This is a genomic window from Kribbella endophytica (assembly GCF_054781295.1).
Genome location: NZ_BAAGUR010000010.1, coordinates 57,554 through 101,915 on the forward strand (window position 1 = coordinate 57,554; position 44,362 = coordinate 101,915).

Sequence of the window (44,362 nt, forward strand, 5' to 3'; positions counted from 1 at the left end):
TGTTTCGGCCAATCCGTCGCTGCGTCACCTGGCGCAGGAGTTCCGTGACCCGCTTCTGCCCGGACGCCGGCGCTAGGACCCGTCGCAGGGTTCGCGGATCCAGCCCTAGCAGAATGTTCGGAGGCAGCGCAGATCCGTACTGGATCCAGTCGATCTGTTTCCTGCCGCGGACGTTCAGGCTCGCCTTCGCGTCTCTGTTCGACCCTGGCCTCCGGTTCTCGTCGGAGGCGCGGACGACGCCCAGACTCCAGGTGCCCCCTTGATCATTTGCCGTCGCGACAAGCAGGAGCTGGCCGAAGCATTCGGGCGGCAACATCCAGCCGCCCAGCGTTTGTGAGTACTTGCAGTCCACATCATGCCCGCACACCAGGTAGTCCAGCGGATGGTCATCGGCAGTGTCGTCGATGACATCGTCGAACTCCCGGCGGAGATTGATCTCCAGCAAGGTCCCGTAGTGGGTCTTCTCTGTCTTGTACAGCTGATCCCAGCTATACCTGCCGGTGTGCTGCCCGTCGTATAGCTGGTCAAAGGTTGCCCGGAAGACGACGGCGGCACGCTTACCGTCGGGATCTGCGTTCCGGAAGGCCGCAACCACCTCATCCCGGGCCGGATCCTCCTCCGGTTCGGTCAGAACAAAGCCAGGCAGCAGGTCCTCAGTCACGGTAGGACGATAGTCCGTCGAGGCGAGACCTTCATCCCGTGCGCGGAAGCGCCATGAGTCGGCTGATCGTGACCAGCCGGTTGGTGCGGCGTCTGGTTTCTGACATGCCGGATTCTGACAGGGGTGAGGTCTCCTGGGGAGGGGCCTGGGCTGTTGCACTGGGGGGAGCCTGTGAGAGGAGGAATTGTGGACAACCCCGGGGTGACGGTGCGGCGGCGGGTGCGGGTGTGGTTCGGCGAGCATGTGATTGCGGACTACTGCGCTGAGCCCCTGCTGGCTGAGCGGTATGCGAAGGCGATGGCGCGGCGGTTTGCGGGGCTTCGGGTGACCAACGAGGCGCTGAACGGGGACGGACCGAGTTCGCGGCCGTTGCCTGATGAGCGGCTGTGGGGGCTGGGGCCGCAGTAGGACTCGTGGGGGAGCGGGGAGCGGGGAGCGGGGGGCGGTGTGGACGCCTGCGACCCGGGCGGTCAGCGAGTTGGCGGATTGTTTGGGTGGTCGCGTTCAGGCGGTCGGCGTACCGAGCCTGGTGGTGCGGTGGGCTGGGCGGATCCGGGAGGTCTGGCGGCGCCGCGTGGAGATGGGTTGCCTTCGATGCCTTTGAGTGCGCGGGCCAGATCCGGCGGGAGTGGCCGACGGATCGGGGAGATGGCCGATGATGCGCCAAAGTGGCTGAGGGTTTGGAGTCTGGCGCCTGTTGCCCGTTGCAGGCGGTCGGCGGCGACCTCGAACGGTCGGTTGTGTCCGCGGTGTTCGAAGCAGACGACTTCGCGGTACGGCGTACCGCCGTCTTCCGCCTCGAACTCGCGGTAGATCAATCGGTGAGAAGGTCCGAGCGTGTGGTTTCCGCGGGTCTCTGGAAGCACCGGCAACTTGATCTCCGCGCAGTCGCTGAGGTCGTGAGCCATGAAACCTAGGCGCTTGCCGTCGAAGTCCGCCTCCTCGCCGTTGGCGATGGCGCGAAGGCCGGCGCGGAGGGCGCGGTACTCGCGGTCGCGTAGGCCGCCGGTTTGTTGAGTCGCGGCGGCTCGCTCGAGGAGGCGTAGCTGCTGCAGCACCTCGCGGCTGATGAGGAGACGGTAGAGCGTCATTTCGGCGTGCGGAACTCGGAGTCGTCGGGGTCTTCGTCGAGGTCCCAGCCGAGCTCGGCCGCCACTTCTTCGATCGGAATCGAGGGACCGCCGGGGTTTTTGAGGCGGTGGCGCGCGACGGAGTAGCTGGAATCGAAACCCTCTTCGTCGGTGCTGGCCTCGACCAGCGCACGCCAGACCTCGAACGGGATGACTACGCCTTCGGGTTGTCCCGAGTCCCCGAAGATCAAGGGGTCAGCGTCGCCGGACCGGAACAGGCTGAGGAGGTTCGCGAGGTTCTGCGAGGCCGCTGAGGTGGACAGCACCCAGACCGTGCCGCCGCCCGGGAGCAGGTGTTGGGTCTCGTCGGAATCCATGACCGGTCCTTCCAGATTGTCGAGCGTCGGCATCAGGATAGGAGGGATCTGCGCCTCGCGAGGTGAGTTGTCCACAGCCCGTACGACGACCGAAGGCCGGCCCAGGGTCGGGCCGGCCGGTCGGGGTGAGGGGGAGTCAGCGGAGGTTGGAGAAGAACTTGCGGAGGTCGGCTACTACCTCGGTGGGGCGTTCGAGGCTGGCGAAGTGGCCGCCGTCGGGGTAGTTGGTCCAGTGGACGATGTTGGTGTTGTCGCGGTCGGCGAGGGGGCGGATGGTCTTGAAGTCGTCGGCGAAGACGGCGACGCCGGTGGGGGCGTGGTTGAGGGCGGGTTCGGTGCCGGCGTTGGCTTCCTCGTAGTGGTAGCGGCCGGCGGCGGCCGAGGTGTTGGTGAACCAGTAGAGCGAGACCTCGGTGAGGATCTGGTCGCGGGTGACCAGGCTGGTGCCGTTGCCGAAGTTGTTGAAGAGCTCGTTCCAGGCGAGCTGGCCGACCGGGGAGTCGGAGATGCCGACGGCAACGGTCTGCGGGCGGGTGGAGTTGATCGCGTTGTACCCGCCGACGGACTGGAACCACTGGAGGTGCTCCAGCGCCGCGTAGTCCTCACCGGTGAACTTCTCGAACTCGGCCGGGTCGCCGCTGGGGAACGAGAACAGCTGCAGGACGTGCAGGCCGAGGAAGCCGGGAGGGTTCAGCAGGCCGAGCTCGCGGGAGATCATCGCGCCGCCGTCCGAGCCGTGCGTGCCGTACGAGTCGTAGCCGAGCCGCCGCATCAGCTGGTCGAAGGTCTTGGCGACCCGGGCCATCGTCCAGCCGCGCTCGACCAGCGGGGTGCTGAAGCCGAAGCCGGGGATCGACGGTACGACGACCGAGAACGCGTCCGCCTCCGAGCCGCCGTACGCGACCGGGTCGGTCAGCGGGCCGATCATGTCGAGGAAGTCGACGAACGAGCCGGGGTAGGTGTGCAGGAGCAGCAGCGGGGTCGCGCCCTCGACGGCCGACGGGACGTGCAGGAAGTGGACGGTCTGGCCGTCGATCTCGGTCAGGTAGTGCGGGAACTCGTTCATCCGCGCTTCCTGCGCCCGCCAGTCGAAGCCGTTCTGCCAGTAGTCGACGGTCTCGCGCAGGTAGTGGTTCGGGGTGCCGAGGTCCCAGTTGTCGCCCGGGGCCGGCTCGGGGAGCCGGGTGTTGGCGAGGCGAGCCTGCAGGTCGTCCAGGTCGGCCTGGTCGATCGTGACGGTGAAGGGCCGGATGCTGTTCTCGTTGGTGTTCATGGCTTCACTGTAGGAGCGGTATAGGCAAGTTGGATTCCTATTTGAGAGTATTTACCTGTGCGTGAAACCTCGTCGAGATTGCTGTCCCTGTTGTCGCTGCTGCAGACCCGCCCGGCCTGGACCGGCGCGGAGCTGGCCGAGCGCCTGGAGGTGAGCGGCAGGACGATCCGCAACGACGTCGATCGGTTGCGCGAACTCGGGTACCCGATCGACGCGACCCGTGGACCGGCCGGGCACTACCAGCTCGGGATCGGCGCGAAGATGCCGCCGCTGCTGCTGGACGACGAGGAGGCCGTCGCGGTCGCCGTCGGGTTGCGGACGGGCGCCGGCGTCAGCGGTATGGAGGAGAGCAGCGGGCGCGCGCTGGCGAAGCTCGAGCAGGTTCTGCCGCATCGGCTCCGTCGGCAGGTCAACGCGATCCACACGACGCTGACCAAGGGGCCGGACAACACGGGGTCGAACGTGCCGGACCCGGAGGTCGACCCGGTCGTCGTCAGTACGATCGCCGCCGCGATCCGGGACGAGCACTACCTGCGCTTCGAGTACGCCGTACCGGATGCCGAACCAGGGTTCCCGATCCTGGTCGAGCCGTACCGGTTGATGAGCTGGCAGCGGTACTGGTACCTGGTCGCGCGCGACGAGAAAGGGGCCTGGCGCACCTATCGGGTCGACTGGATGAACTTGCGGATGGCAACGGGTCGGAAGTACCAGCCGCGGCCGATGCCGAACGACGACTACACCGACTTCGTACTGCGGGACGTGGCAACGACCGGGTGGAAGGTGCACGCCCGGATCACGGTCTTCGCGTCGGCCGACGACGTACTGACTCGGATCCACGCTGCTGTTGGGATTGTGGAGCCGGTCGACGAGAACTCCTGCGTGCTGGTGACCGGGGCGGAGTCGCTCGAGGTCGTTGCCGTGTACATCGGGATGCTCGGCATCGACTTCGAGGTGACGGCGCCGGAGGCGCTGGTCGAGCATCTTCGGGTGATCGGGCAACGGTATCTGCGAGCCGTCACTCCGTAGCGCGGCCGAGGCCGGCGTTGCGGGCTCGGACGATGGCGGTGGGGCGGTCGGTGACGTGGAGCTTGGTGAAGATCGACGAGACGTTGTTGGCGACGGTCTTCGCGGCCAGGGACAGGCGGGTGGCGATCGCCGCGTTGGACAGGCCGGCGGCGAGCAGGTCGAGGATCTCGCGTTCGCGGGTGGTGAGCTCGGGGAACGGGGCCTCGGTGGTCGGTGGGGCGGCGAAGAGCGCGAGGACTCGGCGGGCGACGCCGGGGCCGAAGATCGCCTCGCCGGCGGCGACGGCGTGGATGGCGCGGGCGATCTCGTCCTGCTCGGCGCCCTTGACCAGGTAGCCGCGCGCTCCCGCGCGCATCGCGGTGAAGACCGAGTCGTCGTCCTCGAACATGGTCAGGACCAGTACGGCGGTACGTGGTGCTGATCTGGCGAGCTCGCGGGTTGCGGCGAAGCCGTCGAGGTCGGGCATCTGCAGGTCGAGTACGGCGACGTCGGGGTGGTGGGTGAGGACCTCGCGGATCGCCTCACGGCCGGTTGCGGCGACGCCGACGACCTCGATGCCGGGGAGGGAGGTGAGCAGGGCGGCGAGCCCGGCCCGTACGACGGGGTGGTCGTCGGCGAGGACCACGCGGATCGGTGAGGGGTCGGTCATCGGTGGTCCGCGGGGGTGTGGTCGGTGGTCGGGGCCGGGTCGGGGGTCGAGATCGCCGATGGGCGGAGAGCCGCGCCCGGGTCCGGAGTTGGAGGGTGTGCGGCCGAGACCGCCGGTTGGTGGGGAGCATCGTGCGGGTCCGGGGCGTCTGGGGGTGCGGCCGAGATCGCCGACGGGTCGGAGGCCGTGTGCGGGTCTGGAGCGGGAGGGAATGTGGTCGATGCGCCTGGAGCCGGGATCGCCGACAGGCCGGAAGGCGCGTGCGGATCCGGGGCGGGAGGTGCGCCGGCGGGGCTGAGGGGGAGGGACGCGGTCACGCGGCCGCCGTACGGGGTGGGGCCGGCTTCGACCTGGCCGCCTAGTTCGGTGGCTCGGGTGTGCATGGTTTGCAGGCCTACGCCTGGCGTCCACGGGCCTGCGGGTGGGCCGTCGTCGTGGATCTCCAGCTCGAGCGTGGAGCCGCAGCGGACGGTGAGGTGGGCGGCGGTTGCGTGGGAGTGGCGTACGACGTTGGTGAGGGCCTCGGTGGCGATTCTGTACGCCGCGACCTCGAGGGCGGCGGGGAGCGGCGGGAGGCCGTCTGCTTCCACCGCGACGCGGATGGCTGCGCCGTCGGCTCGCCAGGAGAGTTGGTCGGCGCGTTGGCGGAGGGCTCCGGCCAGGCCGAGCTCGTCCAGGGCCGGCGGGCGGAGGTCGTCGACCAGGCGGCGGATGTCGGCGATCGCCGTACGGGTGTCTGTGCGGAGGTTGCGGAGGAGCTCGGAGGCTCGGGCGGGGTCCGCGGTGACGAGGTTCGCGGCGGCGTCGGCGGTGAAGGCGATGCCGGTGAGGGCCGGGCCGAGGCCGTCGTGCAGGTCGCGGCGGAGGCGGCGGCGTTCTTCCTCGCGGGCGGCGACGAGCTGTTCGCGGGAGGTCTGGAGCTCTTCGGACAGGCGGGTCGCGTGGACGGCGACGGCGAGCGGTACGGCGACGAGGGCCAGGATGTTGCGGTCGGCAACGGAGAGGTCGGACTCGCCGGGACGGAGGCCGACCAGCAGCGAACCGACCGACGTGCCGCCGTACGAGAGGTCGAGGGCGACGACGCGCCCAGGCGCCGAGCCAGACGCGGGCCCGGCCGAGCCGGACGCAGGTGCCGAGCCGAAGCCGGGCCCGACCGGGCCGGACGCAGGTACCGAGCCGGACGCGGGCGCCGAGCCGGACGCAGATGCCGAGCCAGACGCAGGCCCGCCCGAGGCGGTCGGCTCCAGATCGGCCGGAGACGGCGAGCTGCCGGTCGTGAGTGCGACGTACGGCAGCCGGAGCGCCGAGCGGATGGCGGCAGGCACGGTGTCCAGGCCGGCGGTGGGATTGGAGGTGAGTTCGGCGGCGATCCGAGTGGCTACGCGGGCCGGGTCGCGGCGGTCGCCGTACATGGCTCGGTCGACCAGGCGTTGGAGGCGGGGCAGGACCGGCGCGATCAGGAGCGCGACGACGACGGTCAGTGCGGCCGAGCGGCCGAACTGGGAAGCGACGAGGGTGTCGGTCAGCGCGACCAGCGCAACGTAGGTGCCGATGGCAACCAGTGAGAGGAGGCCCCAGGCAACGGCCCGCGAGACGACGAGGCGGATGTCGAGCAGCTGGTGCCGGACGATCGCGACCGCCACGGCGACCGGGACGAGCGGGATCGCGAGCAGCACGAACACCGGCGTACCAGCGATCAGCGACCACGGGATCATCAGGCAGAGTGCGATGACCGCTGCCAGGAGCAACCACAAGAGTTGCCGACGGCCCGTTTCGGTTGCGCGGCGGTAGCGGATCAGCAGACAGGCGATCGCGGCCAGGAACGCCAGCAGGTTGCGGATCTCCGTTGCGGTCCACAACGGCTGCAGTGCGTCGTACGACGGAAGTGTCAGGTAGCCGACCGGCCAGCCCTCGTACGGCGAACCGCCGCTCGTGCCCATCTCCAGCGCGAAGAGCGGAGCGGTGATCACGATCGCCCACGCGACCGGTCGCCAGCGCCGCGAGACCAGGTGCCCGTCGGGGAAGAGGAGGAGGGCGAGCGGCAGGAACAGCGCGATCGACCACGGCCAGGACCACTCGAAGACCGTGACGACCGTGCGCTGCAGCTCGAGCGGTGCGGACGCGTCCTGCAGGAGCTGCAGCAGGGGCGCGCCGACCGCGGTGGTTGCGTGGCCGACGCCGTCGGCGATGAACAGCCAGCCGATCGGGTTGGCCGGTCGGTGCCAAGCGATCACCGCGCCGCAGATGCCGAAGGCGAAGCCCATCAGCGCGTTGGTCACGACGAACGTGTCGAACGCTTCCTGCAGCGACCAGCCCGCGAGCACGGTGAGGACCGCCGCGGCGATCACCTCGGCCGCGGCGAAAGCCCCAAGCCCCGCCGCCGCCCGGCGTACGGGCCTCCCCGCCCTCGTCATGGCCTCAGTGTGCGCCCGAAGGGCTCCCGGCGTCCCGGGATCGCGCTCCCGGAGTTCCCGGGCGATTTCCCGGCCGCGGGTGATCACACCCTCCGGCGTGGGGAGCGCTCTCGCGCCAAGGTGGTCGGCAACTGCACAGAACACATGAAGGGGGAGAGCGAGATGAGTCGAACGTTTCGGTGGGGGCTGGTGGTGCTCGGGGTGCTGTCGGTCGCGGACCTGACCGGCCCGCTGGCGACCGACGGGGAGAACCCGCCGATGGAGATCGCGCTGGTCGGCGCCGGACTCGGGCTGCTCAGCCTGGTGCTGGTGGTCCTGGCCTGGCGGGGGGAACGGCGGGCGGTCGTGCCGCTGATCGTGCTGCGGGTGCTGTCGGCGGTGACCGCGGTGCCGGCGTTCTTCGCGGGTGACGTGCCGGCGATCGCAGTGCTGATGGCTGGGGCGCTCGTGGTGCTGACGGTGCTGGGCGTGGCGCTGGTCCTCGTGCCGGCGCGTCAGTTGGCTGGTGCGCGATGACTGCGACGGTGGGTGCCGTTCGATCGGTCGAAGGTCGATTGCCGTGGTCGGCGTGGGGGATCGCGTTGTTGCTGCCGGTTGGGCCGGCGGCGATCGCCGTACTGCGGTACGTGCTGCCGTACGACACGGTCGACGACAGTACGACGATCGTGCGGAAGGTGTTCGCCGAGCCGGGCCGGGCGTCGTTGGTGCTGTGGCTCGGGTTCGTCGCCGTACTGACGTTGGTGCCGGCGGCGTACGCGGTCGGCCGGATGACGCGGGAGAGGGCTCCGCGACTGACAGCGATCGCGTTGCTGCTGTTGGTGCCGGGGTATCTGGCGCTCGGGTGGTTGGGCGGCGGGGATCAGGTGCTGTGGATGGGGCCGGAGGCGGGACTCAACGCGGAGCAGGTGACGCGGCTGTACGACGCGGCGCATCCGACGGCGGGGATCGCGGGTGTGGTCTTCGTGATCGGCCATGTGGTCGGGACGATCCTGCTCGGGATCGCGCTGTGGAGGTCGCGGGCGGTCGCGCGCTGGGCGGCGGTGGTGGTGATCGCGTCGCAGCCGATCCACTTCGTCGCGGCGGTTGTCGTGCCGAACCACACGCTCGACCTGATCGGGTGGGGGCTGCAGGCCGTCGGGTTCGCCGTGGTGGGGTTGGCGATCCTCCGCCGGGGCGAGTCGGCCTGAAGGGCATCGCCGGCGATCGGACGCACGATCGCCGGCGGGCCCGGTGGCCGGAGGCGCCGTAGCGCGCGGGCGGCGTTACCTTGGCAGGGGAGGGGATCATGACCGATACGCAGGCACCGAGGTTCGGGAGTGGGTTCCAGCGGACGGACGGCGTGCAGGAGGACGCCGTACGGCTGGCGTGGATCCTGGATCAGATCGCGCAGCGTCCCGCCGTACGGGAGTTGAAGGCGTTCGCGCTGGAGCAGCTGGCGCCGCAGGAGGGGGAGGCGGCGCTGGATGTGGGGTCGGGGACCGGCGAGGACGTCGTGGCGCTGCGGGAGCTGACCGCGAAGGCGGTCGGAGTGGAGCCGAGCGAGGGGCTCAGAGCTGAGTCCGTACGGCGGTTCCCGGGCCTCGAAGTCGTCGACGGGGACGCGGTGAAGCTGCCGTTCGACGACGAGTCGTTCGACGTGATCCGCTGTGAGCGCGTCCTCCAGCACATCGCCGAGCCGGCGCAGGCGGTCGCCGAGATGGTCCGAGTTCTCCGCCCCGGCGGTCGCATCGCGCTGATCGACACCGACTGGGGTACGGCGCTCATGCACCCGGTCGTCCCCGGTGTCTACGAACGCCTGACCGCGGCCCTGATCGCCGACTCCGCCAACCCGTACTCCGGCCGCACACTCCGCACGCTGCTCGCCGACAACGCCCTGACCATCACCGCCGAAACCGCTGCGACCTGGATCGAACCCCAGTCAGGCGCCCGCCAGGGCTTCCTGCCCACGATGATCCAAGCCGCCGCCGCCAACGGCACCATCACCCCACCCGAGGCGGACGCGTTCACCCAAACCCTCACCGAAGCAGCCGACCGCAACGCCTTTCACATGTCCCTCACCATGTACGCCGTCACGGCGACCAAGCCCCGCTAGGTTCAGCCGTGCTCGTTGACGCGCCAGTGCGTCCAATCGGTCTGCGTACGCGTCCACGAGCCGTTGGACTGCTGTCCCCGTTCGACGACGCGGTGCTTCTCTGGCATCGGAAGTTGCAGGAAGTGGACCCGGTCGTCCGGACGCATCCAGGCGGGCCAGTCCTGGAAGGCGAGCTTCTTGGCTTCAGTAGGTCCCACGAGAACGAAGTGCAGATCAACCTGGTGATTGTCCAGAGCTCCGAAGAGCGCCTTCAGACGATTTGCCTTGCTCGTCATCTGCTGGTTCGACCACCCGGTGAAGCCCTTGGCCTCGACCAGGATGAGATGACGTCTGTCGTCCTCCCAGGCGATCAACAGATCGACGTCCTCCGGTGATCCCGTGACAAGACCGTCCGCCCGTTCGTAGGCAGTGGCACGACCGTCGGACTCGGTGACGATCTTCTCTGCCGCGCCCAGCCAGTCGAGGACGTAATCGGTGGCGACGAAGGCGTCTTCCGGAATGGTTCGGTCGAGAAGCTTCTGGAGCTGTTCGCGAAGTTGACCGTCGAGGTTGAAGGACTGGCCGGTCACCCATCGCAGGAGGATTCCGCGCTCGTGCCGGTCGAACGAGCGCAGGATGTCGACGAAGGTGCCCATCTGAGGTTTCTAGCCCAGGTGGGCGGCGGGTGCCATAGCTCGATCTGTGTGCTTTCACCGGGGCGGGTGGATCGGGCAAGGTGGGACGACCAACGTGGAGGGTGGTGGGGGCCGCATGGAAGACGACGTGGTCAAGCAGTTCGAGCGGCGGATGGTGCGGATCTATGAGCGGGCCAAGTCCGAGGCGGGGTACAACGCGACGTACTTTCTCCGGATGTTGAGCGAACATGGCGGCTTGGAGACTGCGCGTCGGCTGGTCGGCAGCAGTGCGCCGTCGGAGGGCTTCACTCAGCTGTACCTCAAGAGGCGTCTCGACCTGACGGTCGAGCACTTGGTGCTGGAGGACCAGTTCAAAGAGCTGTTCACCGATGAGCTACTGCTTCTTGCACGGGATCGGCTCGACGAGCACGGCGACCAAGCCCTAAAGCCCGTTCTGTTTGAGGAAAGCTACGGTTCGGGCCATGGACAGGGGCCAGGCGGGGCCGAAGGCGTGTTCTTCGCCGGGGTAGGTGTACATGGAGGCGGGGGCGCCGGCCTTCTTCAGGGCGGCGAGGGTTTTGGTGGACCAGGCCGGCGGGCAGGTGGAGTCGGCGGTGCCGTGGTGGATGAGGAGGGGGTCCTTGGCCTGGTCGAAGAAGTTGATGGCCGACAGGTTGCGCCAGAACGTTGGGTTGGCGGTGGGGGTGCCGTGGGCTCGGGTGATGGCGGCGGCGGTGGCTGTGTCGGAGCGGGTCCAGCGGTTGAAGTTGTCGACGGCGTCGGAGCTGACGGGGGCGAAGACGACGGCGGCCTTGACCAGGCCGGGCTTGGAGACCAGGACGTTGTAGGTGACACCGCCGCCCATCGAGCGGCCGAGCATGCCGATGCGCGCCGGGTCGACGTACTGGGAAGTGCGGAGCGCGAGGACGGCGTTGATCGCGTCCTCGGTGTAGCCGAGGCGGAGGTTGACCTCCGACGACGGGTCCTTCGACGACTGCGCGTGGTTGCGGTAGTCGGTGTGCAGTACGACGTACCCGCGCCGCGCGAGATAGTCCTGCTCGCGCATCAGACCGCGGCCGTTGGTGTAGTTCGACAGGTCGATGTGGCCGTGGTTGAGCACCAGCGCGGGGTGCGGCCCGGGCGTCGACGGGACGTTGAGGATGCCGGAGATCGTCAGCGAGCCGCTGGGGTAGGTGACGAAGTACCTCGTGTACGCCGGGTTGCGGGCCAGCACGCGGCCGATCCGCAGTGCGCCACCGGTGAACTTCTTCGCCGCCAGGGCCTGCAGTGAGACCGGGTCAGGCGCCGGCGTCGAAGGAGGCGGCCTCACAGGTGCAGACGAAGGAGGGACGGATGACGGGGCGGGTGTGGAGCTGACCGTCGTGCTCGGAGACGACGCAGGGGGTGCCGCGTCGTCCGTCGTCGTGCAGGCGACCGCAGCCGTCATCCCGAGCGCGGCGAGCCCCGCCCACGTCATCCGCCGGTTCATCTCCCCAGTTTGCGGGGCGGCAGAGAAAGCGGAGCGAAAATCCGCACAACGATCAAAGCCAGCCCAGGCTGGACGCCGTGTCGACCGTCGGCTTGTACTCCGCGGCGACGACGCCCTTGTAGCCGGCCAGCTTCAGGGCGTCCAGGACTCCAGCGAAGTCGATTGAGCCCGAGCCGGGTTCGCCGCGGCCGGGGGAGTCGGCCAGTTGGACGTGCGCGAGGTCGGCGCCGACAGCAGAGGCGGTCGCGATCAGATCCACGCCGTTGCTCCCGAGGTGGAACGTGTCGAACAGCAGGGACAGGTTCGGCACGTCCTTCAGCGGGCCGTCCAGCAATCCCAGTACGTCGGTTGCCGTCAGCAACGGATAGCGCCCGTTCAATCCCGAGGTCAGCGGCTCGATCAGCACCGTGCCACCAAAGCCGGCGACCGCGGCGGCAGCCGACCGGATCGCCTCGACAGCGCAGGCCTCCTGCTCAGCGGCAGACCAGCGATCGTCGAACTGCCCGTACAGCAGGTTGAACAGCCGGCACCCGGTCCGCTCCGCGATTTCCACCATCTGCGAGATGTTGGCCGCGAGATCCTCTTGCCGGTCCGGGTGCGAGGCGACGCCGCGTTCGCCGCCGGGGATGTCGCCGCCGTAGAAGTTCAGCGCGCTCAGCGTGACGCCGGCCGACTTCAGCGCGGTCACCAGCAGGTCGATCTCGGCCGGTGACGCGGTCGGACCGGGGAAGGGCCACCACGACTCGACCAGGTGGAATCCGCGGCGCGCGGCCGCGGCGTACCGGTCCAGGTACGGCAGCTCGGTGAAGAGCATCGACACGTTGGCGCTGACCTCGAAGCCGCGGAAATCCATGCGAAAAGGCTAGCACCAGCTCTTGCCACTCATGCAATCTTGTCTAACAATCTCAACGACAGCCCATCCCAGGAGGAGCCGCCGCATGCGCACCGATCCTGACCAAGCACCCCTGAGCGCCGAACAGACGCCCGCCCGGACGCCGGACTGGCCGGAGCGCGCCACCCGCTGGGCGCAGATCACGCTGGCCGAGGACGACCCGCTGCACTTCGACGTCGATTTCTGGCTCGACCTGATGCGCGACAGTCAGTCGAACGCGACCTGCATCAGCGCCGGCGGCTACATCGCCTACTACCCGACGCAGATCGAGTACCACTACCGCAGCCAGTTCCTCGGCGACACCGATCCGTTCGGTGCACTCGTCGACGGCGCGCGCGAGCTCGGCATGAGCGTGATGGCCCGCGTCGACCCGCACGCGATCCACGCCGACGCGGCCGCGGCGCACCCCGAGTGGCTGGCCCGCGACATCGACGGCAACGCGCTCGAGCACTGGGCTCACCCGGACATCTGGCTGACCTGCGCCTTCACCGGGTACCACCGCGAGTTCATCACCGAGGTGGCGCGCGAGATCGTCCGCGAGTACGACGTCGACGCCATCTTCGCGAACCGCTGGGAGGGCTACTACGGCATCTCCTACAGCGAGGCGGCCCGCAAGTCGTTCCGCGACGAGACCGGACTGGAGATGCCGACCGGTGAGTACCAGGAGAACTGGCAGGAGTACGTCGGCTGGCGCCGCCGGCAGCTCAGCACGCTGGTCGGCATCTGGGACCAGGCGGTCCGCGACATTCGCCCGCACGCCCGCTTCATTCCGAACCTCGGCGCCCTCGCCGCCCGCGATCTGGATCGCACGCTGGTCGAGAAGCACTACCCGATCTTCTTCATCGACAAGCAGGGCCGCTCCGGCATCGAGGCGCCCTGGGCGGCCGGCCGCAACGGCAAGCGCAACCGCGGCGTCTTCCCGGATCGCCCGGTCCGGCTGATCACGTCGGTCGGTCCCGAGCACCACCAGTACCGGTGGAAGGACTCGGTCGCGCCGGCCGAGGAGGTGAAGACCTGGATCGTCGACGGCTTCGCCCAGGGCGCGTTGCCGTGGTTCACCAAGTTCAACGCGAGCGTCCCGGACCATCGCTGGGTGCCGCCGATCGTCGAGGCGTTCAACCTGCACGCCAAGGTCGAGCCGGTCCTCAAGGACCTGCGCATCACCGCCGAGGTCGCGCTGCTCGACCCGACGCGTGCCGGGCAACTCCGTACGCCGGACGGCATCGGCCACGAGGACGGCTTCTACCAGGCGCTCGTCGAGGCCCGGGTGCCGTTCGAGTTCATCTCCGACCAAGAGCTGACGCCGGCCAGGCTCGCGCCGTACAAGGTGATCGTGCTCGCCAATGCCGAGCAGCTCGGCGACGACCAGCTGACTCAGCTCAAGGCCTACGTCCAAACGGGCGGCTCGCTCGTCGCGGCGTACCAGACCTCCCTGTGCGACGAACGCGGCCGCGCCCGCGACGACTTCGGCCTCGCGGACGTGCTCGGCGTGCATCTGATCGAGCCGGCCCGCCAGGTGAAGAACAACTACATCGCGCTCACCGGCGAGCACCGGCTCAACCAGGGCTACGACGGGACGACCCGGATCATCGGCGGCACCCACATCCTGGGCGTCGAGGCCATCAACGACGCGCAGGTCCCGTTCCGGTTCATCCCCGACTTCCCGGACCTGCCGATGGAGGAGGTCTATCCCCGCGAGGCTCCGGACCGGCCCGGGGTGGTCTGTCGCGAGCATGACGGCGGTGGGCGGACCGTGTACTTCCCGTTCAATCTCGGCGCGATCTTCTGGGAAGCACTCCAAAGCGACCACGGTCAGCTCGTCGCGAACGCGGTGTCGTGGGCCCTGGGCAAGGATCCCGAGGTCACCGTCGAAGGCGCCGGCCTGGTCGACCTCGCCGTCCATCGCGGAACGGACGTGGTGGCCGTTGCCTTGGTCAACCTCACCAACCCGATGGCGATGCGCGGCCCGATCCGCGAGACGTTGCCGTTGCCCCCGCAGACCGTGTCGGTCGTCGTACCGGGCACCAAGGTGAAGGCCCGGCTGCTGGTCGCGGAAGTGGACGTCGAGGCGACGGTCGAGAACGGCCGGGCGGTGGTGACGATCCCGACCGCGGGCCTGCTGGAGATCGTGCACCTGGACTGGAGGTCGTGATGCGCATCGGTTTCGTCGGCCTCGGCGTGATGGGTACGCCGATGGCGGTCAACCTCGCGAAGGCGGGACACGAGCTGTTCCTGTACCGCGGTCGCGAAGGACTCGAGGGCACGCACTGCACGTCGGCGGCGGAAGCAGCCGCCGAGGCCGAGGTGGTGATCCTGATGTTGCCGGACACCCCTGATGTCGAGAACGCGCTGTTCGGCTCCGAAGGAGTTGCCGAGGGCATCAAGCCCGGCACGTTGGTGATCGACATGAGCTCGATCTCGCCGACCGCGACCAAGGAGTTCGCCCAGCGACTGAAGGGCTGCGACTACCTCGACGCCCCGGTCTCCGGCGGTGAGGTCGGCGCGCAGCAGGCGACGCTGACGATCATGGTCGGCGGCAAGCCCGAGGTCTTCGCCAGGGCCAAGCCGCTGTTCGAGACGCTGGGCAAGAACATCACACTGATCGGCGCGACCGGTGCCGGGCAGACCGCGAAGGTGGCCAACCAGATCGTCGTCGGGCTGACCATCGAGGCGGTCGCCGAGGCGCTGCTGTTCGCCGAGAAGGCCGGGGCCGATCCGGCCGTCGTCCGGGAAGCGCTGATGGGTGGGTTCGCCTCGTCGCGGATCCTCGAGCTGCACGGTGAGCGGATGGTCAAGCAGACCTTCGATCCGGGCTTCCGGATCCGACTGCATCGCAAGGATCTGGCGCTCGCGATCCAGGCGGCGGCCGAGCTCGATCTCGCGCTGCCGAACACCGCCTCGACGCAGCAGCTGATGAACGCCGCGATCGCCGACGGCGACGGCGATCTCGATCATTCCGCGCTCTACAAGACCCTGCGGCGGCAGTCATGACGCAGCTCTGGTGGCAGGACCCGTTCCGGATGTTCCAGACCAACCTGCGCGAGATCGACGCCGGCCTGGACGTCGAGGAGGTGCTGGACTACCTGGTGGAGTTCGGCGCCGACACCTGGCTGCTGAGCGTCGGCGGCATCCTGTCGAACTACCCGACCGACCTCGACTTCCAGACCCGCAACCCGTACCTGACCCAGCGCGCCTCCGGAGACCTCGTCGGCGATGCGGTGAAGGCGGCCGGGAAGCGCGGGATCCGGGTGATGGGCCGGATGGACTTCTCCAAGATCGACCACCGCCGCGCCGAGCAGCATCCGGACTGGTGCTTCGTCGACGCGGCCGGGGATCCGCAGGTCTACAACGGCCTGACCAGCGTCTGCCCGAGCGGCGACTACTACCAGGTCAAGCTGTTCGACGTACTGGACGAGGTTCTCGACCGCTATCCCGTCGACGGCTTCTTCTGCAACTGGATGTCGTTCAACGAGGTCGACTACAGCCGCGCCTACCGCGGCGTGTGCCACTGCCTCGCCTGCATGAGTCGGTACGCCGAGTATGCGCCGGGGGAGAGCCTGCCCGAGGACAAGGAGTCGCCCGGGTACGAGACGTGGCAGCGGTTCTCCCGGGAGATCCTCGCGGACCTGACCGGCCGGATCCGCGACCATCTCGCGCGGCGGCGTCCCGAGGCGCCGCTCGTGCTGGGCGATCGCGCCGACATCGTCTTCCACGAGGCGAACAACGCCGTCGGCCGGCCGCTGTGGCACCACCGGACCAGCGAGGCGGTGAGTTCCGCGAAGAGCTTCCGCCCGACGGTCCCGGTGTTGACGAACTCGGTCGCCTTCGTCGACATGCCGTACCGGATGGCCGGCGAGGAGCCGCACCACTTCGCGCAGTACCTGGTGCAAGCGATCGCGCGCGGCGCCAACCCGTCGACGTACATCATGGGTACGCCGAAGGACAATCCGTACGCGTGCCTGAAGGTCGCGGGGGAGCTGACGCGGTTCCACCGCGATCACCACGCCGTCTACCGCGAGCTCGTGCCAGCGGCGAAGACGTTGCTGGTCCGGCCGGACCAGTTCAAGTCGGGCGCGACGCGGGAGTTCCAGGGGCTCTATCTCGCCTTGCTGCAAAGGCATGTGGCGTTCGACGTACTGCCGGAGGAACGGCTGGGCGACATCGATCTCGGCCGGTACGACGTGGTGGTGCTGCCCGATCTCGGACCGCTCAGTGATGCGCCGGTCCTTGACCGGTACTGCGCGGCCGGCGGCGCTGTGGTTGCTACGGGCAACAGCGGGATCGTTGCCGACGAGATCCAGTTGGATTGCTTGCCGGCGGCAAGGCGGTTGGCCAGTCACGACACCGAGGAAGCCGTGAGGTCCCTGCACCTGCGGACCGAGTACGGCGTGGTGCCGGTCGTCGGGGCCTTCGATCTGGTCGAGCCGATGCCGCACGCCGAGGTCGGGCAGAGAGCGCTTTCGCGCGCGCCGTACGGGCCGCCGGAGAAGTGCTACGGGCATCTCGAGCTGGAGCACGCGGGTCGCCTGCGGGCGTCGTACGGGGAAGGCCGGGCGGTGATGCTGCCGTGGACGGTCGGGCGGGCCTACCGCGAGGTCGGGCTGAGCGCGCATCGTGAGCTGGTCGTCGATGAGGTGCTGTGGGCTGGCGGGCAGCAGGTCGAGACGGGCCTGCCGGAGCAGGTCGAGATCGTCGTGGGGCGGTCCGCGGCCGGGCGGGTGATTCATCTGCTGAACCGGTCGGGGGATGCCGACCAGCGGTTCGCCGAGCCGCTGCCGATCGGGCCGAGCTGGATCCAGTTCCCCGGTGCCGAAGAGGTACAGCTCCTACGCGCCGGCGTACGGCTGCCCGTAGTGGACGGACGGGTTGAGCTCCCCGCGATCGGGCTCTTCGACGTCCTTGTCTTTTGACAAATTGTCAAACAACTATGCATGACCTCTTGACCGTCATGTGTCGGAAACAAACAATGAAGCCACCCTGAGGAAACGGGAGACCGTGATGACCGGACTGGATCGGCGAGGGTTTCTGAAGCTCGCCCTGGGGACGACGGCAGCGAGCCTGTCCGTGGCGGCGGTGGCCGGCTGCGGCGGAAGTGGCGGGGGCGGCGAAGGCGGCGGCGGGAAGACGACCCTGCGGTACGCCTGGTGGGGCAACAACGTCCGCCAGCAGAACTACACCAAGGCGCTGCAGCAGTTCAGCACCGCCAACGGCGACATCGGCATCGAGCCCGAGTTCGCCGAGTACAGCGCGTTCCAGGAGCGGATGACCACGCAGATCGCGGCCCGCGACGTGCCGGACATCTTCTGGATCGCCTCGCCGCAGGTGATGACGTACGCCAAGAGCAAGCTGTACCGCAAGCTCGACGACGTCCCGACGCTGAACTGGGGCGACTACAGCAAGGAGGATCTCGAGGGCTTCAAGCTCGGCGGTGAGCTGAACACGCTGCCCTTCGGGATCTTCGTCCCGGTGATCCGCTACAACGAGACTGTCGCCAAGGCCGACGGGGTGACGCTGCCGGCGGACGGCGCGGGCTGGAACTGGGACGCGCTTTCCGAGTTGCTCATCACGTACAGCAAGAACAATCCCGCCAAACGCAAGGGCACGCCGTACGCGCCGGACCACGACCTCACCTTCGAGGCCTGGCTGCGGCAGCGGGGCGAGCAACTGTGGACCGAGGACGGCCAGGTCGGCTTCACCGCCGACGGTCTCGGCAGCTGGCTGGAGTGGTGGGAGAAGCTCCGCAAGGCCGGGGCCGCGCTCTCGCTCAGCGAGCAGGAGGGCATGGGCCCGGACTGGGCGCAGGTCGGCAAGTTGGTCCTGGTGAACTTCGGCAACTCCAACCACATCATCGACGACGCGAAGATGTTCCCGCAGGAGAAGTTCCGGCTGCGCACGATGCCGGTCGACGCCAACGCCGTGGCCGGGCACAAGTACCTGTACTTCCCGCGGATGGCGATCTACCAGCGCATCGACGACGACAAGCTCGAGGCGGCCGGCAAGGTGCTCGACTACAACGTCAACAACGCCGAGATGCTGAAGACGGTCCGGTTGACGATGGGCGCGCCGACCAACCCGAAGGTCGCCGAGCAGGCGGTCGCGTTCGCCAGCGCGGACGAGAAGGAGATGCTCGCGGTCGTCGCCACCGACCGGGCCGCGCAGCGCAGGCCGCGGTTCGAGGCGCCGCCCGGGTCGAGCACCTGGCGGACCACGATGGCGCGGATCTGCGAGGAGATCGCACTCGGCAAGCGCAGCGTGTCCGACGGCTCGGCGAAGATGATCGAGGAGATCGCGGCCGGCATCAAGCGAGCGCAATGACCACGCTCACCGAGGCCGAGCCTGCTGTGGACAAGCCCCCGGAGGCCCCTCAGAAGCGTCCGGCCTTCCACCTCAACCGGCAGGGCCGGGCCGCCCACATCTTCCTGATCCCGTGGCAGCTCGGGTTCCTGCTGATCACCGCGGTGCCGCTGTTCGCCTCGCTGTACCTGGCCTTCACCGACTACGACATCCTCAACCCGCCGGAGTGGTCCGGGCTGGAGAACTTCCGGCGGATGGTGCACGACGACCAGTTCTGGGCGTCCGTCAAGGTCACGCTCGTGTACGTCGTGGTGTCGGTCCCGCTGCAGCTCGGCTTCGCGTTGCTGCTGGCCCTCATTCTCGACCGCGGGCTGAGCGGTCTGGCCTTCTACCGCAGCGCGTTCTACCTGCCGTCGTTGCTCGGAACAAGTGTCGCGATCGCGATCCTGTGGCGGGAGATCTTCGGCGACGCGGGCCTGATCAACAAGGGCCTGGCGGTGATCGGGATCGACGGCGAGAGCTGGCTGCAGAACCCGAAGACCGCACTGGCCACACTGATCATCCTGAACGTGTGGACGTTCGGCTCGCCGATGGTGATCTTCCTGGCCGGGTTGCGGCAGATCCCCGACGAGCTGTACGAGGCCGCGAAGGTGGACGGCGCGGGCGTCGTCCGCCAGTTCACCCACGTGACGATCCCGCTGCTGACCCCGATCATCTTCTTCAACCTGATCCTGCAGACGATCGGCGCGTTCCAGACCTTCACCCAGGCCCACATCATCAGCGGTGGCACCGGCGGTCCGGCGAACTCGACGCTGTTCTACACGCTGTACGTGTACCAGCAGGGATTCGTTGCCTTCGACATGGGTTATGCCTCGGCGCTGGCCTGGGTGCTGATGGCCGTGATCGGTCTGGTCACCGCGCTGCACTTCGTCGCGTCCAAGTACTGGGTCTTCTACGGAGACAACTGATGACCGCCACTCTGACCCCGGCGCCGCTGCTGCGTCAGCGCCGGATCAAGTCCGCGCTCAAGCACACCGGGCTGCTGATCTTCGTCGCGTTCATGGTCTACCCGCTGGTCTGGATGGTGGTCAGCGCGTTCAAGCCGGCCGACCAGATCCTGACCGACCCCGGGCTGATCCCGAAGGACGTCACGCTGGACAACTTCAAGGACGGCTGGCACGCGCTGAACCGGCCGTTCTCGGTGTTCTTCCTGAACTCGTTGCTGGTCACGCTCGGCTCGATCGTCGGCAACCTGTTCAGCTGCTCCCTGACGGCGTACGCGCTGGCCAGGCTGCAGTTCCGGATGCGCAAGGTGTACTTCGCGATCACGCTGGCGTCGGTGATGCTGCCGTTCCACGTGCTGGTGATCCCGCAGTACATCTTCTTCTCCCAGTTCGACCTGGTGAACACCTACTGGCCGCTGCTGATCCCGAAGTTCCTGGCCACCGACGCGTTCTTCGTGTTCCTGATGGTGCAGTTCATCCGGACGCTGCCGCGCGAGCTCGACCGGGCCGCGTGGATCGACGGCGCCGGACCGTTCCTGACCTTCTGGTACGTCGTACTGCCGCTGATGCGGCCGGCCCTGGTGACCACGACGATCTTCACCTTCATCTGGACCTGGAACGACTTCTTCGTTCCCCTGATCTACCTGACCCGGACGCAGGTGTTCACTGTTCCGGTGGCGCTGAACTCGATGGTCGACTCCGAGACGCAGAGCGGCGTGGGCATGCTGTTCGCGATGTCTTTGCTGTCGTTGCTGCCGATCCTGATCTTCTTCGCCTTCGCCCAGAAGTACCTGATCCGAGGTATCGCGACGACGGGACTCAAATGATCGTTGTACGAGGCAAGCAGCGCGACGACCTGGTGGAGATTGCCGCAGGCACCGAGATCAGGTTTGTCGAGGACTGGGACGACGTGCCGCTCGAGTCGGTGGAAGCGGTGATCGGTCGGATCCCGCCAGAGCTGTTGGCGAAGGCACCGAAGCTGCGGTGGGTGCACAGCCCGGCGGCGGGCGTCGACGCGGATCTGTCGCCGGAGATGCTGGCCTCGGAAGTCGTCCTGACGTCGTCGGTCGGCAACGGCGCGATTCCGCTGGCCGAGCACTCGATGCTGCTCATGCTGATGCTGAACCGGGAAGTGCCGCGCTGGCTGAAGGCACAGGCCGAGCACCGCTGGGAGCGCTTCACCCATGGCGAGTTGGCCGGCCTGACGCTCGGGATCTACGGGCTCGGTCACTCGGGCATCGATCTCGCGCGCAAGGCCGAGGCGTTCCACATGCGCGTGATCGGCGTACGACGACGTGTCGGCGAGCCTTCGCCGTACGTCGAGCAGGTGTCCTTCGAGCAACTGCTGGACGAGTCGGACTTCATTGTGGTGACGGCACCTCGTACGCCGGACACGGCGGGACGATTCGGGGCCGCGGAATTCGCGCGGATGAAGGAGTCGGCGTACTTCGTCTGCATCTCGCGCGGCGGGATCGCGGACGACGACGCGCTGCTGGACGCGTTGCGGACCGGGCAGATCGCGGGCGCCGGACTGGACGCGCACGGGATCGAGCCGTTGCCGCCTCAGAGCGCGTTCTGGGACCTGCCGAACGTGATCGTGACGCCGCACAACGGCGCGACCAGTACGGGAACGGCCCGGCGTGGCGGGGAGATCGTGCGGGAGAACCTGCGACGCTTCCTGTCAGGGCAGGAACTCCTGAACGTGGTGAACCAGGCCGCCGGCTACTAGCGGGGGAATCGGATGGCTGGCCAGTACACTTGCCTGACCATTCGACCGGAAGGGGGTGCCCGGTGGGTACCGAATCGAGTCTGGAGCTCGGGCCGTCCTCGCTGACCGAGGCGCTCTACGAGTCGGTGCGCAAGCGCATCGTGAACGGCGACATCCCGCAGGGGGAGAAGCTCACCGAGGTTCGCCTGGCGGGCGAGTACAACGTCGCCCGGCCGACCGCGAAGGCCGTGCTCGAACGGCTCACCGCGCTCGGGCTGTTGCGGCGTACGGCGCACAAGACCGCCGTCGTACCGACGCTGGACGAGGCCGAGATCCGCGACCTGTTCTTCAGCCGGGTCACGATCGAGAAGGCCGCGGTCTCCACGCTGGCCGCCGGCGGCGAGATCCCGCCGGCCGCGGCGAAGGCCCAGGTCGCGATCGAGTACGCCGCCCGCGACCACCTGTTCGAGAACCAGGTCGAGGCCGACATCGCCTTCCACAGCGCGCTCGTCGCCGGCGTCGGCAGCCGCCGGCTGTCGCGGATGCACGAGCTGATCATCGGCGAGGTGCACCTGACGATGGGCCAGTACCAGGCCCACCGGACCGCCAAGCCGTCCACCGTCGCCGCCGAGCACGCCGCGATCCTGCAGGCGATCGAGTCCGCGGACCCGACCGCCGCCGCGGAACACATGGCGTACCACCTGGAGCAGGCCCAGGGGCGGCTGCTCAGCTCGCTGCAGAAGTCCTGACGTCGTGCCGCAGCAGCACGGTCTTGCCGTCGAAGACACGGGACTCGGTCAGCGCTAGCTCGGTTCGGTCCGTGCCCGGCCGGTGGACGGGCTTGCCGCCGCCGAGCACGACCGGGTGCACGACCACGTGGTACTCGTCGAGCAGGCCGAGCTCGGCCAGCGACTGCGCGACGCTCGCGCTCCCGGTGATCAGGATGTCCTTGCCCGGCTGCTCCTTGATCGCGCGCAGTTCCTCGGGCGAGCGGATCACGCCGGTGCCCCAGCCGAGGTCGTCGTCGAGCGTCGTGGAGAGCACCAGCTTCGGCGTCTTAAGCCAGGCCGGCGCGAACTCCTGCACGTGCTGCTCGTCCGGCTGGAGCTCCAGCGCGTGCGGCCAGTACGACGACATCATGGTCCAGACCGTCCGCCCGTACAGGAACAGGTCCGACCGCTCGGCCAGGCCCATCGAGTACGCGCCGAGCTCCGGCCCGAGCTGCGCCCAGTCGAACTCGCCGTTCGGGCCCTCGATGAAACCGTCCAGCGACTGGTGCACGTAGTACATGGTCTTCCGCATGGTCCTGCTCCTTCGGCTTGGTTGTGCCCCTTGGTCGGAGCCGATCCGGCGGCTTTGACATCGGCTCCGGGATTGACCTGGTTGCCCGACGGCGGGAAGGTCGTGAGGAGGGGTTTGGGAGGTCCGGCGGCGGGGGCCGCCGGTCGGGCGGGTGGCTGGGGGATCGGCCGGGACGTGTGATGCCCGTTCGGCTGAGGAGGAGTCATGGGCGAGTACACGATCGAGGATCTGAAGGAGCGCACCCGCGGAGCGGTGATCGCTGCCGGCGATCCGGCGTACGAGGAAGCGCGCAAGGTCTACAACGCGATGATCGACAAGCACCCACGCGTGGTCGTGCGGTGCGAGAACGCCGGCGACGTGATGGCAACCGTCGCCTACGCGACGGCGAACGGGCTGGAGTTGGCGGTCCGGGGTGGTTCGCACAGCGTGCCCGGGTTCGGGACCGTCGACGACGGCGTCGTCTGCGACCTCGGCGCGATGCGCGCGGTGCGGGTCGATCCGGTCACCCGTACGGCGCGAGCGCTCGGTGGTGCGACGTGGGGCGACTTCAACGCCGCGACGCACGCCTTCGGGCTGGCGACGACGGGCGGGATCATCTCGACCACCGGCGTCGGCGGGCTGACGCTGGGCGGCGGGATCGGGTACCTGGCGCGCGGGCTCGGGCTGTCCTGCGACAACCTGATCTCGGCCGACGTGGTGACCGCGGACGGGCGGTTCCTGATCGCCAGCGAGAAGGAGCACGAGGATCTGTTCTGGGCGCTGCGCGGTGGTGGCGGCAACTTCGGTGTCGTGACCGCGCTGGAGTTCCGGCTCGAGCCGGTCGACCAGGTGTACGGCGGGCCGATGCTGTTCGAGATGTCGGACGCGGCCGCTGTGGTAGCCGGCTTCCGGGACCTGATCAAGGACGCGCCGGAGGCGTTGGGCGGGTTCCCGGCGTTCCAGCTGGCGCCGCCGCTGCCGTTCATCCCCGAGGACCGGCACGGGGAGCCGTTCTGTCTGATCGTCGGCTGCTGGGCCGGGGATCTGGGGGAGGGCGAGAAGCAGATCGCGCGGTTCCGTGAGTTCGCGCCGGTGGTCGCCGAGCACGTCGGCGCGATGCCGTACCCGGCGCTGAACGCGGCCTTCGACGGCCTGGTGCCGCCGGGGTTGCAGCACTACTGGAAGGCGAACTTCGTCACCGAGCTGACCGACGACGCGATCCAGGCGCACCTGCGGCACGCGCCCGGGCTGCCGGCGGTGAACTCGACCGTGCACATCTACCCGATCGATGGCGCATGTCATCGGGTGCCGGCTGACGCGACCGCGTTCGCCTACCGCGACGCGAACTTCGCGACGGTGATCGCGGGGATGTGGCCTGATCCTGCTGCCAACGAGGCCAACGTCGAGTGGGTCCGCAACTACTACGACGACGTCGCGCCGCACTCCGAGTCGGGCGGCTACGTCAACTTCATGGCCGGCGACGACCAGGGCCGGATCGCCGACAACTACAAGGACAACTACGCGCGGCTCGTGGAGGTGAAACGCGCCTACGACCCCGACAACGTCTTCCACCTGAACCAGAACATCGCGCCCTAGGTCGCGTCCCAGATCATCGCATGGGCGTTGCCGACCCGGGAGAACGTCGCGCCGGGGAAGACCCCGGCGTACACGTGCTCGAACTGTTCGCGGTTCAGGTAGCGGTCGCTCACGCGGTGATCGAGCCAAGATCCGGTCGACAGTGTGAAGATCTCCCAGGCCTCCCGGGCGTCACGGCGGACGAGGTTGCGCAGCAACTTGCGCACCTCGTTCCCGTACAGGCGCCAGCGGGGGTTGGCCGCGCGCGGCGAGACGGTGTCGACGAGGACCACGCGACCGCCGGTTGTTGCCACGGCTTTGATCCGGGTGAGGGCTTCGTCGAGGTTCGCGACGTGATGGAGGGTGGCGACGCTGAGGACGAAGTCGTAGGTGCCGGCGACGTCGCCCAGATCGCCCTCCAGGTACGAGATGTTGCCTCGGGCCCGTTTCCGGCGGGCCAGCCGGATCATCGCGCCGGACAGGTCGAACGCGTCCACCTGGCCGAAGTGGTCGGCCAGGAGGACGGTGTGCCGGCCTGCGCCGCAGCCGAGCTCGAGAGCTTTCGTACGGCGTACTGACGGCAGGACCGACGGCAGCCAGGCGGCGACCGGGTCGTCGGTCAGCTCCGCGAGGCGGTCGTAGCGCTCGGCCAGCCGGTTGAACGACTGGGCCTCTTCCCAGGTCAGCATGCGTCTCCTTGTCACAGAAAGGAGATGCCTGCGGCCCCGGAATCGTTGGCGCGCCCCGGGAACGGATTGTGGACTCCGTTCCCGGGGCGCGCTGTCGGTCAGAGAGCGAGGAGGCGCTGGAAGAACGCTCGGTACTTCTGGAGAGCGCCGCGGAGGTCCTCGGTCGACGGTTCGCCGTCGGACCACTGCCGCTCCAGCTCCTGGTGCTGGTCGTCGAAGGTCGCCGACAACCGCTTGAGCAGGTCGTCGACGAGCTTGTCGGCCTCGCTCACGGCTTGGCGCGGATCGTCGACGAAGCCTTGCTGGATGACCTCCCAGCGCGACCTGAAGTCGACGGCAGCGTCCTCGGCGACGAGCGGACCCTCGGTTGAGGTGGGTGCTGAGGACTGCTCGTTGCGTGTGGTCGCCTCGTCGGACGTGCCCGGGGCTTCGCCCGCCTGTACGTCGTGCGCGGCCTCGTCGGCCGGCGCGACGCGGTCGTCGGCCAGGTCGGTCCGGTCGCCGCCGAGCGAGTCGCCTCCGGCTGCTCGCGCCAGGCGGTCGTCACGCAGGTCGCCGTCGGGTGCGTCGCCTTCCCGTACGCCGCCTTCCCGTACGCCGCCATCTCGTACGCCGCCATCTCGTACGCCGCCGTCTCGTACGCCGCCGTCGTCCGCATCGCCGTCGTGCAGGTCGCCCGCACGCAGGTCGTTGTCGCGGACGCCGGCGTCGGCGTCGGCGTCGGCGTCGGTCGGACGGTTGGAGAAGTCGGCGTCGGTCAGGTCAGGGGTGCGTTCTTCCGGGCGGTGGTCGGTCATGCCTGCTCCTTGGAGTTGTCGTGGTCGGTCAGCAGGGCGTCGACGAGTTGCCGGTACGCCGTGACGGCCTGGCGGAGTTGTTCGGTGTCGGCGTCGCCGCGGTCGCGCGCGACGGCGACCCGGTGGGCGGCGCGGTAGTGCTCGGCGACCTCGGGGTGATCGACCGAGATGTCGTTCACCCGCTGGTCGAACTCGTCGACCGGGTAGCCGGCCTCGCGCATCATCCGCAGGACCAGCCGGTCGGCGTCCTCGACCGCCTGCCCGGGCTCGTCCACGAACCCGGCCTGGACCGTGTTCCACTCCGCGCGGTAGCGCTCCGCGCTCTCACCGCTCAACGGCTGCACGTCGAGCTTGGCGACGCGCCGTTCCCGTTCGCGCAGGTCTCGCTCGGCCGTGCGCTTGTCCCCAGACTCCTCGACGGCGTGGTCGTACTCGGGCCCGAACCTGTTCTGCAGTTGCCCGGACCGCTGGCGCTGGTAGAAAAACAGCGCCGCACCGGCCAGTACGACGGCCAGTACCACGATGACGATGATCTCCATCAAACCCTCCAGTCGGGACGTCACCACCTCGTCCCCGACCGGAACAGCACGAGGACCGATGGTTTCGGACCGTGTTCCCGGCCCGTCCAGCTCCCCGTGCACCCTCCTCGGTACCCACGCACTCGCAGGTGAAGCACGTCAGCCGGCCGCCGACGCTGTGTCGGTGGCCGGCTGCGACGAGTGATCAGGCCTTCGGCGCCAGCTTGTGCACGACGATGCCGGACTTGAAGGTGGTGGTGCCGAGCAGTTCGAGGTGCGTCGCGGCCAGGTCCTGGCCGTCGAACATCCGCTGCCCGCTGGCTACCACCGGGCAGACCCAGAAGTGGTACTCGTCGACCAGCTTGTTCTCCAGCAGCGCCTGGGAGAACTCGCCGGTGCCGAACTTCAGCAGGTCGCCGCCGTCGGTCTCCTTCAGCGCCCGGACGGCCTCGACGACGTCGCCCTCGAGCAGCTCGGCGTTCCAGGTCGTCTCCTCGAGCGTCCGCGAGGCGACGTACTTCGGCATCGCGTTGAACTTGTCGGAGTACGGGTCGCCGCTGCGCTGCGACCAGGCCTCGGCGAAGCCCTCGTAGGTCTCCCGCCCGAGCAGCAGTGCCTCGGTGGTTTCCATCAGCTTCATGCTGTACCCCATGTACTCGTCGTCCCAGTACGGCCCGCTCCAGTCCTGCGGGTCGGAGATGATGCCGTTCAGGGTGACGAAGGTGCTTTCGACGATCTTGCGCATGATGGGTGGTTCCTCTCAGGGTTGGTACGGCGTGTGCAGGCGGGCGGCGCGGAGCGCTTGGGCCCACCAGACGAGTTGGTCGAGCGTGGTCTTGACGGCGGCCTCGTACCCGGAGCCCGGGCGGGGCCAGCTGCCGTCGGCGGCGAACTGCTCCCAGTAGCAGGGCAGGGCCACGGTGTTGCGGATGGCGACCGAGTGCAGCTCGGTGAAGACCTGCCGCAGCTGGGCGGCGGCGTACAGGCCACCGGTCTCCCGGCCGTAGCTGACGATGGCGACCGGCTTGGCGTGCCACTCCTCGTAGTACCAGTCCAGTGCCGTCTTCAGCGGAGCCGGGAAGCTGCTGTTGTACTCCGGCGTCACCACGACGAACGCGTCGGCGGCAGCGAGCCGGGGAGCCAGTACGGCGACCTCTGCGGGCGCCGGCTCGTCGGTGTCGGTCAGTACCGCCGGCAGGTTCGTGGCGGCGAGGTCGATCAGGTCGATGGTGAGCTCTGCACGCTTGGCTGCCTGCTGGGCGAACCAGTCGGCCACCGTGGGTCCGAAGCGCCCGCTCCGGGTACTGGCGACGATCACCGCGACGTTCAGTCTCATGTCCACCTCCGCTCTGTTGAGGAAGACTCTGCCGGAGGTGGTTTACGGTTTCTTTCCGGTCCGTTGCCGAGGCACCGGAAAGATAGGGTGCGGCCATGCGATTCGGGGTGCTGGGGCCGGTAGCGGCGTGGACGGACAGTGGCGAACCGGTCACCGTGCCCGGCCTGAAGGTGCGGGCCCTGCTGGCCGACCTGCTGCTGCACGAGGGCCGCCCGGTGCCGGCGGACCGGCTGCTGGACGACCTGTGGGGTGACGACCTGCCCGGCAACCCGTCCGGCACGCTGTCCGCGAAGGTGTCCCAGCTGCGGCGGGCCTTCGACGACGCTGAGCCGGGCTCGCGTGCGCTGGTGGTGTCCGGGCCAGCCGGGTACTCGCTGAAGGTCGACAGTGCGACGTACGACGCGTTGCAGTTCACGGCGTATCTGGAGCAGGGCCGGCTGGAGGAGGCGCTGGCGTTGTGGCGCGGCCCGGCGTACGCGGACTTCGCGGACGAGGCCTTTGTCGCGTCGACTGTTGCGCGGTTGAGTGAGCTGCGGCTGGAGGCGCAGGAGTCTTGGTACACCGACGTGAGTGCGCTGGCTGCGCTGGTTGCCGAGCATCCGTTGCGGGAGAAGCTGCGCGCCGCGCACATCAAGGCGTTGTACCGCGCTGGTCGGCAGAGCGAGGCGCTGGACAGCTACGAGCAGCTGCGGTCTTTGCTGGCCGACGAACTCGGGCTGGACCCGAGTCCGGAGCTGGTGGCGCTGCAGCAGTCGGTGCTGACTCAGGGCCTGCCGACCCGGCGGAACAACCTGCCGGCACAGCTGACCGACCTGATCGGCCGTGGGGTCGCTCTGGCCGAGATCGATCGGCGACTGGTGGAAGACCGGCTGGTGACGCTCACCGGTCCCGGTGGGGTGGGCAAGACTCGGCTGGCAGTTGCTGCGGCCTCTGCGGCGGCCGGGCGGTACCGGGACGGGGTGACGCTGGTCGAGCTGGCCGGTATCGCGTCGGACGCGTTGGACATCACCGGCTCGCTGACCGATGCGCTGCAAGTCGCACTGGACCTGCGGGACGTCGGTGGTGAGGACGTCGTGGACCACCTGGCCGACGTACTGGGGGAGCGGCTGCTGGTGCTCGACAACTGCGAGCACGTGATCGGTGAGGTCGCTGCGCTGACTGACCGGCTGCTGGCGGCTGCGCCTGGGCTGCGGGTGCTGGCGACGAGTCGGGAGCCGTTGGGGCTGACCGGTGAGGCCGTGTGGAACGTGCCGACGCTGGCGGTGCCTTCGCTCGGGGGTTCGGTCGAAGCCTTGCAGCAGTCGACCGCTGTGCAGCTTTTCGTCGCGCGGGCGACTGCCTCGGACCGGGGCTTTGTGCTCTCGGAGGAGAACGCATCGGCCGTGGCTGTGCTGTGCCGGCGGCTCGACGGGATCCCGCTGGCGCTGGAGCTCGCCGCTACTCGCGTGCGGGCGCTGGGGGTTGTGGGACTCGTTGCACGGCTCGATGACCGGTTCAGACTGCTGGCGACCGGTCATCGGGGTGCGGCGCCTCGGCAGCAGACGCTAATGGCGATGATCGACTGGTCGTGGGAGCTGCTGAGTTCTGAGGAGCAGGTGGTTCTGCGGCGCCTTGCTGTGCACGCTGACGGTTGTACGCCGGAGGCGGCCGAGGCGGTCTGTGGTGTGGACGTGCTCGACGTACTGGTTCGCCTGGTCGACCGGTCGCTCGTCGTACCGGTGGCTGGTGCTGACGGGATGCGCTACCGGTTGCTGGAGTCTGTGGCGGCGTACTGCGTAGACAAGCTGCACAAGGCCGGCGAGTACGAGTCAGTGCGTTCGCTGCATCGGCAGTACTACGTGGAGTTCGCTTCGGTGGCTTCCACTCACCTGTACGGCGCTGAGCAGGGTCTGTGGCTGCAGCGGCTGGACGACGAGTCCGGGAACCTGCGCAGCGCGTTGGACGGGGCCATCGCCGCCGGGGAGGACGCACTGGCGCAGCAGCTCGTGTCCTCGCTTGGCTGGTACTGGTTCCTGCGGGGACGGTTTGCTGAGGCCCGGCGGTCGATCGAGGCTGTGCCGGAGACGCCTGAGCTGATGGCGTGGCTGGCGGGCTACATGTACCTGCACGGCGACAACGAGGCCACGGTGTTGCGGGACCGCTGCGTGGCTGACGTCGGTCCGCGGTCGGTGTTCTGGATGGCCTTGCACTGCAGCGATTCCGGCGACCTGTCGCAGGCGCTGGTGATGTTGGAGCAGTGCCTGGCGTCGTTCGAGCAGTCCGGTGACAGGTGGGGGATAGCTGCGGTCCTGGCGGCGCGGGCGAAGCATGCGCATGTCCGGGCTGATCTGGAGGCTCTGCGGAGCGATGCCGCTGAGAGTGCTCGGCTGTTCCGTGCGCTGGGCGATCGGTGGGGTCAGCTGCAGGCGCTGGGCTGGCTTGGTTCGCATGCGGAGCTGGTCGGTGACTTCCGGGGCGCGGTGAAGCTGCACACCGAGGCGCTGCGGATGGCGGAGGAGCTGGGGCTCTGGCCGGACGTCGCCGGTGAGTACGGGTGGCTCGGCTGGACCGCCGTACGGGAGGGCGACTACGCGCAGGCGTCGGCGTACGGCGAACAGGCCTTCCAGCTGGCGATGGAGCAGGGCAACCGGCCGATGGAGTCGCTCGGTGCGCTGGTGCTGGGCTTCGCTGCGCGGCGCAGCGGTGACCTGGACGTGGCCGAGAAGCGGTTGCAGAACCTGATCGACGAGGCCCGGCGGCAGGACGACGCGGTGCTGTACCTGTCGATGGTGCTGGACGAGCTGGGCTTCCTGCTGGAGCAGCAGGGCGAGCTGGCGGCTGCGCGGGCCTTGCATGTGGAGGCTTACGTGCTTGGGGTGGAGCAGGAGTCGCGGCGGTCGATGGCGTGGTCGCTGGAGGGGATTGCGGGGACGGTGGCTGTTGCTGCGCCTGCTGTCGCTGCGCGGTGCTTGGGAGCTGCTGTCGTAGTGCGTGAGGTTGAGGGGCTGCCGGTGACCGCTGCAGAGGGTGCTGATGTGCTGCGGATCGAGCAGGCTGCTCGTGGGGTGCTGGGGGAGCAGTACGACGCGGAGTACGCGGCTGGTCGGTTGCTGACGTTGGAGGAGGCTTTCGCGCTGGTGTCTGGCGTGTAGCTCTTATTAGTCGGCGAAGACGGCGGGGGCGTCGGCGACGATCCGGCGGAGCGTGCCGGTGAACTGGTCGCGCTCCTTGGCCGGCAGCTCGGTCAGCAGCTGCTCCAGCTTCTTGGTGAGCTCGTCGTGGAACCGATTCAGCGCGTCCATGCCCTCATCGGTCAGCGTGACCTTCACCGCGCGCCGGTCCTGCGCGTCCGGCTGCCGTACGACGAGGCCGCGGTGCTCGGCGCGGTCGACCAGACCGGTCAGGCTGGAGCGCTCGACGCCGAGGGTGGCGGACAGCTCGGCCATGCCGGTCGGGCGGTTGCCGAGTGAGCAGAGCATCTGGGCCTGCGCGGTGGTGAGGTCGCAGCCGCGCCCGACTTCGGCGTACAGGGTGTGCACGAGGTGGGTGAGGCGGACCAGGCTGCTCGCGGTGCTGAGCGTCTCATCCATCCTTGGCCTCCCTGAGTTGTGAATGTTCGTGGCACGAAGTAATTTGTTCGTCAGGGCAATAGTACGTGGAACGAACTAACTGCGGCAACGAAGGTGTGGACGATGGACTACGGGCACGAGCTGGTCTTCGGAACGTTCCTCACGCCGGCGATCGATCAGGTCGACCGTGTGATCGCGCTGGCCCAGCTGACTGAGCAGGTCGGACTGGACCTGGTGACGCTGCAGGACCACCCGTACCAGCCACGGCTGGCCGACGCGTGGACCCTGCTGAGCGTCATCGCCGCGCACACGCAGACGGTGAAGGTCGCCACCAACGTCGCCAACCTGCCGCTGCGGCACCCCGTCGTACTGGCGCGCAGCGTCGCGACGCTCGACCTGATCACCGGCGGACGTGTCGAGCTCGGCCTGGGCGCCGGTGGATTCCGCGAGGCCGTCGCCGCGAACGGCGGCCCCGAGCTGACCGCTGGCCAGAGCATCACGGCGCTGGAGGAGGCGCTCGCGATCATCCGCGAGGTGTGGACCCCCGAGGGCGGCGGCATCCGTCTCCCCGGCAAGCACTACACCCTGAACGGCGCCAAACGCGGCCCCGCGCCCGCACACCCGGTCGAGATCTGGCTAGGCGCCTACAAGCCCCGCATGCTCGCCCTGACGGGTCGCCTAGCCGACGGCTGGGTCCCCTCCAGCGGCTACACGGGCCCCGACGCTCTCCCCGCGATGAACAAGCTCATCGACGCCGCCGCCCAAGAAGCAGGCCGAGACCCCTCCGCCATCCGCCGCCTCTACAACCTCTCCGGCACCTTCACCGGCCAAGGCAGCTTCCTCCAGGGCCCCGAGTCCCTTTGGATAGACCAACTCACCGAACTGACCCTGACGGAGGGAATGAGCACCTACATCCTCGCCTCCGACAACCCAGACGACATCCGCCGCTTCGCCGAAGTAGCCGAAGGTGTCAAGGAGACGGTCACCGCAGCCCGCGCCTCGGCCCGAGCTGCCGCCTCAGCCTCCGCCGCGAACAGCACCCCCGACTCCGCCGCGGCGAATGCCGCCGGCCCCGGCGACGACCACCCCACCAACAACCACACCGCCGGCTCCGCCGTGTCGGTCTCTTCGCCGGCCTCAGCTAACTTCCCGGTCGTACCGACCCCTCCGCCCAGCGAGCGGCGGAGCGACGTACAGGTGTGGGACGAATCAGCCCGCCCGACCGGCCCAGCGCTCGACCCCGAGCGCACCTACACGCCGTACCAGCTCTCCTCCGGCGAACACCTGATCCAGGTCCACGACCACCTCCGCGCCGAGCTCGAACAGATCCACGACCTGGTCGAACAAGTAGCAGCCGGCTCGATGGGCGTAGGCGCGGCCCGCTCTCACATCAACACCATGACCATGCGCCAAAACAACTGGACCCTCGGCACCTACTGCGAGTCCTACTGCCGCCTGGTCACCACGCACCACTCCATCGAGGACGCATCCCTCTTCCCGAGACTGCGCCGAGCCGACGACCGCCTCAAGCCCGTCGTCGACCGCCTCCAGGAGGAGCACCTGGTCATCCACGACGTCCTCGAGAACGTCGACAAGGCCCTCGTCACTCTCGTCTCCGGCGAAGGCACCCTCGACGACCTCCGCGCCGCCGTCGACCTGCTCGACGACACCCTCCTGTCCCACCTGTCCTACGAAGAACGCGAACTGGTCGAACCCCTCGCCCGCCTCGGCGTCATGTAACCCAGTACGCCGACCGCGAGCTTGTACGACGTACAAGCTCGCATGCCCCGCCCCCGGCGCATCGCCTCACGGGCACGCGCGCGACCGGCGGCGCACCGACTCAGCGCCGCACGCGCCGCCTCCCGGGCATACGCCGACCGCGAGCTTGTACGCCGTACAGGCGCACGCGCCGCCCTCGGCGCACCGCCTCACAGGCGTACGTCACCTCCCGGCGTACCGGCGTACGCCGTACCGCCTACTTCGCCTCGCCGAGCAGCGACGCGAGGATGTCCAGCAGCCGCAGCGTCGGCGCCTCGGCGAGCACCTTCGCCGCGGACGTCGCCGGCTCGGCGATCAACCGCACCTGCAGCGCCTTGAAGTCCCGCACGTTCGCCGGGTGGACCAGGTCACGATGCACGGCCGCGAGGAACTCCGCGCCGGCGGACGAGTCGCTGTACGTCATCCGGATGAAGCTGTCGCTGACCGGGAAGAGGTAGGGCCGCTTGAGGTGCAGCAGCTTCGCCTTCTTCGCCTGCCCGAACCCCCGGTGCCCGGAGAACTTCTCGTCCAGCGCGATCGCCGCGTCGAACAGCTCCGACCCCGGCGCCGCGTCCTCGAGCTTCGCGCCCACCGGGATCGCCGCGAACTCCTTGTCCGCGTCCACCTCCAGCAGCCACGGGATGTCCAGCGCGCGCAGGTCCGACCCGATCACCATCGTCCGCGCGAGATCCTCGAGCGTCACCTTGTCCGGCTCCGACCCACCCACCGTGGTCAGCCCCGGAAGCCCGTCGTAGTACCGCAGCACCGCGCCGTTCGACTCGCAGTAGATCCGCAACTGCGCGATCGCCTCGTCCACGACGATCTTCCGACTACCGATGTTCATGAGCCACACCCTCACACTCTTGGTGGCGAACCCGCCAGCCGGATTGGGCGATCCGACCGGGAATCCGATCAAATCCGGATGCGGTGCATCGTAGGGGAAGCCCACCCGTCCCCGCCCACAGGGTGACACCACCACTTGTCCACAGCCGACAACAAAGCCCCCCGTAACCCGCAGCCACCACCTTAAACTCTCCGTGACGGCAATCGACCGAACGGAGACACGAGATGCGGGCAGCCCGAAGGACCTTGTCCGCCCTCCTCGCGTTCCTTCTCGTCACCCCCGTGATCGCAGTGACCGGCCCGACCGCGTACGCCGAGGACGGCACCTGCATCCACGTCGACATGAGCATCACCGCCAGCGGCGAACTGCTGACCAAAGGCCCGCAGATCGCCAACGACGGCGGCTTCGGTCACGCGGGCACGGGACAGACGTTCTCGTTCAAGGCCCGCACCTTCGCGCCGTCGATGGACATCTGCGCCATGCAGCTGACCGACCTCCGCACCTGGCAGGTCAGCGGCTGGCCGTGCACCAACTACCCGAAACCGAAGCCGGCCCGCACGCAGTCCCTGACCTGGTCCGTCACCGTTCCACTGGACTGCGAGGTGCCGTCCTCACCTGGTCTCCTGGCCGCCTCGCTGACCAACGGCAAGGGCGCGGCGACCGGCAACGTCAACATCTACGCGGGCGCCCCAGGGTTCGTCCTGCCGGACAAACAGGCACGAGGCCTGTTCGGCCCCTTCGCGATGCAGTCCGACCCCGTGAACTCCCTGACCGGCGCTTTGACGGCGGTCGAGACGGACGCGGCGGTGACCGGCCTCGGCGTGCCGCTGAGCGTCGACCGGACCTACAACTCGAACGACCCGACCACGGGAACGCTCGGTCCCGGCTGGCGTCCGTCGTACTCCGACAAGCTGGTCCTGACCGGGCGCTCCGCCAACTACCTGGCTTCCGACGGTCGCGAGATCGCCTTCACTCAACGCGGCACAGGGTTCGTCGTCGAGCCAGGCGTGGCTCGGTTCACGCTCGGACGCTCGGGCACGGACTACGTGCTGACCGACCTCGACCAGCAGCGGATGAGGTTCTCCTCGTCCGGCGACCTGCTGTCGATCCTCGATCGCAACGGGCAGGGCATCACGATCACCGGGGAGTCCGGCCGGATCAGCTCGGTCACCAACGGGCGCAGGTCCCTCAAGTACACCTACAGCGACACCGGGCTGCTGGCGGCAGTCGTGCTGACCGCGCCGTCGGCCGAGGACCGCAGAGTCGCGTACGAGTACTCCGACGGCAAGCTCACCGCGGTCACGTCTCCTGGCGGCGTCAGGACGGAGTACGGCTACGACGCCAAGGGCAGGCTGAGCACGGAGACCCGCGGTGGTGCCGCCCGGCCGACCTTGATCACCGAGTACGACGACGGCGGCAGGGTCGTGAGCCAGACCGACGGCAAGGGCGCCAAGAGCACTTGGACCTGGGAAGACGCCGGGATCCGCGGCAAATCCACGATGACCGATCCGACCGGTGGCCGGTGGGTCAACGAGTACGAGCGGAACTGGTTGGTCCGCCAGATCGATCCCACGGGCGTCGCCGTGACGTTCCACTACGACTCCGCGGGCAACCTGATCCGCGTCTTCGACCCTCTGGGGCACGGCGCCCGCCATACGTACGACGCTCTCGGTCGCGTGACCAGCTCCACCGATGCGGGCGGCTTCACCACTCGGCGTACCTACAACAGCGCGAACGATCCTGTCTCGGCAACAGATCCGCTCGGTCGCCGCTCGACCTTCGGCTACGACCTCCGAGGGAACCTGACCTCCACGTCGTACGCCGGGAGAACCTCGTCGGTCACCTACGACCAGCGCGGTCTGCCTGTGTCGGTCCGGGAGGGCGGTGGGCGGACGAGCCGATCCTCCTACTCGTCGGACGGTGACCTGACGAGCACCACCGACCCCGCCGGCAATGTCACGAAGTACGAAGTGGACGGTTGGGGCAGACCTTCCAAGGTCACCGGTCCGCGCGGTCAGACGACGACCTTCACCTACTCTGCGGACGACCAGCCCCTCGAGCAGCACGGGCCGCTCGATCAGAACACTCGCCTGGACTACGACGACCACGGCCGGCTCTCCGCCTCGACCGACGCGCGCGGCGGAACCACCCGGTACCGCTACGACGACGCCGGCCAACTGGTCAGCGTCACCGCACCGTCCTTGCCAGAGGCAACCGCAGAGTTCGATGCCTCCGGCAGGTTGGTCAAACAGACCGACGCGAGCGGGCGGGCCCAGACCTCCGAGTACGACGCAGCCGGTCGGTTGACCGCGACGACGTACGGCGGCCGCACCTGGCGATTCACCCACGACAGGGCCGGTCGTCTCGTTCGTACGACACTCCCGTCCGGCAAGGCCGCGTCCTTCACGCTCGACGCCCGCGGCGCGATGACCCGCGTCGACTACTCCGACAAGACGCCGTCGAACTCCTTCACCTGGGACGCCGCCGGCCGCCGTACGACGATGACCGACGTCGGCGGCGTCACGCGCTTCGGCTACGACACCTTCGACCGGCTGACCTCCGTCAACCGCCCAGGTTCGGCAGTCGCCTACAAGTGGGACCAGGCCGGCAACCTGCAGTCCCGCACCGCTGCCGGACACACGGAGACCTACACCTGGGACGCCGTCAACCGCCTCACCACTGCGAAGGTCGACGGCAAACCAGCGGCCACCTACGCGTACGACGTCGCCCGCGGTTCGATCACCACCCAGCGCCCGTCCGGTCTCACTGAGACCCGGCGATACGACGTCGTCGGCCGGGAGACCGAGCTGCGGCTGACTCAGCCCGGGAAGCCTCTCCGTACCGTCGCCTCTTCCTACGACGCAGGCGACAACCTGGTCCTGACGAACGACTCAGCCACGGGCAAGTCCGCCTACACCTACGACGCGCTCGGCCTGTTGACCGCGGTCTGCTACGCGGTCGGATCAGTGCGCCGACGAGGCCGAGGACTACATCCGCTACGCCTACGACGGCGCCGGCAACCGGACCTGGGAGGAACGCCCGAGCAGCACCAAGTGGTCCCTGTTCGGCCCCGGCAACGAACTCCAAGGCTCCATCACCGCCCCCAAGGGCTACCCCAAGGTCCCGCCCGTCGGCACTTTCAACACCTACGACGCCGACGGCAACCTCACCTCCGACGGCACCACCAGCTACACCTGGACCGCCGCCGGCAAACCAGCCTCATCGACCACGGCCGCGGGCAAGACCACCTACACCCACTCGGCCGACGGCCGCCGTCTCACCGAGTCCACCACGGGCAAAACCACCCGCTACCTCTGGGACTCCCTCTCACCCCAGATCCTCAGCACCACCGACGGCAAAACCGCCACCCGCCACACCTACGGCAGAGGCCTTCTCTCCACCACCGCCCTCACCAAATCAGCCGCCCACACCACAACCCCAACAGGCACAGTCCTCTCGACCGGTGACGACCCCCGTTCGTACGAACCCTTCGGCACCCAAAGACCTCCCGCACCTCCCGCCACGACCCCATCCCCAGGCTTCGCCGGCGGCATCCAACTCCCCAACGGCAACTACCTCCTGGGCCAACGCGAGTACAACCCCGCCGCCGGCACCTTCCTCTCCCCAGACCAAGGCGCCTCGTCCCACCCGTACGGCTACGCCGGCAACAATCCCCTCACCAACACCGACCTCACCGGCCTCAACGACATCAACGGCACCCTCACCGACGTCTCCCACATCTCCGGCTGGGTCTCCATCGGCACCATCGCCGCCGCCGTAGGCTGCACCATCTACCGCCCCTGCGCCCCAGCGATCCCCATCCTCATGCAGGTCTCATCGGCCACCGGAATGGTGTCCGCTGGTTCAGCTGGCGCGCTGTCGGCAGAGGCCTGCGTAGTCAAGGGGAACTGCTCGGACTTGGCTGCGAGCATCGCCGTCATCGGTGTCGCCAGCCGATTCCCTGGGCTGGGAGTCGCCGCGCGCGACGCGCGGGTCGCGTCGTCGACGAGCGGCACCGGTACGGAGCTGGCCCTGGTCGGGAACTTCTCCAACGAGCGTTTGGCCTTTGCGCACTACGCAAAGCATGTCAAGGGGATCAACACGGCAATGGGGAAGAACACGCTGAGAAGCAAGAGCCCCGACCTGGCCGGCTTGGGAACTTATCCGGCCTATGTCGACGCAGCTCGCGCCTTCATGGGTTCCGGCGCACGGCCCGGGACAATCGAAGGTTTGCGGCTACGCGACGGAGCTCTCATCCGCCTTGATCCGGTGACAGGAGAGTTCGGAGTCCGCAGATCAGACGGCGTCATCGCAAGCTACTTCGTTCCAGACGATCCGCTGGGGTACTTCTGGAAGGATATGTCTCGTGAACGACACCGCTGAGTTTCTCGCCGCCTTCGGTGAAGCTGTGAAGGCTGCGGGAGGGAGGCCAAGGAGCAGTCCGGCGGCTCTGGTCGACGAATGGCTGGGGTTCGTGCAGGCCTGTGAGCAGGGCTATTCCGAAGACATCGACGAGTTCCACAATGATCGGTCGGTGCGTGGGTTGCTCGAGCAACTGTTGAATGACCCCGGCCTCGGGCGTTTCCCGCAGTTGTCGTGGGTGCGCACGGCGGTCGCCGCCGCGGACGAGCGCTACAGGGCTGTGTTGATACCTGTGGATATGTGGCCACATCAAACCTGGTGGGAGCGGAGTCTGCCGAGGCTGGCCGGCGAAGAGCTCGCTGCTGAGTTTCTTGAGCAGTACGGCGTAGCGGTCGAGATCGTCGAGTAGATCGCCTGGTCCCCGCGTTCAGCCTGCCGTTGACGAAACGCACCCTCCAATGGCGAGCCCGGTGGCGACCGCTGACACAGGCGACAGTCCAGCTGTGCTGGAGCGTTGTCGAGAGGTACTGGGCGTGGGTTTGGAGTTCGGAGAGGTCTGCTCCCCACTGCTTCGTCAGCCCCGCCTGGGACGAGGCGCGCGATTCCGGTGACGTCGAATGGCGGCGCAGTGAGGGTGGCGGGTGGTCCGCCAAGCCCATTGGCCAAGATCTCCCTGGCGGGGAGCCGGACTGATCCTTGAGCTGGATGCGGCTGCGCGGCCGGACATCGAGTCGATGCCCCATGCCGTTCTACGAGGTCTTGAGCAGGCCGTGTTCGGCCGAGCTCGCTTATGCGACGTCGGGGCGGGTCATGAGGGGGGTTTGGAGGTGCAGGGTGAGGTTGGGGGTTGTTAGGGGGACGACGTTCCATCTTGCGGTTGCCGTGCCTTTGGTGGCGTCGATGGCTACGCGGACTCGGTGGGGGGTGGTGATGACGTAGAGGTCGGCGGTGAAGGTGTTGGCTTGCCAGGCGCCGGTTGCTGCGACGGGGCGGCCTAGGGGTGAGGATTCCTCCCAGTCGCCGTGGCCGATTTTGATGGTTAAGGCGGGGCCTAGGTGTAGGTGCCATCCGGTGTTCGTGGGGGCGAGCAGTACTGGGGTTTCGTGGGGGAGGGCTGAGTCCTCGGGGGAGGCGTCGATGGTGGCTTTGGTGGGGGCGGGCTCGGGCTGGTGAGCTGGGGTGGCTGCGCCTGGGACTGGCTTGAGGGTCAGGTGTTCTAGCTGGTTGGTGAGGGCGAGGTGGTGGGCTGCGGTTGGGGCGTCGGCCGCGGTGTCCAGGTCGGGGAGGAGGTGGTCCCAGAAGAGGGCGGGGAGGGCGTCTGTGGGGTCTACTGCGCCGGTGAAGGCGATGACCAGGTCGTGGGACGGGACGACGATGCAGTGCTGGCCGTAGGCGCCGTGGCCTTGGTAGCCGTGGCGGTTGATCCAGAACTGGTAGCCGTAGCCGTTGAGGAAGTCCGGATTCGGCGTCCAGTCCGGGAGGGGGAGGGTTTCGATGTGGCGGGTGGTTGCCAGCTTCACCCATTCGCTGGGGATGAGTTGCTGGTTGCCCCAGCGGCCGTCGCGGAGGAGGAGTTCGCCGAAGGCTGCTACGGACTCGGTGGTGAGGTGCAGGCCGTGGAAGCCGAAGGCGGCGCCGCTGGCTACTCGGTCCCACTCGGCGTGGTCGATGCCCATGGGTTTGAAGAGGCGCTCGTCGAGCAGTTCGCGGAGGTCGCGGCCGGTGACGCGTTCGACCATTCGAGCGAGGACGAAGGTCGTTGCGTTGTCGTAGGTGTGCTGGGTGCCTTCGGGGGCGGTGAACGGTACGCGGAGGAAGCCCTTCACCAGGTCCTGCGGTTCCAGCTCCCAGGCTTCGGTGAGGCTGTCGTCGCTGTGTCCGGCGGTCATGGACAGCAGGTGGTGGACGGTGAGGCGGCGGCCCTGTTCCGAGATGTCGGTCGGGACGTGATCGGGGAGTACGTCGACGACTCGGTCGTTCAGGGAGAGGAGCCCGTCGGCGATCGTGAGGCCGACGGCGACTGAGGTGAACGACTTGGTCAGGGAGTAGAGAAGGTGCGGGCGGTCGGCCGAGTACGGGGCCCACCAGCCTTCGGCGATCACATGACCGCGGCGTACGATCATGAGCGAGTGGCACTCGACGCCATGCTCTTCGAGTCGGTCCAGCAGCGTGGTGATCGCGCGGGGTGAGATCCCCATCGCGGCTGGGGTCGACCGCGGAAGGAGGGCAGGTTGAGGGGCCATTCTGGAACGCTAACAAGGCCCAGCAATTGAATTAGCCGGCGTTGTTGAGGCTGGTGCTCAGGTCGATCCGGGCGGGTTGGCGATCGAGTCGATCACAGTCGGGATGTCGTGGCCTGGACGAAGCCGAGCTCGTTGCCGTCGGGGTCGCGGATGGTGAACTTGCGGCTGCCGTACGGCGTGGTGGTGAGCGGCTCGACGACGTCGGCCGTCGGGCTCAGGCGTGCCCACCACGCGTCCGCACAGTCGACCTCGAAGTTGAAGCGGGCGCCGGTGGCTGGCACAGGGTCGTAACGGCCGATGGCGAACTGGGCGGGACCGAGGGTGAAGTGCGCGTACGTCGGTGCGTCGGGCGGCCAGTGGCCTTCGGCTGGTACGCCGAGGAGGCCTTCGTACCAGGCGATCGCGCCGGCGAGGTCTCGCACGTTCGCTCGGACGTGTGTCAGGCGGGGAGTGTCCATGGCGGTCCGGTTCCCCTCCTGGGTTCAGGCATGTCTGGATCCAGGAGGGCCGGTTGACAGCTCTTGCTAGGTGATCAGGATTCGTAGGGCCAGGGCGGTGATGACTGCGCTGGAGGTGAGGGCTGTCAGGAGGCGGGCTTTGGGGGTGGTGAGGAGGCGGCCGAGGAGGGCACCGCTGGTGGAGAGGAGGAGTTGCCAGGAGGTCGAGGCGATGAAGGCTGCCGTGATGAAGAGGGTTTGTTCTGTGGGGTTGGGCTTGTGGTGTCTTGGGCGCCTAGGACGAGGGCGGTGAAGTAGAGGATGGTGGTGGGATTGAGGAGGGTCATGCCTAGGAGGGTGAAGTAGGCGCTGGTGGGGCTGGGTGGGGGCGGGATTGGTCTGGTGGCGTGGATTCGGCGGTGGTGGGTGATGGCTGTGATGGCGCCTCGGGCGGCCAGGGCCAGGAGGACAGCAACCGAGATCCACTTGAGAGGTGTGGTGATGGGGGCCAGTGCGGGGGCGGTGGCTGAGCCGCCGATGGTGGCGATGAGGGCGTAGAGGCCGTCGGCTGTGGCTACGCCGAGGGCGGCTGCGGCGCCGACCTTGAGGGTCGTGCGGGCGGTGAGGGCTACGAGATAGGTGCCGATGGCGCCTACCGGGATGGCGATGCCGTAGCCGGCGACCAGACCCGCGACGAGCGCGGTGATCACGTGCGAGAGGTGATCGATTCCAACGGTCGGCCGGTCTGCTGCTTGGCCGCCACCGAACGATCGGTGGAAGGCAGCAGCAAGTGGGCGTTGGTCGTGGTCATGGACTGATCGTGGGGTCGGTGGGGGACGTCGGGCAAGTGAATTTGCCGCCGGTCAGCAGGGCGGTGGGCTGTCCGGGGTGGGGGCGGCAGCGCGGGAAGTAGGTGGACCTGGACCTGGTGGCGGCGATGTGAAGCGAGGCGTTCCACATACGCGTGATCGGCGCCTGGCGCCCGCGACCGCGGGCGCGCCTCGGTTGCTTAGGGCAAGCGGTTAGAGCTGGTGGGCGTGGGCTTTGGTGGGGGCGAGGAAGAGGAGGGTGGCCTTCGCCTTGGTGGGGAGCATGGTGGTGTAAGCGTGGAGTTGGGGCGCGTAGTGGGCGATGCGGGCGTCGAGGGCCGCGGCGGGGATGGCGTCGGTTTTGTAGTCGACGATCATCAAGGTGCCGTCGTCCTCGCGGTACAGGAGGTCGATGAAGCCTTCGAGGACGGTGCCGTCCGGTTGGGGGATTCCGACGAAGGATTCGCGCCAGTGGTCGCGGGTGGCGGCTCGTTGCACGATGTCGGAATCGAGCGCTGAGCGGACGAGCGCTTTGACGACGTCGGCGTACTCGACGACGCCTTCGGCCAGGCATTGGGATTGGACGGCTGCGTCCAGGCCGACTGCTGTGGTCAGGTCGATGACCTGGAGTACGCCGTGGACGGCTCGGCCGATGGCGGTGCCGTACCGGCCTTTCGACCATGGTGGGAGGTCGATGTCGCGCGCCGCTTTCGCCGTACCGGAGTCTGCTTCGTGCAGGGCTACGTCGGGGCCAGTGCCTTCCAGGCCGGAGGGACTTTGGCTGGAACGGCGACGGCTGGCGGCGCGGGATTCGGTGATGCGAGATTCCCACTCGGCGCGGTTGAGGGGTGGGGAGATTTTGGGGGTTGCTGTGGGAGTTGTTGAGGTGGGTTGGCCGGTTGCTGAGGTGAGGTGGTGGAGGTCGGGGACTTCGAGGGCGTTCGCCGAGGTGAGGAGTTCGGCGTTGCTGGAGTGGCGGCGGGTGTTGGAGCGGTGGAGGGAGACGACGAGGTGGTCGCGGGCTCGCGTTGCGGCGACGTACAGGAGACGGCGGCGTTCGTAGTCGTCCATCTGCTCGTCGACTGGTTGGACCAGGTCGAAGTCCTCGGTTTGGACTGAGGATTTGAGCTTGACCGCGTAGCCGCCGTCCTGGGGCCAGAGGACTTGGACTCCCCGTTGGCGGTTGGGGGAGGCGGTCATGCCGCTGAGGATGACGATCGGGAACTCGAGACCTTTGGCGGCGTGGATGGTCATCACGCGAACGGCGTCGGCGTCGGTCTCGGGGAGGACTGCTTCGGCGACCCGGGAGGTCTCTTCGCCTTGGTGTGCGGCCCAGGCGAGGTACGAGCGGAGGCCGCCGTGTTCGACCTCGGACCAGGCGCGGGCTTGGTCGACGACGAAGCGGATGCGGCGCCAGGCGTCGCGGGCTCGGGGGCCCGTCGCGGCGACTTCGAGGATGCGGCGGTCGGCGACGATCTTCGCGAGAACCTCGCTGGGAGTGAGCCAGCGGGAGGCGTAGTAGGTCTTGCGGAGCCACTCCATGGCTTCGCCGACGGGGTGGGTGAGGAGGTTGTCGGCGATCGGGGCGGTGAGGGTGAAGGAACCGCCGGCGCGCTTCCAGGTGAAGAGGTCGTCGTCACCGCAGCCGAAGAGTGGGGAGCGGAGGGCGGTCACCAGGGCCAGCTGGTCGCTGGGGTCGCCTAGGGCTCTTGCACAGGCGAGGAGGTCGCGGACCTCGGCGGTTTGGTAGACGAGGGAGCTGGCTTCGGCGCGGTAGGGGATGTCGGCGCGGTCGAGGGCGTCTTCGAGGAAGGGGAGGGAGGTGCGGGCGGGGACGAGGACGGCGATGTCGCCGGCGCCGGCTGGGCGCCAGGTCGCTTCCTTCTCGTCGTACACGGTCCATTTGTCGTGCAGGGCTTGGGTGATGACGGTGGCGACGTCGGCGGCTTCGCGTTCGCGGAGGACGGAGGCTTGGGCGCGGGGGAGGTCGTCGTGTGGGGTGGCGCCGAGGATGGTGACGGCGGGGCCGTCTGTTGTTTGGTTGTTCGTTGTTTTGTTGGGGGTTGGGTTGTCGTTGGGGGACCAGCCGGGGATTGCTGTGGCGGCGGTGAAGGGTGTTGGGGTGTCGTCGGTGGGTGGGACGACGGTGAGGTGGCGGCGGATGGAGGTGACTGTTGCCAGTGGGTGGTCTTCGGGGTCTTCTGCTGGGGTGGTCTCGCCGGGTTCGCCGAAGAGGGAGAGCTGGTCGCCTGTGGCTGGGGTGGTGGTGATGCGGCCGGTGGGGTTGGCGGGGGTTGAGGTCGCGTCGGCCGGAGAAAGAGATGAGGAAGTGGGGTGCGCTTGGCTCGGGGTGGTCAAGGTGTCCGACGTGGGGGACGCGGTGGGTGCTGGACCGGCGGTGGTGTCTGAGGTGGGGGACTCGCTTGTGGCTGGGGTGATGGTGATGCGGCCGGTGGGGTCGGCGGTTGTTGAGGTCGCTTCGGCCGGAGAGGAAGACAAGGTGTGAGGCGGGGTGTGGGTGGTTGGGGTGGGCGTCTCCCGGGGCTCGGCTGAGGTGTGAGGCGGGGTGTGGGTGGTTGGGGCTGGGGCGGTGCGGGTGGCG

Annotated in this window: 40 protein-coding genes and 1 pseudogene (1 of these 41 only partly in view); 20 read left to right on the forward strand and 21 right to left on the reverse strand. The window is 68.3% G+C overall.

All coding sequences use genetic code 11. The features are described 5' to 3' along the window. Positions 1-661: the 5' portion of a NaeI family type II restriction endonuclease gene (locus ACYVIO_RS42940; RefSeq protein WP_460656796.1), read on the reverse strand. Its footprint begins 347 nt before the window's first position; 661 of the gene's 1,008 nt are visible here — the first part of the coding sequence; the start codon lies at positions 659-661; the stop codon falls past the left edge of the window. Positions 662-847: 186 nt separating this feature from the next. Here ACYVIO_RS42940 and ACYVIO_RS42945 point away from each other — a divergent pair, with 186 nt between their 5' ends. Further along, positions 848-1,069 carry a hypothetical protein gene (locus ACYVIO_RS42945; RefSeq protein WP_460656797.1) on the forward strand — a complete coding sequence of 74 codons (222 nt, stop codon included), beginning with the start codon at positions 848-850 and terminating at the stop codon, positions 1,067-1,069. A gap of 62 nt (positions 1,070-1,131) precedes the next feature. Here the strand turns inward: ACYVIO_RS42945 and ACYVIO_RS42950 are convergent, their stop codons facing one another. The 3 genes from ACYVIO_RS42950 to ACYVIO_RS42960 all read right to left on the reverse strand — a co-directional run bounded on the left by ACYVIO_RS42950 (position 1,132) and on the right by ACYVIO_RS42960 (position 3,381). After that, a complete protein-coding gene (locus ACYVIO_RS42950) occupies positions 1,132-1,752 on the reverse strand; it encodes a hypothetical protein (protein WP_460656798.1) in 621 nt (206 codons plus the stop codon). Next, complete coding sequence (locus ACYVIO_RS42955) at positions 1,749-2,141, reverse strand: hypothetical protein (RefSeq protein WP_460656799.1); 393 nt, start codon at positions 2,139-2,141, stop codon at positions 1,749-1,751. Before ACYVIO_RS42955 ends, ACYVIO_RS42950 begins: the two co-directional genes overlap by 4 nt. Positions 2,142-2,244: 103 nt before the next feature. Continuing rightward, the gene (locus ACYVIO_RS42960; protein WP_460656800.1) at positions 2,245-3,381 is read right to left on the reverse strand and encodes an epoxide hydrolase family protein; all 1,137 of its coding nucleotides are present in this window, start codon (positions 3,379-3,381) and stop codon (positions 2,245-2,247) included. 57 nt (positions 3,382-3,438) lie between these two features. Here ACYVIO_RS42960 and ACYVIO_RS42965 point away from each other — a divergent pair, with 57 nt between their 5' ends. After that, entirely contained in the window at positions 3,439-4,407 is a 969-nt protein-coding gene (locus ACYVIO_RS42965; protein WP_460656801.1) for a helix-turn-helix transcriptional regulator, read from the forward strand. On the opposite strand, the gene ACYVIO_RS42970 is transcribed toward ACYVIO_RS42965, so the two are convergent. Together ACYVIO_RS42970 and ACYVIO_RS42975 are read right to left on the reverse strand one after the other, a co-directional pair. Next, on the reverse strand, positions 4,397-5,056 hold the full coding sequence (locus ACYVIO_RS42970; RefSeq protein ID WP_460656802.1) for a response regulator: 660 nt from the start codon (positions 5,054-5,056) through the stop codon (positions 4,397-4,399). The genes ACYVIO_RS42965 and ACYVIO_RS42970 overlap by 11 nt on opposite strands. Then, on the reverse strand, positions 5,053-7,470 hold the full coding sequence (locus ACYVIO_RS42975; protein WP_460656803.1) for a sensor histidine kinase: 2,418 nt from the start codon (positions 7,468-7,470) through the stop codon (positions 5,053-5,055). Before ACYVIO_RS42975 ends, ACYVIO_RS42970 begins: the two co-directional genes overlap by 4 nt. A 162-nt stretch (positions 7,471-7,632) precedes the next feature. On the opposite strand from ACYVIO_RS42975, the gene ACYVIO_RS42980 reads away from it, so the two are divergent. From ACYVIO_RS42980 to ACYVIO_RS42990, 3 genes are all read left to right on the forward strand, one after another. Then, the gene (locus ACYVIO_RS42980) at positions 7,633-7,986 is read left to right on the forward strand and encodes a hypothetical protein (RefSeq protein ID WP_460656804.1); all 354 of its coding nucleotides are present in this window, start codon (positions 7,633-7,635) and stop codon (positions 7,984-7,986) included. After that, positions 7,983-8,657 (forward strand): hypothetical protein, encoded by a 675-nt coding sequence (locus ACYVIO_RS42985; protein ID WP_460656805.1) that lies wholly within the window; start codon positions 7,983-7,985, stop codon positions 8,655-8,657. The genes ACYVIO_RS42980 and ACYVIO_RS42985 overlap by 4 nt, the downstream gene beginning before the upstream one ends. A 98-nt stretch (positions 8,658-8,755) precedes the next feature. Then, complete coding sequence (locus ACYVIO_RS42990) at positions 8,756-9,562, forward strand: methyltransferase domain-containing protein (RefSeq protein WP_460656806.1); 807 nt, start codon at positions 8,756-8,758, stop codon at positions 9,560-9,562. A 2-nt stretch (positions 9,563-9,564) separates the two neighbouring features. Here ACYVIO_RS42990 and ACYVIO_RS42995 read toward each other — a convergent pair whose 3' ends face one another. The 3 genes from ACYVIO_RS42995 to ACYVIO_RS43005 all read right to left on the reverse strand — a co-directional run bounded on the left by ACYVIO_RS42995 (position 9,565) and on the right by ACYVIO_RS43005 (position 12,518). Further along, entirely contained in the window at positions 9,565-10,197 is a 633-nt protein-coding gene (locus ACYVIO_RS42995) for a hypothetical protein (protein WP_460656807.1), read from the reverse strand. 421 nt (positions 10,198-10,618) lie between these two features. Beyond that, positions 10,619-11,506, reverse strand: coding sequence for an alpha/beta hydrolase family protein (locus tag ACYVIO_RS43000; protein ID WP_460656808.1), 888 nt, complete (start codon positions 11,504-11,506; stop codon positions 10,619-10,621). Positions 11,507-11,717: 211 nt separating this feature from the next. Next, positions 11,718-12,518 carry a hydroxypyruvate isomerase family protein gene (locus ACYVIO_RS43005; RefSeq protein ID WP_460656809.1) on the reverse strand — a complete coding sequence of 267 codons (801 nt, stop codon included), beginning with the start codon at positions 12,516-12,518 and terminating at the stop codon, positions 11,718-11,720. An 85-nt stretch (positions 12,519-12,603) separates the two neighbouring features. On the opposite strand from ACYVIO_RS43005, the gene ACYVIO_RS43010 reads away from it, so the two are divergent. The 8 genes from ACYVIO_RS43010 to ACYVIO_RS43045 all read left to right on the forward strand — a co-directional run bounded on the left by ACYVIO_RS43010 (position 12,604) and on the right by ACYVIO_RS43045 (position 22,312). Then, complete coding sequence (locus ACYVIO_RS43010; protein ID WP_460656810.1) at positions 12,604-14,709, forward strand: family 10 glycosylhydrolase; 2,106 nt, start codon at positions 12,604-12,606, stop codon at positions 14,707-14,709. Next, complete coding sequence (locus tag ACYVIO_RS43015; protein ID WP_460656811.1) at positions 14,709-15,548, forward strand: 2-hydroxy-3-oxopropionate reductase; 840 nt, start codon at positions 14,709-14,711, stop codon at positions 15,546-15,548. The genes ACYVIO_RS43010 and ACYVIO_RS43015 overlap by 1 nt, the downstream gene beginning before the upstream one ends. Then, complete coding sequence (locus tag ACYVIO_RS43020) at positions 15,545-17,467, forward strand: alpha-amylase family protein (protein WP_460656812.1); 1,923 nt, start codon at positions 15,545-15,547, stop codon at positions 17,465-17,467. Before ACYVIO_RS43015 ends, ACYVIO_RS43020 begins: the two co-directional genes overlap by 4 nt. Before the next feature lie 88 nt (positions 17,468-17,555). Then, on the forward strand, positions 17,556-18,872 hold the full coding sequence (locus ACYVIO_RS43025; protein WP_460656813.1) for an ABC transporter substrate-binding protein: 1,317 nt from the start codon (positions 17,556-17,558) through the stop codon (positions 18,870-18,872). Beyond that, entirely contained in the window at positions 18,869-19,819 is a 951-nt protein-coding gene (locus ACYVIO_RS43030) for a carbohydrate ABC transporter permease (protein WP_460656814.1), read from the forward strand. The genes ACYVIO_RS43025 and ACYVIO_RS43030 overlap by 4 nt, the downstream gene beginning before the upstream one ends. After that, positions 19,819-20,682 carry a carbohydrate ABC transporter permease gene (locus ACYVIO_RS43035; protein WP_460656815.1) on the forward strand — a complete coding sequence of 288 codons (864 nt, stop codon included), beginning with the start codon at positions 19,819-19,821 and terminating at the stop codon, positions 20,680-20,682. Before ACYVIO_RS43030 ends, ACYVIO_RS43035 begins: the two co-directional genes overlap by 1 nt. Next, positions 20,679-21,584 (forward strand): D-2-hydroxyacid dehydrogenase, encoded by a 906-nt coding sequence (locus ACYVIO_RS43040; RefSeq protein WP_460656816.1) that lies wholly within the window; start codon positions 20,679-20,681, stop codon positions 21,582-21,584. The genes ACYVIO_RS43035 and ACYVIO_RS43040 overlap by 4 nt, the downstream gene beginning before the upstream one ends. A 62-nt stretch (positions 21,585-21,646) precedes the next feature. Next, positions 21,647-22,312, forward strand: coding sequence for a GntR family transcriptional regulator (locus tag ACYVIO_RS43045; RefSeq protein ID WP_460656817.1), 666 nt, complete (start codon positions 21,647-21,649; stop codon positions 22,310-22,312). Here the strand turns inward: ACYVIO_RS43045 and ACYVIO_RS43050 are convergent. Then, a complete protein-coding gene (locus tag ACYVIO_RS43050) occupies positions 22,290-22,865 on the reverse strand; it encodes a dihydrofolate reductase family protein (protein ID WP_460656818.1) in 576 nt (191 codons plus the stop codon). The genes ACYVIO_RS43045 and ACYVIO_RS43050 overlap by 23 nt on opposite strands. 204 nt (positions 22,866-23,069) lie before the next feature. On the opposite strand from ACYVIO_RS43050, the gene ACYVIO_RS43055 reads away from it, so the two are divergent. Next, complete coding sequence (locus ACYVIO_RS43055) at positions 23,070-24,440, forward strand: FAD-binding oxidoreductase (protein WP_460656819.1); 1,371 nt, start codon at positions 23,070-23,072, stop codon at positions 24,438-24,440. Here ACYVIO_RS43055 and ACYVIO_RS43060 read toward each other — a convergent pair. The 5 genes from ACYVIO_RS43060 to ACYVIO_RS43080 all read right to left on the reverse strand — a co-directional run bounded on the left by ACYVIO_RS43060 (position 24,437) and on the right by ACYVIO_RS43080 (position 27,759). Next, positions 24,437-25,108, reverse strand: coding sequence for a class I SAM-dependent methyltransferase (locus tag ACYVIO_RS43060; protein WP_460656820.1), 672 nt, complete (start codon positions 25,106-25,108; stop codon positions 24,437-24,439). The genes ACYVIO_RS43055 and ACYVIO_RS43060 overlap by 4 nt on opposite strands. A 98-nt stretch (positions 25,109-25,206) precedes the next feature. Then, a complete protein-coding gene (locus tag ACYVIO_RS43065; protein ID WP_460656821.1) occupies positions 25,207-25,905 on the reverse strand; it encodes a hypothetical protein in 699 nt (232 codons plus the stop codon). Then, positions 25,902-26,444, reverse strand: coding sequence for a hypothetical protein (locus ACYVIO_RS43070; protein ID WP_460656822.1), 543 nt, complete (start codon positions 26,442-26,444; stop codon positions 25,902-25,904). Before ACYVIO_RS43070 ends, ACYVIO_RS43065 begins: the two co-directional genes overlap by 4 nt. A 184-nt stretch (positions 26,445-26,628) precedes the next feature. Beyond that, on the reverse strand, positions 26,629-27,168 hold the full coding sequence (locus tag ACYVIO_RS43075) for a dihydrofolate reductase family protein (protein ID WP_460656823.1): 540 nt from the start codon (positions 27,166-27,168) through the stop codon (positions 26,629-26,631). Positions 27,169-27,183: 15 nt separating this feature from the next. Then, complete coding sequence (locus tag ACYVIO_RS43080; protein ID WP_460656824.1) at positions 27,184-27,759, reverse strand: NADPH-dependent FMN reductase; 576 nt, start codon at positions 27,757-27,759, stop codon at positions 27,184-27,186. A 95-nt stretch (positions 27,760-27,854) separates the two neighbouring features. Here ACYVIO_RS43080 and ACYVIO_RS43085 point away from each other — a divergent pair, with 95 nt between their 5' ends. Continuing rightward, positions 27,855-30,890, forward strand: coding sequence for an ATP-binding protein (locus ACYVIO_RS43085; RefSeq protein ID WP_460656825.1), 3,036 nt, complete (start codon positions 27,855-27,857; stop codon positions 30,888-30,890). 6 nt (positions 30,891-30,896) lie between these two features. On the opposite strand, the gene ACYVIO_RS43090 is transcribed toward ACYVIO_RS43085, so the two are convergent. Beyond that, a complete protein-coding gene (locus ACYVIO_RS43090) occupies positions 30,897-31,328 on the reverse strand; it encodes a MarR family winged helix-turn-helix transcriptional regulator (protein ID WP_460656826.1) in 432 nt (143 codons plus the stop codon). 102 nt (positions 31,329-31,430) lie between these two features. Between ACYVIO_RS43090 and ACYVIO_RS43095 the strand changes: the two genes are divergently transcribed. Then, complete coding sequence (locus ACYVIO_RS43095) at positions 31,431-33,047, forward strand: LLM class flavin-dependent oxidoreductase (RefSeq protein ID WP_460656827.1); 1,617 nt, start codon at positions 31,431-31,433, stop codon at positions 33,045-33,047. A 235-nt stretch (positions 33,048-33,282) separates the two neighbouring features. Here the strand turns inward: ACYVIO_RS43095 and ACYVIO_RS43100 are convergent, their stop codons facing one another. Further along, entirely contained in the window at positions 33,283-33,909 is a 627-nt protein-coding gene (locus tag ACYVIO_RS43100; protein WP_460656828.1) for a DUF6308 family protein, read from the reverse strand. A gap of 224 nt (positions 33,910-34,133) precedes the next feature. Between ACYVIO_RS43100 and ACYVIO_RS43105 the strand changes: the two genes are divergently transcribed. The 4 genes and pseudogenes from ACYVIO_RS43105 (at position 34,134) to ACYVIO_RS43120 (ending at position 38,680) form a co-directional block, all read left to right on the forward strand. Further along, on the forward strand, positions 34,134-37,376 hold the full coding sequence (locus ACYVIO_RS43105) for a DUF6531 domain-containing protein (protein WP_460656829.1): 3,243 nt from the start codon (positions 34,134-34,136) through the stop codon (positions 37,374-37,376). 25 nt (positions 37,377-37,401) lie between these two features. After that, positions 37,402-37,599: pseudogene (locus ACYVIO_RS43110) on the forward strand (RHS repeat-associated core domain-containing protein); the annotation flags it as partial. Between the two features lie 135 nt (positions 37,600-37,734). Next, on the forward strand, positions 37,735-38,292 hold the full coding sequence (locus ACYVIO_RS43115; protein WP_460656830.1) for a hypothetical protein: 558 nt from the start codon (positions 37,735-37,737) through the stop codon (positions 38,290-38,292). Continuing rightward, positions 38,276-38,680 carry a hypothetical protein gene (locus ACYVIO_RS43120; protein ID WP_460656831.1) on the forward strand — a complete coding sequence of 135 codons (405 nt, stop codon included), beginning with the start codon at positions 38,276-38,278 and terminating at the stop codon, positions 38,678-38,680. Before ACYVIO_RS43115 ends, ACYVIO_RS43120 begins: the two co-directional genes overlap by 17 nt. A 379-nt stretch (positions 38,681-39,059) precedes the next feature. Here the strand turns inward: ACYVIO_RS43120 and ACYVIO_RS43125 are convergent, their stop codons facing one another. From ACYVIO_RS43125 to ACYVIO_RS43140, 4 genes are all read right to left on the reverse strand, one after another. After that, complete coding sequence (locus tag ACYVIO_RS43125; RefSeq protein WP_460656832.1) at positions 39,060-40,514, reverse strand: serine hydrolase domain-containing protein; 1,455 nt, start codon at positions 40,512-40,514, stop codon at positions 39,060-39,062. A gap of 92 nt (positions 40,515-40,606) precedes the next feature. After that, positions 40,607-40,972 (reverse strand): VOC family protein, encoded by a 366-nt coding sequence (locus ACYVIO_RS43130; RefSeq protein ID WP_460656833.1) that lies wholly within the window; start codon positions 40,970-40,972, stop codon positions 40,607-40,609. 125 nt (positions 40,973-41,097) lie between these two features. After that, positions 41,098-41,661 (reverse strand): LysE family transporter, encoded by a 564-nt coding sequence (locus ACYVIO_RS43135; protein ID WP_460656834.1) that lies wholly within the window; start codon positions 41,659-41,661, stop codon positions 41,098-41,100. A gap of 312 nt (positions 41,662-41,973) precedes the next feature. After that, on the reverse strand, positions 41,974-44,118 hold the full coding sequence (locus tag ACYVIO_RS43140) for a UvrD-helicase domain-containing protein (RefSeq protein ID WP_460656835.1): 2,145 nt from the start codon (positions 44,116-44,118) through the stop codon (positions 41,974-41,976). Between the last annotated feature and the right edge of the window lie 244 nt (positions 44,119-44,362).

Bases quoted from the DNA above. Each gene is read 5' to 3' on its own strand.
- ACYVIO_RS42950 (WP_460656798.1), bottom strand. From the start codon at position 1,752: ATGACGCTCTACCGTCTCCTCATCAGCCGCGAGGTGCTGCAGCAGCTA.
- ACYVIO_RS42955 (WP_460656799.1), bottom strand. From the start codon at position 2,141: ATGCCGACGCTCGACAATCTGGAAGGACCGGTCATGGATTCCGACGAG.
- ACYVIO_RS42960 (WP_460656800.1), bottom strand. From the start codon at position 3,381: ATGAACACCAACGAGAACAGCATCCGGCCCTTCACCGTCACGATCGAC.
- ACYVIO_RS42970 (WP_460656802.1), bottom strand. From the start codon at position 5,056: ATGACCGACCCCTCACCGATCCGCGTGGTCCTCGCCGACGACCACCCC.
- ACYVIO_RS42975 (WP_460656803.1), bottom strand. From the start codon at position 7,470: ATGACGAGGGCGGGGAGGCCCGTACGCCGGGCGGCGGCGGGGCTTGGG.
- ACYVIO_RS42980 (WP_460656804.1), top strand. From the start codon at position 7,633: ATGAGTCGAACGTTTCGGTGGGGGCTGGTGGTGCTCGGGGTGCTGTCG.
- ACYVIO_RS42985 (WP_460656805.1), top strand. From the start codon at position 7,983: ATGACTGCGACGGTGGGTGCCGTTCGATCGGTCGAAGGTCGATTGCCG.
- ACYVIO_RS42990 (WP_460656806.1), top strand. From the start codon at position 8,756: ATGACCGATACGCAGGCACCGAGGTTCGGGAGTGGGTTCCAGCGGACG.
- ACYVIO_RS42995 (WP_460656807.1), bottom strand. From the start codon at position 10,197: ATGGGCACCTTCGTCGACATCCTGCGCTCGTTCGACCGGCACGAGCGC.
- ACYVIO_RS43005 (WP_460656809.1), bottom strand. From the start codon at position 12,518: ATGGATTTCCGCGGCTTCGAGGTCAGCGCCAACGTGTCGATGCTCTTC.
- ACYVIO_RS43010 (WP_460656810.1), top strand. From the start codon at position 12,604: ATGCGCACCGATCCTGACCAAGCACCCCTGAGCGCCGAACAGACGCCC.
- ACYVIO_RS43015 (WP_460656811.1), top strand. From the start codon at position 14,709: ATGCGCATCGGTTTCGTCGGCCTCGGCGTGATGGGTACGCCGATGGCG.
- ACYVIO_RS43020 (WP_460656812.1), top strand. From the start codon at position 15,545: ATGACGCAGCTCTGGTGGCAGGACCCGTTCCGGATGTTCCAGACCAAC.
- ACYVIO_RS43025 (WP_460656813.1), top strand. From the start codon at position 17,556: ATGACCGGACTGGATCGGCGAGGGTTTCTGAAGCTCGCCCTGGGGACG.
- ACYVIO_RS43030 (WP_460656814.1), top strand. From the start codon at position 18,869: ATGACCACGCTCACCGAGGCCGAGCCTGCTGTGGACAAGCCCCCGGAG.
- ACYVIO_RS43035 (WP_460656815.1), top strand. From the start codon at position 19,819: ATGACCGCCACTCTGACCCCGGCGCCGCTGCTGCGTCAGCGCCGGATC.
- ACYVIO_RS43040 (WP_460656816.1), top strand. From the start codon at position 20,679: ATGATCGTTGTACGAGGCAAGCAGCGCGACGACCTGGTGGAGATTGCC.
- ACYVIO_RS43050 (WP_460656818.1), bottom strand. From the start codon at position 22,865: ATGCGGAAGACCATGTACTACGTGCACCAGTCGCTGGACGGTTTCATC.
- ACYVIO_RS43055 (WP_460656819.1), top strand. From the start codon at position 23,070: ATGGGCGAGTACACGATCGAGGATCTGAAGGAGCGCACCCGCGGAGCG.
- ACYVIO_RS43060 (WP_460656820.1), bottom strand. From the start codon at position 25,108: ATGCTGACCTGGGAAGAGGCCCAGTCGTTCAACCGGCTGGCCGAGCGC.
- ACYVIO_RS43065 (WP_460656821.1), bottom strand. From the start codon at position 25,905: ATGACCGACCACCGCCCGGAAGAACGCACCCCTGACCTGACCGACGCC.
- ACYVIO_RS43070 (WP_460656822.1), bottom strand. From the start codon at position 26,444: ATGGAGATCATCGTCATCGTGGTACTGGCCGTCGTACTGGCCGGTGCG.
- ACYVIO_RS43075 (WP_460656823.1), bottom strand. From the start codon at position 27,168: ATGCGCAAGATCGTCGAAAGCACCTTCGTCACCCTGAACGGCATCATC.
- ACYVIO_RS43080 (WP_460656824.1), bottom strand. From the start codon at position 27,759: ATGAGACTGAACGTCGCGGTGATCGTCGCCAGTACCCGGAGCGGGCGC.
- ACYVIO_RS43085 (WP_460656825.1), top strand. From the start codon at position 27,855: ATGCGATTCGGGGTGCTGGGGCCGGTAGCGGCGTGGACGGACAGTGGC.
- ACYVIO_RS43090 (WP_460656826.1), bottom strand. From the start codon at position 31,328: ATGGATGAGACGCTCAGCACCGCGAGCAGCCTGGTCCGCCTCACCCAC.
- ACYVIO_RS43095 (WP_460656827.1), top strand. From the start codon at position 31,431: ATGGACTACGGGCACGAGCTGGTCTTCGGAACGTTCCTCACGCCGGCG.
- ACYVIO_RS43100 (WP_460656828.1), bottom strand. From the start codon at position 33,909: ATGAACATCGGTAGTCGGAAGATCGTCGTGGACGAGGCGATCGCGCAG.
- ACYVIO_RS43105 (WP_460656829.1), top strand. From the start codon at position 34,134: ATGCGGGCAGCCCGAAGGACCTTGTCCGCCCTCCTCGCGTTCCTTCTC.
- ACYVIO_RS43115 (WP_460656830.1), top strand. From the start codon at position 37,735: ATGCAGGTCTCATCGGCCACCGGAATGGTGTCCGCTGGTTCAGCTGGC.
- ACYVIO_RS43125 (WP_460656832.1), bottom strand. From the start codon at position 40,514: ATGGCCCCTCAACCTGCCCTCCTTCCGCGGTCGACCCCAGCCGCGATG.
- ACYVIO_RS43130 (WP_460656833.1), bottom strand. From the start codon at position 40,972: ATGGACACTCCCCGCCTGACACACGTCCGAGCGAACGTGCGAGACCTC.